The sequence below is a fragment of the Paraburkholderia sp. BR14374 genome, assembly GCF_040948685.1.
Lineage (GTDB): Bacteria > Pseudomonadota > Gammaproteobacteria > Burkholderiales > Burkholderiaceae > Paraburkholderia > Paraburkholderia youngii.
This window is the reverse complement of record NZ_JBFPKF010000004.1, coordinates 458,570-512,452: the sequence shown is the minus strand read 5'-3', so window position 1 is coordinate 512,452 and position 53,883 is coordinate 458,570. Positions and strand designations below refer to the sequence as shown.

The 53,883-nt window shown below is 65.4% G+C and carries 58 protein-coding genes (2 of these 58 only partly in view); 22 read left to right on the top strand and 36 right to left on the bottom strand.

The window, feature by feature from the left end:
- Positions 1-153 carry the 3' end of a PRC-barrel domain-containing protein gene (locus AB3X86_RS12605; RefSeq protein WP_368596234.1) on the top strand. 270 nt of this gene lie to the left of the window's left edge, so only the last 153 of its 423 coding nucleotides appear in the window; its start codon lies off the left edge, out of view; its stop codon occupies positions 151-153.
- Positions 154-197: 44 nt separating this feature from the next.
- On the opposite strand, the gene AB3X86_RS12600 is transcribed toward AB3X86_RS12605, so the two are convergent.
- From AB3X86_RS12600 to AB3X86_RS12565, 8 genes are all read right to left on the bottom strand, one after another.
- Positions 198-2,459 carry a xanthine dehydrogenase family protein molybdopterin-binding subunit gene (locus tag AB3X86_RS12600; protein ID WP_368596233.1) on the bottom strand — a complete coding sequence of 754 codons (2,262 nt, stop codon included), beginning with the start codon at positions 2,457-2,459 and terminating at the stop codon, positions 198-200.
- A complete protein-coding gene (locus AB3X86_RS12595; RefSeq protein WP_368596232.1) occupies positions 2,456-3,463 on the bottom strand; it encodes a xanthine dehydrogenase family protein subunit M in 1,008 nt (335 codons plus the stop codon). The genes AB3X86_RS12600 and AB3X86_RS12595 overlap by 4 nt, the downstream gene beginning before the upstream one ends.
- Entirely contained in the window at positions 3,460-4,020 is a 561-nt protein-coding gene (locus AB3X86_RS12590) for a (2Fe-2S)-binding protein (protein WP_368596231.1), read from the bottom strand. Before AB3X86_RS12590 ends, AB3X86_RS12595 begins: the two co-directional genes overlap by 4 nt.
- 150 nt (positions 4,021-4,170) lie before the next feature.
- Complete coding sequence (locus AB3X86_RS12585; protein WP_368596230.1) at positions 4,171-4,488, bottom strand: hypothetical protein; 318 nt, start codon at positions 4,486-4,488, stop codon at positions 4,171-4,173.
- 86 nt (positions 4,489-4,574) lie between these two features.
- Positions 4,575-5,441, bottom strand: coding sequence for a glucose 1-dehydrogenase (locus tag AB3X86_RS12580; protein ID WP_368596229.1), 867 nt, complete (start codon positions 5,439-5,441; stop codon positions 4,575-4,577).
- Between the two features lie 276 nt (positions 5,442-5,717).
- The gene (locus AB3X86_RS12575) at positions 5,718-6,194 is read right to left on the bottom strand and encodes a response regulator (protein ID WP_368596228.1); all 477 of its coding nucleotides are present in this window, start codon (positions 6,192-6,194) and stop codon (positions 5,718-5,720) included.
- A gap of 442 nt (positions 6,195-6,636) precedes the next feature.
- Positions 6,637-8,310: an ATP-dependent DNA ligase gene (locus AB3X86_RS12570; protein WP_368596227.1), complete on the bottom strand. Its 1,674-nt coding sequence runs from the start codon at positions 8,308-8,310 to the stop codon at positions 6,637-6,639.
- A 10-nt stretch (positions 8,311-8,320) separates the two neighbouring features.
- Complete coding sequence (locus AB3X86_RS12565) at positions 8,321-9,400, bottom strand: ligase-associated DNA damage response exonuclease (protein WP_368596226.1); 1,080 nt, start codon at positions 9,398-9,400, stop codon at positions 8,321-8,323.
- Positions 9,401-9,559: 159 nt separating this feature from the next.
- On the opposite strand from AB3X86_RS12565, the gene AB3X86_RS12560 reads away from it, so the two are divergent.
- The 7 genes from AB3X86_RS12560 to AB3X86_RS12530 all read left to right on the top strand — a co-directional run bounded on the left by AB3X86_RS12560 (position 9,560) and on the right by AB3X86_RS12530 (position 16,677).
- The gene (locus AB3X86_RS12560; RefSeq protein WP_368596225.1) at positions 9,560-10,462 is read left to right on the top strand and encodes a YihY/virulence factor BrkB family protein; all 903 of its coding nucleotides are present in this window, start codon (positions 9,560-9,562) and stop codon (positions 10,460-10,462) included.
- A 99-nt stretch (positions 10,463-10,561) separates the two neighbouring features.
- Entirely contained in the window at positions 10,562-12,397 is a 1,836-nt protein-coding gene (locus AB3X86_RS12555) for a thiamine pyrophosphate-requiring protein (RefSeq protein WP_176381538.1), read from the top strand.
- A 230-nt stretch (positions 12,398-12,627) separates the two neighbouring features.
- A complete protein-coding gene (gene zapE / locus AB3X86_RS12550; protein WP_368596224.1) occupies positions 12,628-13,728 on the top strand; it encodes a cell division protein ZapE in 1,101 nt (366 codons plus the stop codon).
- 223 nt (positions 13,729-13,951) lie between these two features.
- Positions 13,952-15,058, top strand: coding sequence for a hypothetical protein (locus AB3X86_RS12545; protein ID WP_368596223.1), 1,107 nt, complete (start codon positions 13,952-13,954; stop codon positions 15,056-15,058).
- A 63-nt stretch (positions 15,059-15,121) separates the two neighbouring features.
- On the top strand, positions 15,122-15,550 hold the full coding sequence (locus tag AB3X86_RS12540) for a VOC family protein (RefSeq protein WP_368596222.1): 429 nt from the start codon (positions 15,122-15,124) through the stop codon (positions 15,548-15,550).
- A 198-nt stretch (positions 15,551-15,748) separates the two neighbouring features.
- Complete coding sequence (locus AB3X86_RS12535) at positions 15,749-16,045, top strand: hypothetical protein (RefSeq protein WP_368596221.1); 297 nt, start codon at positions 15,749-15,751, stop codon at positions 16,043-16,045.
- A 158-nt stretch (positions 16,046-16,203) separates the two neighbouring features.
- Positions 16,204-16,677 (top strand): YbhB/YbcL family Raf kinase inhibitor-like protein, encoded by a 474-nt coding sequence (locus AB3X86_RS12530; RefSeq protein ID WP_184227456.1) that lies wholly within the window; start codon positions 16,204-16,206, stop codon positions 16,675-16,677.
- A gap of 9 nt (positions 16,678-16,686) precedes the next feature.
- Here the strand turns inward: AB3X86_RS12530 and AB3X86_RS12525 are convergent, their stop codons facing one another.
- The gene (locus tag AB3X86_RS12525) at positions 16,687-17,658 is read right to left on the bottom strand and encodes an AraC family transcriptional regulator N-terminal domain-containing protein (protein WP_368596220.1); all 972 of its coding nucleotides are present in this window, start codon (positions 17,656-17,658) and stop codon (positions 16,687-16,689) included.
- Positions 17,659-17,752: 94 nt separating this feature from the next.
- On the opposite strand from AB3X86_RS12525, the gene AB3X86_RS12520 reads away from it, so the two are divergent.
- Positions 17,753-18,586, top strand: coding sequence for an oxidoreductase (locus AB3X86_RS12520; RefSeq protein ID WP_368596219.1), 834 nt, complete (start codon positions 17,753-17,755; stop codon positions 18,584-18,586).
- Positions 18,587-18,965: 379 nt separating this feature from the next.
- Positions 18,966-19,604, top strand: a complete 639-nt coding sequence (locus tag AB3X86_RS12515) for an alkyl hydroperoxide reductase (protein WP_184227453.1) — start codon at positions 18,966-18,968, stop codon at positions 19,602-19,604.
- A 165-nt stretch (positions 19,605-19,769) separates the two neighbouring features.
- On the opposite strand, the gene AB3X86_RS12510 is transcribed toward AB3X86_RS12515, so the two are convergent.
- The 3 genes from AB3X86_RS12510 to AB3X86_RS12500 are packed head-to-tail and all read right to left on the bottom strand — an operon-like array spanning position 19,770 to position 22,293.
- Positions 19,770-20,828, bottom strand: coding sequence for a hypothetical protein (locus tag AB3X86_RS12510; protein WP_368596218.1), 1,059 nt, complete (start codon positions 20,826-20,828; stop codon positions 19,770-19,772).
- Positions 20,825-22,084 (bottom strand): MFS transporter, encoded by a 1,260-nt coding sequence (locus AB3X86_RS12505; protein WP_368596217.1) that lies wholly within the window; start codon positions 22,082-22,084, stop codon positions 20,825-20,827. The genes AB3X86_RS12510 and AB3X86_RS12505 overlap by 4 nt, the downstream gene beginning before the upstream one ends.
- Positions 22,000-22,293 carry a hypothetical protein gene (locus tag AB3X86_RS12500; protein WP_368596329.1) on the bottom strand — a complete coding sequence of 98 codons (294 nt, stop codon included), beginning with the start codon at positions 22,291-22,293 and terminating at the stop codon, positions 22,000-22,002. The genes AB3X86_RS12505 and AB3X86_RS12500 overlap by 85 nt, the downstream gene beginning before the upstream one ends.
- A 128-nt stretch (positions 22,294-22,421) precedes the next feature.
- Between AB3X86_RS12500 and AB3X86_RS12495 the strand changes: the two genes are divergently transcribed.
- On the top strand, positions 22,422-23,483 hold the full coding sequence (locus tag AB3X86_RS12495) for a DMT family transporter (protein ID WP_368596322.1): 1,062 nt from the start codon (positions 22,422-22,424) through the stop codon (positions 23,481-23,483).
- 214 nt (positions 23,484-23,697) lie between these two features.
- Here AB3X86_RS12495 and AB3X86_RS12490 read toward each other — a convergent pair whose 3' ends face one another.
- From AB3X86_RS12490 to AB3X86_RS12465, 6 genes are all read right to left on the bottom strand, one after another.
- A complete protein-coding gene (locus AB3X86_RS12490) occupies positions 23,698-24,696 on the bottom strand; it encodes a universal stress protein (RefSeq protein ID WP_368596216.1) in 999 nt (332 codons plus the stop codon).
- A 127-nt stretch (positions 24,697-24,823) separates the two neighbouring features.
- Positions 24,824-25,297, bottom strand: a complete 474-nt coding sequence (locus tag AB3X86_RS12485) for a bacterioferritin (RefSeq protein ID WP_176123812.1) — start codon at positions 25,295-25,297, stop codon at positions 24,824-24,826.
- A 36-nt stretch (positions 25,298-25,333) separates the two neighbouring features.
- Complete coding sequence (tkt, locus tag AB3X86_RS12480) at positions 25,334-27,415, bottom strand: transketolase (RefSeq protein ID WP_368596215.1); 2,082 nt, start codon at positions 27,413-27,415, stop codon at positions 25,334-25,336.
- A 278-nt stretch (positions 27,416-27,693) separates the two neighbouring features.
- Positions 27,694-28,239: a cupin gene (locus AB3X86_RS12475; protein WP_176105983.1), complete on the bottom strand. Its 546-nt coding sequence runs from the start codon at positions 28,237-28,239 to the stop codon at positions 27,694-27,696.
- A 52-nt stretch (positions 28,240-28,291) separates the two neighbouring features.
- The gene (locus AB3X86_RS12470; protein WP_176123809.1) at positions 28,292-28,468 is read right to left on the bottom strand and encodes a hypothetical protein; all 177 of its coding nucleotides are present in this window, start codon (positions 28,466-28,468) and stop codon (positions 28,292-28,294) included.
- 61 nt (positions 28,469-28,529) lie between these two features.
- Positions 28,530-28,862 (bottom strand): hypothetical protein, encoded by a 333-nt coding sequence (locus tag AB3X86_RS12465; RefSeq protein ID WP_368596214.1) that lies wholly within the window; start codon positions 28,860-28,862, stop codon positions 28,530-28,532.
- A gap of 173 nt (positions 28,863-29,035) precedes the next feature.
- On the opposite strand from AB3X86_RS12465, the gene AB3X86_RS12460 reads away from it, so the two are divergent.
- Entirely contained in the window at positions 29,036-29,272 is a 237-nt protein-coding gene (locus tag AB3X86_RS12460) for a hypothetical protein (protein WP_176105986.1), read from the top strand.
- Between the two features lie 48 nt (positions 29,273-29,320).
- Here the strand turns inward: AB3X86_RS12460 and AB3X86_RS12455 are convergent, their stop codons facing one another.
- Entirely contained in the window at positions 29,321-29,566 is a 246-nt protein-coding gene (locus AB3X86_RS12455; protein ID WP_368596213.1) for a DUF6723 family protein, read from the bottom strand.
- Between the two features lie 173 nt (positions 29,567-29,739).
- Between AB3X86_RS12455 and AB3X86_RS12450 the strand changes: the two genes are divergently transcribed.
- Positions 29,740-30,039, top strand: a complete 300-nt coding sequence (locus AB3X86_RS12450; RefSeq protein ID WP_368596212.1) for a hypothetical protein — start codon at positions 29,740-29,742, stop codon at positions 30,037-30,039.
- A gap of 121 nt (positions 30,040-30,160) precedes the next feature.
- On the opposite strand, the gene AB3X86_RS12445 is transcribed toward AB3X86_RS12450, so the two are convergent.
- On the bottom strand, positions 30,161-30,835 hold the full coding sequence (locus AB3X86_RS12445; protein ID WP_176105989.1) for a MarC family protein: 675 nt from the start codon (positions 30,833-30,835) through the stop codon (positions 30,161-30,163).
- Positions 30,836-30,945: 110 nt separating this feature from the next.
- Here AB3X86_RS12445 and AB3X86_RS12440 point away from each other — a divergent pair, with 110 nt between their 5' ends.
- The 4 genes from AB3X86_RS12440 (at position 30,946) to AB3X86_RS12425 (ending at position 33,633) form a co-directional block, all read left to right on the top strand.
- Positions 30,946-31,161: a hypothetical protein gene (locus tag AB3X86_RS12440; protein WP_368596211.1), complete on the top strand. Its 216-nt coding sequence runs from the start codon at positions 30,946-30,948 to the stop codon at positions 31,159-31,161.
- Between the two features lie 24 nt (positions 31,162-31,185).
- Positions 31,186-31,401, top strand: a complete 216-nt coding sequence (locus tag AB3X86_RS12435; protein WP_368596210.1) for a DUF3311 domain-containing protein — start codon at positions 31,186-31,188, stop codon at positions 31,399-31,401.
- Complete coding sequence (locus AB3X86_RS12430) at positions 31,398-32,873, top strand: sodium:solute symporter (RefSeq protein WP_368596209.1); 1,476 nt, start codon at positions 31,398-31,400, stop codon at positions 32,871-32,873. The genes AB3X86_RS12435 and AB3X86_RS12430 overlap by 4 nt, the downstream gene beginning before the upstream one ends.
- Before the next feature lie 109 nt (positions 32,874-32,982).
- Positions 32,983-33,633, top strand: coding sequence for a glutathione S-transferase family protein (locus AB3X86_RS12425; protein ID WP_368596208.1), 651 nt, complete (start codon positions 32,983-32,985; stop codon positions 33,631-33,633).
- Between the two features lie 12 nt (positions 33,634-33,645).
- Here AB3X86_RS12425 and AB3X86_RS12420 read toward each other — a convergent pair whose 3' ends face one another.
- Positions 33,646-34,839, bottom strand: coding sequence for a diguanylate cyclase (locus AB3X86_RS12420; protein WP_368596207.1), 1,194 nt, complete (start codon positions 34,837-34,839; stop codon positions 33,646-33,648).
- Positions 34,799-35,551: a hypothetical protein gene (locus AB3X86_RS12415; RefSeq protein ID WP_368596206.1), complete on the bottom strand. Its 753-nt coding sequence runs from the start codon at positions 35,549-35,551 to the stop codon at positions 34,799-34,801. The genes AB3X86_RS12420 and AB3X86_RS12415 overlap by 41 nt, the downstream gene beginning before the upstream one ends.
- Positions 35,552-36,132: 581 nt before the next feature.
- On the opposite strand from AB3X86_RS12415, the gene AB3X86_RS12410 reads away from it, so the two are divergent.
- On the top strand, positions 36,133-37,200 hold the full coding sequence (locus tag AB3X86_RS12410; protein WP_368596205.1) for an aromatic acid exporter family protein: 1,068 nt from the start codon (positions 36,133-36,135) through the stop codon (positions 37,198-37,200).
- Between the two features lie 43 nt (positions 37,201-37,243).
- Here AB3X86_RS12410 and AB3X86_RS12405 read toward each other — a convergent pair whose 3' ends face one another.
- The 5 genes from AB3X86_RS12405 to AB3X86_RS12385 all read right to left on the bottom strand — a co-directional run bounded on the left by AB3X86_RS12405 (position 37,244) and on the right by AB3X86_RS12385 (position 41,672).
- Complete coding sequence (locus tag AB3X86_RS12405) at positions 37,244-37,639, bottom strand: cupredoxin domain-containing protein (RefSeq protein ID WP_176123799.1); 396 nt, start codon at positions 37,637-37,639, stop codon at positions 37,244-37,246.
- Positions 37,640-37,675: 36 nt separating this feature from the next.
- Positions 37,676-38,620: a metallophosphoesterase gene (locus tag AB3X86_RS12400; RefSeq protein ID WP_176105995.1), complete on the bottom strand. Its 945-nt coding sequence runs from the start codon at positions 38,618-38,620 to the stop codon at positions 37,676-37,678.
- A gap of 172 nt (positions 38,621-38,792) precedes the next feature.
- A complete protein-coding gene (locus tag AB3X86_RS12395) occupies positions 38,793-39,752 on the bottom strand; it encodes an aldo/keto reductase (RefSeq protein WP_368596204.1) in 960 nt (319 codons plus the stop codon).
- Positions 39,753-39,801: 49 nt separating this feature from the next.
- A complete protein-coding gene (locus tag AB3X86_RS12390) occupies positions 39,802-40,416 on the bottom strand; it encodes an HAD family hydrolase (RefSeq protein ID WP_368596203.1) in 615 nt (204 codons plus the stop codon).
- 80 nt (positions 40,417-40,496) lie between these two features.
- Entirely contained in the window at positions 40,497-41,672 is a 1,176-nt protein-coding gene (locus tag AB3X86_RS12385) for an epoxide hydrolase family protein (protein ID WP_368596202.1), read from the bottom strand.
- Between the two features lie 118 nt (positions 41,673-41,790).
- Between AB3X86_RS12385 and surE the strand changes: the two genes are divergently transcribed.
- Positions 41,791-42,570 carry a 5'/3'-nucleotidase SurE gene (gene surE / locus AB3X86_RS12380; protein WP_368596201.1) on the top strand — a complete coding sequence of 260 codons (780 nt, stop codon included), beginning with the start codon at positions 41,791-41,793 and terminating at the stop codon, positions 42,568-42,570.
- 31 nt (positions 42,571-42,601) lie between these two features.
- Here surE and AB3X86_RS12375 read toward each other — a convergent pair whose 3' ends face one another.
- The 9 genes from AB3X86_RS12375 to cbiE form a co-directional block, all read right to left on the bottom strand.
- Positions 42,602-43,345: a DUF4148 domain-containing protein gene (locus tag AB3X86_RS12375; protein WP_368596200.1), complete on the bottom strand. Its 744-nt coding sequence runs from the start codon at positions 43,343-43,345 to the stop codon at positions 42,602-42,604.
- Between the two features lie 473 nt (positions 43,346-43,818).
- The gene (locus AB3X86_RS12370) at positions 43,819-44,454 is read right to left on the bottom strand and encodes a carbonic anhydrase (RefSeq protein WP_176123793.1); all 636 of its coding nucleotides are present in this window, start codon (positions 44,452-44,454) and stop codon (positions 43,819-43,821) included.
- A gap of 321 nt (positions 44,455-44,775) precedes the next feature.
- Entirely contained in the window at positions 44,776-45,051 is a 276-nt protein-coding gene (locus AB3X86_RS12365; RefSeq protein ID WP_013091756.1) for a DUF1488 domain-containing protein, read from the bottom strand.
- Positions 45,052-45,270: 219 nt separating this feature from the next.
- Entirely contained in the window at positions 45,271-46,452 is a 1,182-nt protein-coding gene (locus tag AB3X86_RS12360; RefSeq protein ID WP_368596199.1) for an alpha/beta hydrolase family protein, read from the bottom strand.
- 2 nt (positions 46,453-46,454) lie between these two features.
- On the bottom strand, positions 46,455-47,459 hold the full coding sequence (locus AB3X86_RS12355) for a GyrI-like domain-containing protein (RefSeq protein ID WP_368596321.1): 1,005 nt from the start codon (positions 47,457-47,459) through the stop codon (positions 46,455-46,457).
- A 175-nt stretch (positions 47,460-47,634) separates the two neighbouring features.
- Complete coding sequence (gene cobM / locus AB3X86_RS12350; RefSeq protein ID WP_368596198.1) at positions 47,635-48,363, bottom strand: precorrin-4 C(11)-methyltransferase; 729 nt, start codon at positions 48,361-48,363, stop codon at positions 47,635-47,637.
- A gap of 20 nt (positions 48,364-48,383) precedes the next feature.
- A complete protein-coding gene (locus AB3X86_RS12345) occupies positions 48,384-49,130 on the bottom strand; it encodes a cobalt-precorrin-6A reductase (protein ID WP_368596197.1) in 747 nt (248 codons plus the stop codon).
- A complete protein-coding gene (locus AB3X86_RS12340; RefSeq protein ID WP_368596196.1) occupies positions 49,127-50,227 on the bottom strand; it encodes a cobalt-precorrin-5B (C(1))-methyltransferase in 1,101 nt (366 codons plus the stop codon). Before AB3X86_RS12340 ends, AB3X86_RS12345 begins: the two co-directional genes overlap by 4 nt.
- Positions 50,227-51,450 (bottom strand): precorrin-6y C5,15-methyltransferase (decarboxylating) subunit CbiE, encoded by a 1,224-nt coding sequence (cbiE, locus tag AB3X86_RS12335; RefSeq protein WP_368596195.1) that lies wholly within the window; start codon positions 51,448-51,450, stop codon positions 50,227-50,229. Before cbiE ends, AB3X86_RS12340 begins: the two co-directional genes overlap by 1 nt.
- Positions 51,451-51,761: 311 nt before the next feature.
- Here cbiE and cobG point away from each other — a divergent pair, with 311 nt between their 5' ends.
- The 3 genes in view from cobG to AB3X86_RS12320 are tightly spaced (each overlapping or abutting the next) and all read left to right on the top strand, a layout consistent with a single transcriptional unit that may run on beyond the window.
- Positions 51,762-53,231, top strand: a complete 1,470-nt coding sequence (cobG, locus tag AB3X86_RS12330) for a precorrin-3B synthase (RefSeq protein ID WP_368596194.1) — start codon at positions 51,762-51,764, stop codon at positions 53,229-53,231.
- Positions 53,224-53,850 carry a precorrin-8X methylmutase gene (locus tag AB3X86_RS12325; protein WP_368596193.1) on the top strand — a complete coding sequence of 209 codons (627 nt, stop codon included), beginning with the start codon at positions 53,224-53,226 and terminating at the stop codon, positions 53,848-53,850. Before cobG ends, AB3X86_RS12325 begins: the two co-directional genes overlap by 8 nt.
- Positions 53,851-53,883, top strand: partial view of a precorrin-2 C(20)-methyltransferase gene (locus AB3X86_RS12320; protein WP_368596192.1) — the 5' end (the start) only. The gene runs 711 nt beyond the window's last position; 33 of the gene's 744 nt are visible here — the first part of the coding sequence; it begins with the start codon at positions 53,851-53,853; its stop codon lies off the right edge, out of view.

Here is a 53,883-nt window from a genome sequence, read left to right as displayed (position 1 = left end):
GCGATCCTGTCGGTCGGCGGCTTTCTCGGCCTGGGCAAGCATCTGGTCGCCGTGCCGTTCAATGATCTGCAGATCGACAACCGGCGTGTCGTGCTGCCCGACGGCACGAAGAAATCGCTCGAGGCGTTGCCGGAGTTCAAGTACGCGGATTGAGCGCGGCGCTGCCGCGTCGAATCGATCGACGCGGCGACGGGCCGTCAGCCGAGCAGCTTGTCGGGTGTAATCGGCAAATCGCGGATGCGTTTGCCGGTCGCATGCCAGATCGCGTTGCAGACCGCCGCGGCCACGCCCACCACGCCGATTTCGCCGACGCCTTTGACGCCGAGCGGATTGACGATGTCGTCACGCTCGTCGACGAATAGCACGTCGATCTCGTGAATGTCGGCGTTCACGGGCATGTGGTATTCGGCGAGATTGTGATTCATCTGCCGTCCGAGCACGTGATCGAACTGGCCGTGCTCGTGCAGCGCCATGCCGATGCCCCACACGACGCCGCCCGCGATCTGATTGCTTGCCGTCTTCGGATTGACGATGCGCCCCGCCGCGACCGCGCTGACCACACGCGTCACGCGCACGGTGCCGAGCGCTTCGTCGACGCGCACTTCGGCGAACACCGCCGAATGCGTGCCCATCGAATATGCCTGCTGCTTCACGTGCGGCTGCACGCTCGCCTGCTCTTCGAGTTCATCGAGTCCGGCGCGCTCGAGCAGCGTCGCGATCGCGATCGAGTCGTCCGCGTGCGGGCCGCATACGAGCCGGTTGCGCTCGCGCCGCACTGCTTCGCGATCCACCGACGCGAAGCGCGCACCGCCATGTTCGCGCGCGAGTTCGACCAGACGATTATGCAGGCGCGTGCAGGCCGCATCGACAGCGCTGCCCACCGACGACACCGTCCACGATCCGCCCTCGATCGGCGCCTTCGGCAGCCGCGTATCGCCGAGTTCGAAGCTGACGTCCGCGAGCGGCACGCCGAGCGCATCGGCGGCGATCTGCGTCATCGCGGTGTAGGTGCCGGTGCCGATATCGGCGGTCGAGCTCGACACCCTGACGCAGCCATCGGGCGTCAGCACCGCACGGGCGGCCGCTTTGTTCTGCATCGCGTCCCATGCACCGGTCGCCATGCCCCAGCCGATCAACTCGTTGCCTTCGCGGCGTGCACGCGGTTCGAGCGGCCGCCCGGCCCAGCCGAAGCGCGCCGCGCCTTCGCGATAGCAGTCGCGCAGCGCCTTGCTCGAAAACGGCAGGTTCTTGTTCGCGTCGCGCTCCGCATAGTTGAGGAGCCGCAATTCAAGCGGGTCCATCCGCAATGCCTCGGCGAGTTCGTCCATCGCGACTTCGAGCGGAAAGAGCCCTTGGGTCGCGCCGGGCGCGCGCATGTCGGCCGGCGTCGGCACGTCGAGCTTCGCGACCTTGTAGCCCATCGACACGTTGTCGCATCGATACAGCTGCCCGGCCCAGTTGACCACCACGTCGCAGAATTCCTCATAGCGCGAGGTTTCCGACACCGCCTCGTGGATCACCGCCTGCAGGCGGCCATCCGCCGACGCGCCGAGCGCGACGCGCTGCACCGATTGCGGCCGATGCGCGAAGGTGAACATCTGCTGCCGGGTCAGCGTGACGCGCACGGGTTTCTTCAGTTCGCGCGCGGCCATCACAGCGAGCGCCAGATGGTATTGCGGCCGCAAGCCGGAGCCGAACGCGCCGCCGACGAACGGCGACACCACCTGCACTTCGTCGTCTTTCAAACCGAACACGCGCTGCAGATAGCCCTTCGTATTGACGACGCCCTGAGTCTTCTCATAGACGGTCAAGTGTCCTTGCGCATCGGGCACCACGGTGCAACCGTGCATCTCCATCGGATTGTGGTATTCCGCGGGCGTCGTGTAGAACGCGTCTACGCGCACCTTGGCATCGGCCAGCGCTTTGCGCGGCTCGCCGCGCTCGGGCGGCGGCGGATCGAAGCCGCCCTTCTCCGCCGACGGCGGCACGGCGCTCATCAACGCCGCTTCGATATCGGTCTGATGAGAAGCGGCCTCGTAGCGCACCCGCATCAGCGACGCCGCGTAGCGCGCGAGTTCGAGCGACTGCGCGACCACCAGCGCGACCGGCTGGCCGCTGTACCACACGCGCTCGTCCCACAGCGGCCTCAATGGCGTGCCGGCCGGCGCGATCATGTCCTTGAACGCATCGACGTCCGACGGCAGCGCCGGGCGATTGCGATGCGTGAGCACGAGCAGCACGCCGGGCAGCGCTTCGGCGGCCGAGGTATCGATCGAGACGATCTTGCCCGAAGCGATCGTGCCCGACACGACGACGCCATGTACGAGCCCTTCGGCGCAGAACTCGGCCGCATATTGCGCGGCGCCGGTCACTTTGGCGAGGCCGTCGACACGCGAGTGCGGCACGCCGATCGCGTGCTTCGTGCTGCCTGTCGATGGCAAGGTTTCGGCACGGTTCATCGTGCGGCCTCCTCGAACGAACGTTGTGTGGCCTCGCCGAAGGCGCGCACGATCACGCGCGCCGCGAGTTCGATCTTGAACGCGTTGTCGCGCTGCGGGCGCGCATCGCGCAGCAGCGCGCCCGCGAAATCGCGCAAGGTCCGCGCGTTCAGCGTCTCGCCGCGCAGTGCGGCTTCCGCGGCGGGATCGCGCCACGGCTTGTGCGCGACGCCGCCGAGCGCGCAACGCGCATCGACGATGCGCGAGTCGTCATCCAGGTCGACACCGACCGCGGCCGACGCGAGCGCGAACGCATACGACGCGCGGTCGCGCACCTTCACATATGCGTGATGCGCCGAAAAGCCTTGCGGCGGCAACTCGATCGCGGTCACGAGTTCGTCGTCGCGCAAGTTGGTATCGATATGCGGCGTGTCGCCCGGCAGCCGGTGAAAATCCGCGAACGGCAGCGTGCGTGCGCCGTCGTTGCCGAACAGATGCACGGTGGCGCCGAGCGCCGCCAACGCGACGCACATATCGGACGGATGCACGGCGATGCAGTGTTCGCTCGCGCCGAGGATCGCGTGAATGCGGTTCACGCCGTGCAGCGCCGGGCATCCGCTGCCGGGTTCGCGTTTGTTGCACGGCGTGCCCACGTCGTAGAAGTAGTAGCAGCGCGTGCGTTGCAGCAGATTGCCGCCGACCGTCGCGACATTGCGAATCTGCGGCGACGCGCCGGCCAGGATCGCTTTCGCGAGCAGCGGGTAGCGCGCTGCGACGGTATCGTCATACGCGAGCGCGCTGTTCGTTACGAGCGCGCCGATCATCAGGCCGCCTTGCGCCGACGCTTCGATCCGCCTGAGCGGCAAACGGTTGATGTCGACGAGCAAAGCCGGCCGCGCCACGTCTTCGCGCAGCAGGTCGACGAGATTCGTGCCGCCCGCGATGAACGCGGCGGCCTTGTCCGAACGATGCCGTTCGAGCGCATCCTGCACCGCCTCGGCGCGCGTGTACGAGAAGCGGTTCATGGCCGCACTCCGCGCTGATTCGCGACCGGACTGGCTTGCCTTGCATCCTCGTCGCCGAAATGCGCCGCGTCGAGAATCGCGGCGACGATATTCGTATATGCGCCGCAGCGGCACAGATTGCCGCTCATCTGCTCGCGCACGTCGTCCGCGCAGCGCGCATGGCCTTCTTCGAGCATCGCGTACGCCGAGCAGATTTGCCCCGGCGTACAGTAGCCGCACTGGAACGCATCATGTTCGATGAACGCTTGCTGCAATGGATGCAACGTATCGCCGTTCGCGAGACCTTCGATCGTCGTGATCGATGCACCGTCGTACACGACCGCGAGCGCGAGGCAGGTATTGATCCGCTGACCATTGACGAGCGCCGTGCACGCGCCGCATTGGCCGTGATCGCAGCCCTTCTTGGTGCCGGTCAGGTGCGCATGCTCGCGCAGCAGATCGAGCAGCGAGGTCCACGCTTGAACGTCGAAGTGGCGCATCTCGCCGTTGATCTCGAACGTCAATGCATGCGACGCGGGCGCGTCGGCCTGCGCGGTTTCAGCATCGGGGGTAGCCATCGGATTTCCTCCTCACAAGGCGTCGCGCAAGCAACGCGGCGCGCGACGAAACTCCATGCAACTCGAACCCATGCAAAACGGCGGCAGCGCGCGAGCGCGATGCCGCCGCGGCGTGCGGCGCGTCGCACCTCGACGCGCCCGGCTGAACGCCTATTGCCCCGCCGCGCTACCCGCGCGCGGCGGCGTCGCGCCTTTGAAGCGCTTGTTGGTGGCGGTGCGGCCATTGCCGCCGCCGGCGACCCCATTGGTCGCGCCCCCCGACTCGCCGACGTTGCCGTTCGCGTCGTTCGCGCTGGTCGTATCCGGCGTGCGCGATTCTTCCAGACTTGCGCCGGGTTTTGCGGCGGACTTTCCGGGTTGCGTAGACGGATTGGAACCGGTCTGCGCGAAGCCCGCCTGCGCAAAACCTAGCGCAAGGCAGCCCGACACGAGCGCGGCACCCAGTTTGACGGATACATCGATCTTCATGTCACTCTCCCTTATGACATTATGGAAACCACTGCGAGAAGCTGCTGCGCGGCCCATGGCAGCCTCGCCGCCTTCGGTTCGACAACCTAAATGATCGGCGCGCCGCCTGTCACGGCAATCGTCGCGCCCGAGATATAGCTCGCTTCGTCCGACGCGAGCATCACATACGCGGCCGCGAGTTCCGCCGGTTGTCCGGGGCGCTTCATCGGCACCTGCTTGCCGAACTGCTCGACCTTCTCGGGCGGCATCGTCGATGGAATCAGCGGCGTCCAGATCGGTCCCGGCGCCACGCAGTTCGCGCGAATACCCTTTTCCGCGAGCAATTGCGCGAGGCCGCCGGTGAAGTTCTGAATCGCACCCTTGGTGGTCGCATAGGCGATCAGGCCGGGGTTCGGATGATCGGCATTGATCGACGACGTATTGATGATCGCGCCGCCCGGTTTCATATGGCGGACCGCCGCGCGCGTGATCCTGAACATCGCGCCGATGTTGGTATCGAAGGTCTTGTCCCATTCTTCGTCGCTGATCGCGTCGAGCGACGGATAGCTCATCTGATACGCGGCGTTGTTGACCACCACGTCGAGCCGGCCGAAAGCCTCGATCGCCTTGTCGACGATCGCATCGCAATGCTGGCGATCGCGGATATCGCCGCCGACCAGCACCGCCTTGCGACCGGCGTCCTCGACCCAGCGCGCGGTCTCGCGCGCATCGTCTTCTTCGTCGAGATAGGCGATCAGCACATCGGCGCCTTCTCGCGCGAACGCGATCGCGACCGCGCGGCCAATGCCGCTGTCGCCGCCGGTCACGATCGCTGCCTTGCCAGCGAGACGCCCCGAACCTTCGTAGGTTTTCTCGCCATGATCCGGTTGCGGGTTCATGCCGGCCGTGCGGCCGGGCGTCTGGTCCTGCTGCTGTTCAGGAAACGGCGGTGCCGGGCGTTGCTTGTCGCTCATGTCTGATCTGCCTCGTTGCAAATGACAAATGACCATGGACGGCGCGCACGAGCGCGCCGCGTCATCGGTTTTTGAGCAACGTGTGGGCCTGCGTGTGCGAGCGAAGTGAAACCCCTGCGTGAACTGCAACGTAGGGGCTCGCATGGCTATGGAAGCTGCGGCGGATAGAACGGTGGCAGCCAGATGGCAGATAAATGACAAATAGATTCGCACCGCGCCGAGTGCGATCTTCGGCGACGACCGTGCATAAATGACAGCACGCTCAGCAATTTTTCGCTAACAGCCTGATTCAGATGACGGCTCCGCCGCATGCAACGCGGCCGCCGATTCGAGCACGCGCAATAGACGCTCGGGCGTCAATGGTTTCGCGCAATGCGCGTCGAAGCCAGCCGCCTTGGCGAGCGAGCGATCCTCACGCGACGCGAACGCGGTACACGCAACCAGCAGCATATGCGCAGTCTGCGGATGCGCGCGCAGACGCCGCGCAAGTTCGAGCCCGTCGAGCCCTGGCATCTTGATGTCGAGCAGCACCGCAAACGGCTGCCACTCGCACGCGGTCTGGCACACGGCATACGGATCGTCGAGCGCACGGCACTCGAAGCCGTCGGCCGTCAGTAGCATTTGCAGCGCGTCCGCTGCTTCCCGGTAATCGTCGACTACCAGCACGCGACGATGCGCGGCCATCGCATAGCGGATCGGCCGCCATACGAGCACGTCGTCGCTGCTGTCCACGTTGTCGTTGAACACAGTCATTTTTTCTCGCCCTTTTACATTCGCCCTGAAGGGCATCTCGCGCCACGCGCGCAAGATTCGATCCCATTGCGTCTGCCGGCTACAACCAGGTTTTTGTTATTTCCGCTTCATTCGGACGATGCGCGGCCGGCACGCGTCGTCCCGCACTCCAGCGTTGCAATTACCTGGTATGCGGGATTCAGCGTGCCCATACATCACGGCGTTTGAATGACGGCGACTGCGATGTGCGTGCTGCGCAACATCGTTTAACGCACTGTCCTTGTGCGATCCGCCTCACTCAGGGGCGTCGCACGACATCGGTATTCCAACGGATAGAGGGGGCCACGCAATGCATGCCGCGAGCGCTCTTATGGCGCGAATCGATGACGCGGTCATAAACAAAGCATAAGCGACGATGCCGATAAAAAAATGCTCGACGTGTTAGGGGTTTGTGCTCTGCGGGTTATCCCGCACGATTATCGATAAAGCCTTTCAGCATCGCGAGCGTGTCGGCGTCGTCGATATGCTTGTCGGTACGCCAGCGCAGCATGCGTGGAAAACGCACGGCCACGCCTGACTTATGGCGCGAACTCGCTTGTATCCCTTCGAAGCCGATCTCGAACACGAGCGTCGGCGTTACGCTGCGCACCGGGCCGAATTTATCGACGGTGGTCTTGCGCACGATCGCATCGACGCGATGCATCTCTTCGTCGGTAAGCCCTGAATAGGCCTTCGCGAACGGCACGAGCGTGCGCACGCCGTCGGCTTCGTCCCACACCGCGAAGGTGTAGTCGGTGTAGAGACTCGCGCGACGGCCATGACCGCGCTGCGCGTACACAAGCACAGCGTCTACCGCATAGGGCTCGATCTTCCATTTCCACCACGTGCCCGATGCCTTGGTGCGGCCGACGCCATACATCGATTCGCGCTCCTTCAGCATCAAGCCTTCGACGCCGCGCGCGCGGCTCTCTTCGCGCAAGGCCGCGAGCGCGCTCCAGTCCGCGCCGTGGACGAGCGGCGATACGCGCAGCAGACCGCGCGCGAGCGTGCCATCGACCGAAGCGCTCAACGCATCGAGCCGCCCGCGCCGATCAACGAGCGGGCTCATGCGCAGGTCCTGGCCGTTCGCTTCGAGCAGGTCGTACGCGAGGAGCGCTGCCGGCGAATCCGCAAGGATCTTGCGCGTCAGCGTCTTGCGCGCGATGCGCGGTTGCAGCCGCGCGAACGGCAACGGCGCGGCCGCGCCGGGTTCCCAGGCGAGAATCTCGCCATCGATCACATACCCATCGGGTAAGGACTCGCCCAATGCCGCGACCTCGGGAAAACGATCGGTGATCAGATCCTCGCCACGCGACCACAACCACACGCGCCCGCCGCGTTTGACGAGTTGCGCGCGTATGCCGTCCCACTTCCATTCGATCAGCCAGTGCGCGGGATCGCCGAGCGTCGCCGGATCGCTCTGCAACGGATGCGCGAGAAAGAACGGGTACGGCAGGCCCAGGTCGCTATCGTGTTGACGCGCATGAGCTTGCGTATCGTCGTCGGTCTGCGGCGCGATCAGACGCAGATAGCGCGCCGCATCGGGCTTCTGTCGCGAATCGGTCCAGCCGACCATTCGTTGCGCGATCCGCTTGTGATCGACGCCAGCCACTTCGGCGAGCGCGCGCACCACCAGTTGCCGCGCGACGCCGACACGAAAGCCGCCGCCGATCAGCTTGGTCAGCAGGAAGCGGCCGCCCCAGTCGAGTTCGTCCCAGTAACTGAGTAGACGCGTGCGCAACTCGTCGGGCGGCAGGCTGCGCAACGGCAGCATGCGTTGCTCGATCCATTGCGTGAGGCCTAGCTCGGAGTCGCGCGACGCGGGCGGCAGGATATGCGCGATGGTTTCGGCCAGATCGCCCACCGCGTGATACGACTCCTCGAACAGCCACTCGGGCAAGCCGGCGCGCTCGCGCGCGATGTCGGTCAGCAAACGCGTCGGCACCAGTTGACGCGGTTTGCCGCCGGCGAGGAAATACGACGCCCATGCCGCGTCTTCAGGCTCGGCCACCGAGAAATAACTGGTCAGCGCCGCGAGCTTGTCGTGCGTCGACGTGGTCGCATCGAGCGCGGTGTAGAGGGCCGCGAAGCGTTTCATACGGTATCCGTCATGATTCGCTCGCCGCCGCTTCGTCGGCGCCGGCCGCATCGGCTTCGACCGTATCGTCGCCGTATTGCGTGTCGAACGCACTCGCCTGCAGGCCCTGCTCGTTGAGCCAGCGCACCATCGGTTCGATCGAGCCGTGCGTGACGATCACACGCGAGGCGCCGCTCTCGCGGATCGCCGTTTGCAAACCCGGCCAGTCCGCGTGATCGGACAGCACGAAGCCGCGGTCGACGCTGCGCCGGCGCCGCGCCCCGCGCAGGCGCATCCAGCCCGACGCGAATGCATCGCTGTAATCGCCGAAGCGCTTGAGCCACGCGCTGTTCTGCGCGGACGGCGGCGCGACGATCAGCGCCTGTCTGAACACGGCCTTGTCTTTCGCGGCGATCTCGCTGACGAGATTGACCGGCGGAAGACGCACGCCCGCGTCGCGATACGCGCGATTGAGCGGCTCGAGCGCGCCGTGGCAGAAGATCGGCCCGATCGCGGCATCGACGCTCGCGAGCACGCGTTGCGCCTTGCCGAACGAATAGCAGAACAGCACCGACGCGCGCCCTTCGGATGCGTTGTGACGCCACCATGAATCGATCGAATCGAACACGCTTTGCGGCGTGTCCCAGCGATAGATCGGCAGACCGAACGTCGATTCGGTGATGAAGGTATCGCAATGCACCGGTTCGAACGCGGCGCAGGTCGGATCGGCTTCGAGCTTGTAGTCGCCCGATGCGACCCATACGCGGCCCGCGTGTTCGATGCGCACCTGCGCCGAGCCGAGCACGTGCCCGGCCGGATGCAGCGACACGCGCGCCGCGCCAACCATGAGCGGCTCGCCGTAGTCGAGCGTGTGCAGTGCGATGCCGGGCAGCCGCGCCAGCAGCACGCTCGCGCCCGCGCGCGTCGCCAGATAGCGCTGATGACCAAAGCGCGCATGGTCGGAATGCGCATGCGTGATCACCGCGCGTTCGACCGGCCGCCATGGGTCGATGTAAAAATCGCCGGCCGGGCAATACAGTCCCTCGGGCCGCGCGACCACCAGATCATTGGCTTGCGGCGCGGTGTTGTTCTGACGGGGCGGCTGATCCATCGGCTGTCCTCGGCAATGGCGGGCGATCTTTCGAACGCGGCCAAGCAAACTGCATGCCGCGCCATTGATGGCCCCGTTTCTGCTTACGGTATATAAAGCACACAGGCGTGTCGAGAGCGGCTGCCATCCGGCAGGGCCCGGCGCGCACCGCGAGGCCTCATGCCCATCCTGCTCGACCAGCATGCGCTGTTTATCGCCAGGCATCCCGGGCGCTTCCTGCTGCAAACGCTGAAAGCGTTTCGCGCGAACCAGGGGCTGCTGCTCGCGGGCGCGGTCGCATACTACGCGTTGCTGTCCATCGTGCCGCTGCTGATCCTGGTCGTCATCGTGCTGTCGCGCGTGGTGCCGCAGCAGCTGGTGCTCGAAGCGCTGTCGCATCTGCTGCGCTGGCTCGTGCCCGGGCAATCGGCCGCGCTCGTGCGTGAGCTGTCGAACTTTTTGGAGCATCGCGCGGTGATCGGCTGGGTGCTGCTGCTGACGATGCTGTTCTTCAGCTCGCTCGCTTTCACCGTGCTCGAAAACGCGATGTCGCTGATCTTCGTGCACCGCGTCGTCGTGAAGCGGCGCCACTTCCTGATTTCGGCGTTGCTGCCCTACTGCTACATCATGTTTCTCGGCGTTGGCCTCTTGATCGTCACGTTCGTATCGAGCGCGCTCGACACGATCGGCGCCGAAGGTCTGCAACTGTTCGGCCTGCATGTGTCGTTGCAGGGCTTCACGCGAGTGCTGCTGTATCTGCTCGGGCTCGCCGGTGAAATCTTCGTGCTGACTTCGGTGTATCTGGTGATGCCGGTCGGACGTCCGTCGCTCAAACACGCGCTGATCGGCGGCGTGGTGGCCGGCGTGTTGTGGGAGGTCACGCGGCACGTGCTGGTCTGGTATTTCGCCACGCTGTCGCAGGTGAGCCTCGTGTATGGCTCGCTGACGATGGCGATCGTGATCCTGCTGAGCTTCGAATGGCTCGCCACGCTGCTGCTGTTCGGCGCGCAGGTGATATCGCAGTACGAGCGCTTCGGCACCGAACCGCTCGACGCGCCGCAGCCGAAAGTCAAGACGGGCTGAGCAAGCCAGTCGCAAGGAACAGCCCTTGCTCGTTCGATACCGACCAAAGCCGCTCATTCCACGCGGCGGCATCGACTGGATATCGAGGGAGCAAGGATCATGGCTGAAACCGTTGGCGATTTCATCATCGGGCGGCTGCATGCGTGGGGCGTGCGGCGTATCTATGGCTATCCGGGCGACGGCATCAACGGTGTGTTCGGCGCATTGAACCGCGCGCAGAGCGAAGCGAAAAAGCGCCATAAAGGCACGGATCAGCCGGGCCCGATCGAATTCATCCAGGTCCGCCACGAAGAAATGGCCGCGTTCATGGCCGCCGCGCATGCCAAGTTCACCGGCGAACTCGGCGTGTGCATCGCCACCTCGGGGCCCGGCGCTTCGCATCTGCTGACGGGCCTCTACGACGCGCGCATGGATCACATGCCGGTGCTGGCGATCGCCGGTCAGCAGGCGCGCGCGGCGATCGGTGGACACTATCAGCAGGAGCTGGACCTGCCGGCGATGTTCAAGGACGTGGCCGGCTCGTTCGTCGGCTTTGCGACGATGCCCGCGCAGGTGCGTCATCTGGTCGATCGGGCGGTGCGTATCGCGCTTGCCGAGCGCGCAGTGACCGCGCTGATACTGCCGAACGATCTGCAGGACATTCCGTATGAACCGCCGGGGCGCAAGCACGGCACGCTGCATTCGGGCATCGGTTACGCGCGTCCGCGCGTGGTGCCGGGCGACCAGCAGTTGCGCGAGGCCGCCGACGTGCTGAACGCCGGCCGCAAGGTCGCGATCCTGGTCGGCGCGGGCGCGCTGCACGCGACCGACGAAGTGATCGCGGTCGCCGAGAAGCTCGGCGCCGGCGTCGCCAAAGCGCTGCTCGGCAAGGCGGCGTTGCCCGACGATCTGCCGTGGGTGACCGGCTCGATCGGCCTGCTCGGCACCAAGCCGAGCTACGACATGATGACCCATTGCGATACGTTGCTGATGATCGGCTCCGGCTTCCCGTACTCGGAGTTTCTGCCGAAGGAAGGTGACGCGCGCGGCGTGCAGATCGACATCAAGGCCGACATGCTGAGCCTGCGTTATCCGATGGAAGTGAACCTCGTCGGCGATAGCGTCGAGACGCTGCGCGCGCTGCTGCCGCTCATCGAGCAGAAGCAGGATCGGCTGTGGCGTGAGCGCATCGAAGGCTGGGTGTCCGACTGGTGGAAGACGCTGGAAAAACGCGCGCACGAACCCGCGAAGGATGGCCTGAATCCGCAGCTGTCGGTATGGGAGCTGTCGAAGCGCATACCGTCGAACGCGATCGTCACCAGCGATTCGGGTTCGGTCGCGAACTGGTACGCGCGCGATCTGCAGGTGCAGCGCGGCATGATGTGCTCGCTGTCGGGCGGGCTCGCGTCGATGGGCGCGGCCGTGCCGTATGCGATCGCCGCGAAGTTCGCGTACCCCGAGCGGCCCGTGGTCGCGCTGGTCGGCGATGGCGCGATGCAGATGAACAACATGGCCGAGCTGATCACGGTCGCGAAGTACTGGCAAGGCTGGAGCGATCCGCGCTGGATCTGCATGGTGCTCAACAATGGCGATCTGAACCAGGTCACGTGGGAGCAACGCGTGATGGAAGGCGATCCGAAGTTCGAGGTGTCGCAGGACATTCCTTCCGTGCCATATCACCGCTTTGCGGAGCTGATCGGTTTGAAGGGCATCTATGTCGACAACCCCGAGCAGATGGCGACCGCCTGGGACGACGCGCTCGCGTCGAATCGTCCCGTCGTGATCGAGGTGAAGTCCGATCCGAACGTGCCGCCGCTGCCGCCGCACGTCACGCTCGCGCAGGCCAAGGCGTTTGCCGAGACCTTGCTGAAGGGCGACCCCGACCAGGGCAACGTGGTGGTCGAGACGGCCAGGCAGGTGCTCGGTGCGGTGCTGCCGGGGCATCATGACAAATGATGCGGTAGCGGCTCGACGACGTGTGCGCGCGCCAACGGTTCGACAGAGGACGTGACTGGTAAAATGGCGCGCGCTTCGTGCACGCGCTCATTGGGCCTGCTTCAGCGCAGCCCATCACGCCGCCCCTTATCTCATGCTCACACACGTCCTCGCCGTTTTCGCGGTGGCCCATTCTGCGTCATTCGCGCAAGTCGCATCATTTGCATCACCTGGCATGGGCGCTCTCGCCCATGCTTGACGAAACCCGCATCGCACGCGCATTGACCGCGCGCGGCATCACCCCCGATCCGCGCCAGCGTGAGGCCATCAGCGCGCTCGTCGCGCTGCTCGGTGGGCAGCAGCGAGCACGGCGTGCATGGTCCACCGCCGCGTTCGGGCCGCAAGGCGTCTATTGCCACGGCTTGCCGGGGCGCGGCAAGAGCCTCGTCGTCGATACGCTGTTCGAGCTCGCGCCGTGCCGCAAACGGCGCCTGCATTTCCACGAGTTCCTGCGCGAGATGAACCGCCGGCTCGTCCAGGCGCCGCGTGGCGACGACCGGCTCGGCGACGTATCGCGGCAATGGCTCGACGGTATCGAGCTGCTGTGCTTCGACGAATTCCATGTGCACGATATCGCCGACGCGTTCCTGATGGGCCGCTTTCTCGATACCGCGATCAACCTCGGCACGCGCATCGTGCTGACGTCGAACTACGCACCGGACGATCTGCTGCCCGACCCCGAGTTTCACGAGCGCTTTGTGCCGACCATCGCGCAGATCAAACGCGCCTTCACGGTGATCCATTTCGACGGCGCGCGCGATTACCGCTTCGGCGGCGAAGCGGCCGAGGTGCCGCGCTTTTTCGCGCCGCTCGATGCGTCGAGCGAGGCCGCGTTGCGCGATATCTTCTCGAGCCATGAAAGCGACGCTGCGATCGAACCGGTCAGGCTGAGCGCGGCGGGCCGCCCGCTCGAAGCGCGCGCGGCCGGCAGCGCGCTGTTGTGGGCGGACTTCGAGCAGCTATGTGTCGCGAGCCGCTCGCACCTCGACTACCTCGATCTCGCCGAGCAATGGCAAGGCTTGATCGTCGATCGTCTGCATACGGAAGCATTGAGGCAGTCGCATACGCTGCAACGCCTAGTGTGGCTGATCGACATCTTCTACGACCGCAAGCGCGCGCTCTTCATCGCGTCCGATCAGCCGATCGAGACCGCATTGATCGGCCTCGAAGGCGTGCATGATCTGTCGCGTACGCTGAGCCGGCTCGCCGAGATGCAATCGCGCGCGTATCGCAGCGCGCTCGAGCGAGGCGGCGAGGACCAAGCGCAAGACGGGATCGACGCCGAAGCTTGAAAGCCGGGCATCCACCCTGCGCATTTCTGCAATTCTTGCAAGGCAGCGGTAAAGCGTGCCAACGCCCTTTCGCGTCGACGCACGAGCAACGCTGCCGCGCGCTGCGCCGGAGCGACAACGAGGCGACCCGCTGACCCGGCCCGCCGCTTGCGCGGGAATGGGTTCTGCTATCGCCGAGCGCAGATTCCATTGTTCAGCGGATTACCGCCGCTCGCGCCCGTCGATGCTCAAAACCGCCTCCGTAGCCGCCACATTGTGCGCGGCCTGCCTCACGTCCGCCTGCGTGCATATCGGCCCCTCGCGTCTGAAGGCCGATCAGGTCGACTATGCGCGGGCACTCGGCGACGCTAAGAAACGCGCGATCCTTGCCGCCGTGATCGGTCTGCGCTACGGCGATGCGCCCGCGTTCCTGACCGTCAGCAGCATCATCGCCGCCTACACGTTCGACACCACCGGCGGCGCGACGCTCAACGCAGGCTCGGGCACCATGCCGAACTACGCGCAGGCGACCGGCAGCGTGTCGTACTCGAACCGGCCGACCTTCACGTTCACGCCGACCACCGGTGAAGCGTTCGCGTCCGCGTATATCCGGCCGCTCGCGCCGGCGCTCGTGTTGCCGCTCGCCGAGGGCGGCGTGCCGATCGATCTGCTGTTGCGCATCACCGCGCAGTCGATCGGCGGTCTGCGCAACGGCGATGTGCTCGGCGGCAACAACAGCGCGGGAGCGCCGGGCTTCTTCGAATTGCTGCAGGTGTTGCGTCGTCTGCAACTGGCGGGCGAACTGAACGTCGAGACGCGGCAGCTCGATGTGAAGGCCGATCTCAAAGGCGGCCAAAGCCCCGCACTGGCCGTGTTCCTGTCGATCGGCGCGAGCACCAGCGGCGAGTCGCCGAGCACGGCCGCCGATGTCGCGCGCGTGCGCAGGCTGCTGCATCTGTCTACGAAGACACGTAGCTATGAGGTCGTGTATGGGCCGTCGTCGACGTCCGCGAAGGGCGAGCGCATTACGATGGTCACGCGCTCGGTGCTCGGCATCCTCAGCGATCTCGGCGCGCAGGTGCAGGTGCCGCAGGAGCGCATCAGCGACGGTTCGACGAAGCAGACCGTCGGGTTGGTCGGCGGTGAGACCCGGCCGACGATCATCGTGCACTCGGGCAACGCCGCGCCGGCCGATGCTTATGTGTCGATCGCATATGGGCCTTCGGTGTATTGGGTCGAGCGCAATGACTTCGACTCCAAATACGCATTTACGGTCGTGCAGAATCTGATGGCGCTGGCGGAGTCGGATACGAGCAGTAAGGCGCCGGTGGTGACGATTCCCGCGAATTGACGAGCGAATGTAAGCCGCTCACCCGCCGCTCACCCGCCGCTCTTTCGCGGCAAAGGAGAAGCCATGGAAAAGATCCCAGTTACCACCGCCTTATTCATCGCAGGCTTTGGCCCGATCGTGACCGAGGCCCAGCCAAGCCGCGATCTCTATGGCCGGGCCTTCGGTATTCCCTTCAAGGAAGAGAACGGCGGCTATCTCCATACGGAGAGTCTGAACGGCGCAAACTCTTTCGCGTTGTGGCCGCTCTCTCACGCCTCTCAGTCTTGCTTCGGCACCGAATCGTGGCCTCCCGACGTACCCATCCCGCAAGCCTGGATCGAGTTCGATGTCGACCACGTCGAAGCGGCAACGGCAGAACTTGAATCGCAAGGATATCGAATGCTGGTCAGAAACCGGAATGAGCCATGGGGCCAGACTGTCAGCCGCTTTATCGGGCCGGAAGGATTGCTGATCGGAATCACGTATACGCCCTGGCTGCGGGACAAGAAATGATGGCGGCCGCCGCGCAGATCAGGGCCGAGCGCGCATCGAATAGCCCGGTTAATTCCTGAAATCGATATTCACCATTGTGAATAATGCGCATAACTATCAGCCTTCGCTTTCCTAAACTTGGAGTCTCGCGACCCTGACGGAAACGTACGTGAGCATCGTTTGCGTCAATATCGCAATCCATTAAAGGAGAAGCGCTTCATGAACAAGGCAACCAGCACATTGATCGCGGCCGTCGCCGCGCTGATGCTGTCGGGCGGCGTATATGCCCAAAGCAACAACACGCTGGCGACTCCGTCCACGAAGTCGCCGGCCGCTCCAACGAGTGGCTACGGCACGCCGGGTGCCACCGGCTCGGAAAGCGGCTCGGCATCGCCGAACTCTGGCCAGCCGATGAGCACGATGAGCACGGACAGTAGCTCCACGTCCCGCCAGCCCGCTTACGGGGTCAACAACTCACTGGCCACGCCATCCACGAAGTCGCCAGTCGGCCAATGAGCGGAAGCTCGGCTGGCAACCCGGCGCGGCAAATCGAACGTCGCCTCTGCCCCGGCATGCGGTGGTTCGATCCGCGAATGCGTGCACTCGCCGCGCGCGACTTCGGTGGACGCTGACCTAGAATAAAAGCATGGTCGCGACCCAACGAGGAGGCTGCCATGACACTCACGCTAACGTCGCAAGCCTTCCGACAGAGCGGCGAGATTCCGGTGCAGCATACCTGCGAGGGCGCCAATGTATCCCCGCCGCTCGCGTGGTCCGGCGTGCCCGCGAACGCAAAAAGCCTGGCGCTGATCGTCGACGACCCCGACGCGCCAGACCCCGCCGCGCCGAGAATGACCTGGGTGCATTGGGTGCTCTACAACATCCCGCCGACAGCAACCGGGTTACCCGATGGCGCTGATGCACAGCCTTTGCCGGGCGGCACGCTCGAAGGCACCAATGACTTCAAGCGTGCCGGTTACGGCGGCCCGTGTCCGCCCGTGGGACGCCACCGCTATTTCCACAAGCTGTATGCGCTCGACACCGTACTGCCCGATTTGAAAAGCCCCAGCAAGGCCGCTCTCGAGAAGGCCATGCACGGGCACGTACTCACGCAGGCCGAACTGATCGGCACCTATCAGAAGCGATGAGCGCTGGCATCAGTGCGACGACACATAAGCCGTATCCGCGAATACAGCCGGGATCGCGAAGCTCTCGCGCATCCGCTTAGCCTCCGCTGCCGGCGTCAAGCCAAACAGACGCCTGAATTCCCTGCTGAACTGGGACGGGCTCGCGTAACCCACAGCGTGTCCCGCCGCCTCCGCGGTCAGGTCCTGGCGCACCATTAACAGGCGAGCCTGATGAAGTCGCGTCGACTTCACGTATTGCATCGGCGACACCTGTGTAATGGCCTTGAAGTGGCTGTGGAAACTCGGAATGCTCATACCCGCTTCGTCGGCCAGTTGCCTTACGTCGAGAGGCTGCGCATAGCTTGCATGAATCACGCGGAGTGAGCGGCCTATCTGGCCGAACTGTCCTCGCATCGCCAAGGCCTCGCGCAACGCGCTTCCTTGGGCCCCGGTGAGCACCCGGAAATACAGCTCACGCAGCAGCCCGGCACCCAGCACAGCAGCTTCGAGTGGCCGATGCATCGCCTCGAGAAAGCGCAGCACGGACGCTTGCATCGCGTCATCCATCGGCGTCGACATCATGCTCCGAGGTGCTGGTGTGCGCTCAGCCACCCCCTCGCGGTCGATCCGCTCGGCAAGTTCGGCGGCCAAGGCGAAATCGAGGTGCAGATACAGCGCGAGCAGTGGTCGCTCCTCGGTTGCGTCGGTCTCCATGCTGAATGGCACTGGCACGGATACGGCCAGATAGTGATGCTCGTCGTACAGGTACAGCTGGTCGCCGAAATAGCCTCGCTTGCGGCCTTGGCAGACGATCACGATACCGGGGTCGTACAGAACGGGCGTGCGCGATAGCGCCCGGTTCGACCGCAAGATGCGCACGCTCGGCAGCGCCGTCAGGTTGTAGCCCTCGTTGGGCGCCAACGTGCGCAGCAGCGCAATCATGCGTTTCTGGCTGCGCGAGGATAGAGCTGGGTGCTGGGTCGAAGCGCGTAGCGTGCTCATAGTTTTGTGCAAGAAACTCAGCGGAATTCGGCTTATTTTGCCTCGTTTGTCAGATTAGTATGCACTCTCCAATCGACTTTCGGGAGAAGCTTCAATGGCATCCAGCAAAACTCTGCTCATCACCGGCGTCAGCAGCGGTTTTGGCCGCGCGCTCGCACAGGAAGCGCTGGCGACGGGTCACAAGGTCGTCGGCACGGTGAGAACTGCCCAGGCAAAGCGCGAATTCGAGTCCCTGTCCGCGAACGCCGCACGGGGACGTGTGCTCGACGTGACCGACTTCGACGCGATCGACGGCGTGGTGGCGGAAATCGAGGCCAGCGTCGGACCCATCGATGTGCTGGTCAACAATGCCGGCTACGGTCACGAGGGCATCATGGAGGAGTCGCCGCTCCCGGAGATGCGCCGACAGTTCGACGTGAACGTATTTGGCGCGGTCGCGATGATGAAGGCCGTCCTGCCATTCATGCGTGAGCGCCGCCGCGGTCACATTGTGAATATCACATCGATGGGCGGCTACATCACGATGCCGGGAATCACCTATTACTGCGGCAGCAAGTTTGCGTTGGAGGGCATCTCCGAGGCGCTCGGCAAAGAGGTCAAGCCCTTCGGTATTGCCGTGACGGCGGTGGCTCCGGGCTCGTTTCGCACAGACTGGGCGGGTCGCTCGATGACGCGGACACCCCGCTCGATTCCGGATTACGACGATATTTTCGATCCCATTCGCCGTGCCCGCGAGGAAAAAAGCGGCAAGCAATTGGGAGATCCAAGGAAAGCGGCGCGCGCAATGCTGGCCGCCATCGCAGCGGAACATCCGCCCGCGCATCTTTTGCTCGGTAGCGACGCACTCGGTCTCGTTAGAGACAAGTTGTCGGCGTTGAACGCGGAAATCGGTGCGTGGGAGGCTATCACCGTTTCGACGGATGGCTGATGAACGCCGTCTTGTTGACGCGGTCGGGCGGCGAAGTGGGCGTTCCGGGTCGCAGCTGCGAAAAAGCCCAATCGACGCCGCCTGACAGTGAGGCCGAGCTTTGAAGATCAGTTGCGCTTCGGACACTTCGGTGGCATTGTCACTCTCGACGCTGGCCGAAGTTGCCGCCGAAGCAGGCACGGTGACAAGCATTGGAGGTAATTCGCGAACGCTTTGAATGTGTGCGATAGCGCACCAAATCGTCCCGACATTCGGGGGGAGCATTGCGAGGCACCCTCTACCCACCGACCGGCGCCGCCGGTTGTGGGCACTCGCGTGTTGTTGTGGCGTTAGGCTCCTCACATAGCCCTGTGCAGGTTGCTACGGAATCGAAATTCAAATGCTGAACATCGATCTCAGGTCACAACTGCAGACGTATTTGCGAAACCTTCGCAGACCCGTCGAATTAATCGTGTCACCGGGCGGTAGTCAAACATCGCACGAAATGCTGGCGATGCTGAACGAAATTGCGTCGTTGACCGATTTGGTCACGGTCGTCGAGGAGCAGCACGGCGACGAGCGCAAGCCATCGTTTTCAATCAGGCAGGTGGGAGCAGATGCCTGCATTCAGTTTGCCGCCACCCCAACAGGCCCTGAATTTTCGTCCCTTGTCCTTGCAATACTCCAGGTTGGAGGGCATCCCGTCGTAGCCGACAGTACGACCATCGAACGGATTCGAACACTGGAACGTGACTACTATTTCGAAACCTATATTTCGTTGTCGTGCGGAAGCTGTGTGGACGTTGTGCAAGCGCTGAACATGATGGCGGTGATCAATCCACGGATTCACAACGTTACGATCGACGGCGGAATTTTTCAAAGCGAGCTGTCCGCGCGTGAAATTAGCGTCGTGCCGACGATCTACATGAACGGCGAGGTCTTCGGCGAGGGGCGCAGCAGCTTCGTGGAGCTCGGCGCAAGACTTCTCGACATAGAAATGAGCATGAGAGCGGCACTGCGTGCGGCGAGCAAGTCGTAACCGCGCCGTCGCACAGAAAACCAACCTTTGATGAAACCTCGCGCGCGAAGCCCATTTCATGGATCGCGAGCAGCATCGTCATGCCCTCGCTCGCGAGATCGCGTACGATCAGATTGATCCACGCGCCACCGAAATGAGCTTCGAGAAGCGCCGACGCAAGCACCGCTACCGCGATCCCTTGGATGCAAGCGCCATGATGCGAAGCACGGGCCGACCATCGACGTTCTTCAGCGGGAAGTAAGTGCGGTGTGTCGCGGGATCGACGCCGACGACATGGGCGTTGGGTCCTACCCTGCCCTCACCTGCTTTCGATACGGCAGACCCCGAGACGCGGAACATCGACACGATGCCGGCTTCGCCCGCCACGTAAAGCAGATGCGCGCCCGGATCGTAAGCGAGCACGTCGGGCCCGCCGCCGACGTCGAAAGTCTGAGTGACGCGCCTTGTCAGCAGGTCGAGCACGATCAGCTTGTCATTGTCTTCACACGCGATGAACGCGAGATGCACTTGAGGGACGATGGCGAGGCCGTGGTTGCCTTTCGCACCAGGCAGATTGATCCGGCTGATAATCGTGTCGGTCGACGGGTCTATTTCGACGAGCTGCCGCCGCGTCTGCACATTGACGAAGATATGGTGCGAGTCGGGGTCGTACTGCGTGTTGCCCGCTTCTCCACCCAACTGGATAGTGCTCTTTCGCTGGTTGGTGTGCGTATCGATCACGGTTACCGTGCCGCCCGTCTCATCCGACACATAAAGTCTCTGGGAGTTGGGCTCATATGCGATGCCGTCGGGGTAGACGCCGCCCGCCACACGCGCCACCACATGCATGCTGGCCTCGTCGATCGCGACGACCTCGTTGGTGCCGGTCGCCGACGCATACATCCGCCCGAGTTCCGGCACGGCCAGTACCCCATGTACTGACGCAATGTCGGCGACGCGGGACACAACGCTCGACTTGAGCGTATCGAACACCACGACTTCACTGTCGCCAAGATGAGCGATGAACAGCAGGTGCCGGTCAGCGTCATGGCTTACGTAGTCCAGACGCGTGGCGCGGCCCGGCAACGGGACGTCGGCGATGTGATCGAGCGGCAGGCGGACCTCCGACTGCGCGGCGCGCGCTGGTGAAATGACGTGTACCAGAATGCCTGCCGCCGCCGACACTACGAGCAGGATGACGTAAAGCGATATGGCTGGTGGCCCGCAGGGACGCGTGCGCGTCATGGCGACCGTCCTTCCGGTTCGATGTGGCGAAACGCTGCGAGCAGCGAAAGATCGTAGGCGATCTTGAGCACGCCGCAAGCGACAAGCGGAGCGCCCAGCCATCCAAGGCCAAGCAACGTACCCGACAGCACAGGCGCGAGCGCTGCCGCAAGACTTCGCGGGACGGCGGTGAAACTCGCGGCGGCAGGACGTTCCATGGGCGTCACTACCGACATCACATAGGCGCTGCGGGTCGGCACGTCCATCTGCGACAGGGCACTTCTCGCGAGAAGCAGCGCCAGAGTCAGTGGGAGCGACGGCGAGAACGCGGCCGCGATCAGGCAGACGCTGGATGGCATATGCGTGAACACCATCGTGTTCAGCAGACCAATCCTTCGCGAAAGCGGCGCCGCGACGAGTTGGGACGCAGCGCTCAACATGCCTGCCCAGAAGAAGAACTGACCCACTGCGCCGGGCGAAAGCCGGAACCGCTGGATCAGCCACAGCGCGAGCAGCGAGTTGACGAGAAGACCGCCCGCGAACGCGTCGACACTGAACAGCAGTGCGAGGCGAATCACGATCCCGCGTGACGGTCCGAGCGGCGCACGCACAACACGCGCCTGCGGCACGCGTGCGGGCAAGCGCAGGTAGAGAAGCCAGATGGCAAACCCCATCAGCGCATAGACCACGAACATGGCTCGCGTCGCGGACAGTGACGAGACGGCCAGACCCGTAGCGATCCTGTCCGGCAGTGCGGCAGCGAGCGCGCCCACCGCCGCCGACAATGCGCCGATCAGGCTATAGCGTGCAAAGAGCGAAGTACGCGCGTCGCCACTAGCGGATTCCGCGAGCCGTGCATGTTCCAGGGGAAGGAACAGGCTTACGTCGCCGGAACCCGGATTCAGGGTTCCAATAAAAGCGACGACCAGCAGCGGCCACAGCGAAGAAAGGCTGGCGAACGCGAGACCTGTACCTGTCATCAGCGCGGCGGCAAACAGCAGCAACAAGTGCAGGGCGACGCGATTGCCGACAAAGCCGATCAGAACCGTGGCGAGAGCAGAACCGAATAGCGTTGCGGTGCTGATCAACCCGACAGTCAGTTGGCCGAATCCGAGCCGGAGAAGATAGACAGGCAGCAGCACCGCGACGAATCCATCGCAGATACCCCGCAAACCGCGAGCCGCAAGCAGTGTCAACGCGCCACCTTCCACGCCGCCCGGCAGAACCAGACTGGAGAGCCGGGAGTGAAGCGTCGCCGATGAGACGTTGCATCGCATGACAGTGCTATGCGCGCGTCGCTGCCTTTAGCCGCGAAGCCGCGTTCCCAGTTGGTGATGTTGAGAAGCTGGCTGACGTACTGATATATGCCGTCCCGAAGGACAGCGCAGCCACGGGCTTTCAGCGCACGCCAGTAACGCATCCGCGCGGTGGCGTTCTCTGTCGGAAGAGTCAGCACCAGTAGCAACCAGGTTGAAAGCGTGCTCATGTAGATTACGTTACGTCGCAGTAACGATTCCTACAAGCACGCTTTTGGCTGCCTGCTGCGAGTTTGATCCGTCACCCCAGCAATGGTCTGTAAACTGTCCCTTCTGCTGCGAACATGAGGTTGAAGTTGTGAAATCAGGATACGCCGCGATATTCACCGCATTGGCCGCCGCGGCGCTGTTCGGCGCCGCGACACCGTTGGCCAAGGCGCTGCTCGGCTCGGTCAGCCCGTTCATGCTCGCAGGCCTGTTTTATCTCGGTAGCGGCCTGGGGCTTGGCGTCGGCATCGCGTGGCGCACCTTCCGATCGCGCGGGCGTCAGTCCGGCGCGCACCACTGCATCATCAAAGGCGAGCTACCCTGGCTGATCGGGGCAATAGCGATGGGCGGCGTCGCCGGGCCCGCATTCCTGATGCTGGGCCTGTCCACCACACCAGCGGCAACGAGTTCGTTATTGCTCAACCTCGAGGGCGTGTTGACCGCAGTGATTGCCTGGGTGGTCTTCCGGGAAAATGTCGACATTCAGGTTTTTCTCGGGATGGTGGCGATCGTTGCGGGCGGCGTGCTTCTGTCGTGGCATCCGGGCCAGACAGGCGTGCCGGTAGGTGCGTTACTGATCGTCGGCGCGTGTCTGTGCTGGGCAATCGACAACAACCTGACGCGCAAGGTCTCGGCGAACGACGCGATGGTGATCGCGTGTCTCAAAGGGTTGGTGGCCGGTCCCGTGAATCTCGGCATCGCGCTCGCGGCTGGCGCTTCGCTTCCTTCAGCAGGAACCATGGCGGCGGCGATGCTGACCGGGCTCAGCGGTTACGGCATCAGCCTCGTCTTGTTCGTTATCGCGCTTCGGCATCTCGGTACGGCGCGTACAGGCGCGTACTTTTCTGTAGCGCCGCTTTTCGGTGTGATCCTTTCGCTGATCATATGGCCCGCCCTGCCCAACCTGTCTTTCTGGATTGCCGCGGCCCTGATGGCGCTGGGTATCTGGCTGCATGTGCGCGAGCGGCATGAGCATGAGCACAGTCATGAGTTTCTCGCACACACGCACCGGCATCGTCATGACGAGCATCATCAGCACGAGCATGATTTTCCTTATGCCGGTGACGAGCCGCACACGCATCCTCACGTGCATCTGCCTGTTACCCATTCGCACGCGCATTTCCCCGATATTCATCATCGGCATCCGCATTAGTTGTGCGCACGAGGATCGAACTAGTCCAAGGTCGAGAATGCGTCTGGCGCGAAGTCTGCAATGTCGTCGCCGCGACCTTGCCGCACCTTTTCGAACATGCTGCGTCTTGCAGCAGCGCACGTCCCACTGCCGCCCGATCGAACTCTCCTCGTTCGAGTCGCGCTAGCAGCTCGTTCAGTGGAGCCGATCGCGCGATTTTGCCCCCCGGCCAGGTTCAGGTTCGCGTCGAACTCCGAAAACGCGGGCTGCCAGTAGATGCCGAAGTGGCGTCGCTAGCGTGGATCAGCAGAATTGGCGTTTGCGTGATTTGCAAGACCCGCCCAGCGACGCTGCCGAGTATCCAGCGTGTGATGCCGCGCCTGCCATGCGTACCCATCACGAGCAGTTGCGCCTCCCAGCCGCCCGCCTCGCGCACGATCGCATGAGCAACATCGTCGTCGGTTCGGTTCGTCCTGACGAGCGCTGTCGAGACCCGCGCCGACACGCGCCCCAGAACCGGCTCGGCAGCGGCTATTGCCTCCTTGCCTTCGCCGACGAACGAGTCCTCGAGCGAATCGATCGGGATCCAATCGGAGAGCCGCACGGCGCGATCGATCACATAGACCGCTCGCAATTCGGTCTTGGACGTAGCGAACCGTATTCCGTACTGCAACGCGGACATCGACAGAGAACTACCATCGACCGCGAACAGGATGCGCTCGGGCAACTCGCTTTGCGTCGTGCTGTAGCTCTGCGGGACGACCAGCATCGGGCAGCGCAGACGTCTCGTCAGCCGTTCGGACACCGTACCCTCGGCCCAACGCTGCAACCCCTGGTGTTGACGCGCGCCTATCACCATCAGGTCGGCTCTCCATGTGTCGGCCGCCTCGATCAGGGCATCCACGACGTCGTTACCGCGCTTCGCGAGGTCGATGACTTCCGAGTCGATACACGCATCACACGCGGCTAGCGATTGCGTCGCCCGATCGAGCGCCTCGAGCGCATCGCGGAGCAATTCATCGCGCGCCAGATCCAGCATGTGGCCGACGCGCCGGCCGGTCGGAAATAGCTTATGGGGATTCTCGGCCACGCTCACGAGGCGGACGTCGCATCCGGCGGGAAGGAGCTTTCGCGCGTAGTCGAGCGCCCGTCGGGATGCTTCCGATGAATCGACTGCGATCAGCACTCTGCGCGGCAGCGTCGAGATGGCGTCGCCTGAATGGGGGGAATTCATGGTTGGCTCCGTACTCGCAGGTTTGGCGGCGTGGTGACGAATGGCGTCGACTATGAGATCTACGCGAAACGCGACGCCTGAGCGGCCCCTCTGCGATGCCCCGCTCATCACAGAGGGCCGTCTACGATCAAGCCGGGGGTGCCTGCCGTTCCTCCGACGTCGTCATTTCCCCTGGGCGGCGCAACATCTTGTCGACCTCGCCCGCGTGCATCTCTTCGACGTGGATCATCTGACGGGCGAATTCCTCGAGTGCAACCGAGCGGTCTTCCACCAGCGCCAGCAGATCGCGATACAACTGCAACGCGACATTCTCGGCTTGCAACGACTCGCGGAGGATCGAAGCGATATCGAAGGTATGCGAGTCGAGCAGAGGACCGATCGCCAGCGACGGATAGGCGCCCAGCGTGGTAATCCATTCGCCCGCCTGCTGTGCGTGCAACAACGATTCGTCCGCCTGAGCGCGCAACCACTCCCGGATCGGGATGCGTCCGAATCCGAAAACAAGCAACGAATAGTGCGTATATCGGACGACGCCGGCCAACTCGGATTCGAGAATCCGGTTCAGCACCGCAACCACGTCCTCCTTATTGATCTCGGCCATTTGATGTCTCCTTTCACTCAAACCGTCGCCGCACGCTCAAGCGCCCTTCCCCTTCTTCACCCGCTCGATCTGCTGCTTCGCCGCCTGATACACCGCTTCCGGCGTGAAACCGAACTTCTTCTTCAGATCCGCAATCGGCGCCGACGCGCCGAACGTATGCATGACGACCTGCGCGCCGAGCCGCCCCGTATACCGATCCCAACCGAGCGACGCAGCCTGCTCGACCGCGACGCGGGCTTCCACGTCCGCCGGCAGCACCGACTCCTGATACGCGCCGTCCTGGCGCTCGAAGATGTCCCACGACGGCATCGACACCACGCGCGCCGCGATGCCCTCGCTCTTGAGCTTCTCGTACACGTCGGCGCAGATCGACAGCTCGCTGCCGGTCGCCATCAGGATCACCTCGGGCTTCTTGCCATCGGGCGCATCGGCGAGCACATACGCGCCGCGCTTCACGCCGCTCGCGGACGCATATCGGCTGCGGTCGAGCGTCGGCAGCGGCTGGCGGGACACGACGATGCACGCCGGCCGATGCGGCTGCGTCAGCGCGACCCGCCACGCCTCGGCCGCTTCGTTCGCGTCGCCGGGACGCAGCACCGTGAGGCCGGGCACGCCGCGCAACGATGCGAGCTGCTCGATCGGCTGATGCGTCGGACCGTCTTCGCCGACGCCGATCGAATCGTGCGTGAACAAATAGATGGCCGGCACTTCCATGATCGCGGACAGGCGGATCGGCGGCTTCATGTAGTCGCTGAAGATCAGGAACGTCGAGCCGTACGCGCGCAGATTCGATAGCGCGAGCCCGTTGACCACCGCGCCCATCACATGTTCGCGAATGCCGAAGTGCAGGTTGCGGCCGCCATAGCTATCCGCCTGGAAGCTGCCGGCGCCTTCGAACTTCAGGTTGGTTTTCGTCGACGGCGACAGGTCGGCCGCGCCGCCGATCATCCACGGCACGCGCGCGGCAATCGCGTTGAGCACCTTGCCCGACGATTCGCGTGTCGCGATCCCCTTAGGATCGGCGTCGAAGCTCGGGATGTCGCTGTCCCAGCCCTGCGGCAATTCGTGCGCCTGCATCTGCGCGAATTCGCGCGCGAGCTCCGCGTACTGCTTTTTGTAGCTGTCGAACTTCGCCTGCCATTGTTCGCGCGCCGCCTTGCCGCGCGCGCCGATGCCTTGCGCGAAGCGTTCGTGCACGCCGTCGGGCACGTAGAAGAACTTGTCCTCGGGCCAGCCGTAGAACTTCTTGGCCAGCGCGACTTCGTCGACGCCGAGCGCTTCGCCGTGCGCGGACGCGGTGTCCTGCTTGTGCGGCGCGCCCCAGCCGATGATGCTGTGGACCACGATCAGCGTCGGCCGGTCGGTCACCCTCTTCGCTTCGACCAGCGCCTTTTCGAACGCGGCGGTGTCGTTCGCATCGCCGACGTTCAGCGTGTGCCAATTGTAGCCGTGAAAGCGGCTTGCCACATCGTCGCTGTACGCGAGGTCGGTATGGCCTTCGATCGTCACGCGGTTGCTGTCGTAAATCCAGATCAGGTTCGACAGCTTCAGATGCCCCGCGAGCGAGGCCGCCTCGTGCGAGATGCCTTCCATCATGTCGCCGTCGCCGCACATCGCGTACACGCGGTAATCGAACAGCGGTGCGTCCGCCCGGTTGAAGTGGTTCTCGTACCAGCGCGCGGCCATCGCCATGCCGACGCTATTGCCGAGCCCCTGGCCAAGCGGTCCCGTGGTGGTCTCGACGCCGGTCGTCATCCGGTACTCGGGGTGGCCCGGCGTATTGCTGTCGATCTGGCGGAAATGCTGGATGTCGTCGAGCGACACGGCCGGCGCGCCGGTCGGCTTGCCGTGTTCGTCGACGGCTTTCACGTTGGCCAGATGCAGCAGCGAATACAACAGCATCGATGCATGCCCGACCGACAGCACGAAGCGGTCGCGATTCGGCCACAGCGGCTCGTCAGGGTCGTAACGCAGATGGTGTTGCCACAGGTGATAGGCGATCGGCGCGAGCGCCATCGGCGTGCCGGGGTGGCCGGAATTGGCCTTCTGCACGGCGTCCATCGACAGCGTGCGGATCGTGTTGATGCACAGCTGATCGAGGGAGGGATCGTTTTGCATGGGACGCTCCTTGTTCGGCATTTCGGGAGACGGCCGACGCACACCGCTGAGCGCGCGGACGGATCGGCGCATCGTGTCGTCATGGAAAACGCGCGCGTCCGGGCGTATCCACGAGGACACGAAGCGGGACGCAAAGCCGCACGTGGAACCGCACACGTGCCGACGCTACTGCCGAAAGCGCGCGGGAAAATCGCGGCGAAGCCCACAGATGATGCGCCTAACCGCGCAACTCTGCACGCCACCCCGCAGCAGACCGGCTGCTTCGCGAACGACGAAGTTCACGCCGCCTGCAGCCAGAGCTCGACCACCGGACCATGCTTGCCGTCGATCGGATCGAGCGGCGGAAACGGCAGCGCCAGCATCTCGGTGAGTTCCTGCGGCGTCAGCGCTTCGCGGCGAATGTCCCACTGCTGCCCCAACGGATAGCCCGCCACCACCTGAAAATGCGGCTCGAACGATTGCAGACAATGGCCGGTGCCGGCCGGCAGCAGCAGCACGTCGCCCGTATGCAGCCTCACCACCCGTCCGCCGGGTCCGCCGACGATCACTTCGGCGCTCGCGTCGGTCACGCCGAGCACCTCGTGCGCGGTCGCGTGAAAGTGATGGAAGTCGAAGATGCTGTTGCGCCACTGCGCGGGCCATGCATTGCGCTCGAACAGGATTTCGAACGCGGCGGGCAGATTGCCGCTGCCGGGCGACAGCGCGCGCCGGTACAGCACGACCGGCAGCTTGCTGTTGTTCGGCACCCAGCCGTGCGGTTCCAGCATGAAAGCTTCGTATTCGGTCTGCGCGGCGTCGAAGCCGTGCTTTGACTCGTTGAACATGATTGCTCCTGGCTTGTGATGCGGTTGCCGCGAACCGGCGCTCCAGCACCGGCTAGCCTCCGCCGATGCCCTGCAGCACCTTGCCCGTGCCGCCGCACACGGTGCAGCGAGCACCGTCGACCTTGCCGGTGCCGTGGCAGGCGCGGCAAATGTCCTCGCCCGCGCCTGGTGTGTTGGGCGGCGCTTCGTCGCCGGGGTTCATCGATTCGGTTGAGTTGTCCGGTTGCATGCGCTTTCTCCGGTTGAAGGTTGACGGACTGGATGCACGGGCTGGCTCACAACGCGCCGCGTCATTGCTCGCCCGGCTGCTTGCGATGCGATTCGCGCCCGCCGCCCCCTGGCGGTTCGGCGTGCTCGCCGGTGCCGAGCGGCACCTCGGCGCCGTGCCGCGGGCTCTCGCTCGAACGTGGCGGATTGGTCGCTTTATCCACGCCGGTCTGCACGACCGGTTCGATGCCGAGCGGACTCGGCTCGACGTAGTGCGTGCCACTCGGCCTGTTGCGGGCTTTGACTTCGTCGGATATCGCGGGCGCGGCGCGTTCATCCGGCCTCGTGGACTGCTCGCCACCAGGTGTGGCGGCCTGCTGCCGGGTGTCGGCGTTGGTCGATTGCGGATCTGGCATCACGCCCTCCTCGTGTGTTCGGCCGTTGACTCGCGTTGTGACGCGGCATCTCGAACGGCCACCTGGTTCATGCAGCAACATTCGAGCCTTGCCGATGAAGTCAAGCGCAGCGCGACAGGCACGGCCATTGCGAGCTCTCGCTTTGTAAAAAGGAGAACCCGAAGGAGAACCCTATGAGCATCACGACTATTCGCGTATCCGGCACCGAGGTGCAGGTCGAGCGCACGCTGTACACGTTCGCGCAAAAGAGCGACGCCGATGCGTTCCAGAACTGCCTCGTCGAGGGTTCGGTCGACACCTGCTATCGCGATCACCCGCCGCTGGCGACGCGCCCCATCGAGCCCGACGAACATCCGGACGATCCTGCGCGTGGCAGCACGATTTCCCCGTCGCTCGGCGGTATGCCTTGATCGCGTCTGCACGTGTCGCGGAACAGGCACCGCACCGGCCGCGCGCGCTCAGCCTTCGGGTGCGGCGCGATCGGCCGCGACGAGTTCGCGGCCATACGCAATCGCGGCGCGGCGAGCTTCGTCGGCGGTCGCATAGGGGCCGATCTGCGGTGCGCCGTCGAACGGAAACAGAATCCGCCTGTCCGCTTTCCTCACGACCTTCAGTCCACCTATGTATCGGCCGTCGCCTGTTCCGTGATAGCTGGCGAAAATCTCGAAGTCGTCGTCAGCAACGTCGGCCTTGTGTCGCGCCATATGCGTTCCTCTTCCTGTGCTTTGCGTGGGTGATGTCCAATGCGAGCCGGGCGCGCGCGGTCATCGCGATGCGGCGTGTGCGGGTTTTCAGCAAGTCACGTTCCACGCAACGACATCCGTCGTCATGCGGCACGAGCATTGCGCGTCTGAACGAAGACTTTGTGGAGACCTTGATGGATTTACCTGACACGAGCCGGCAGGCGCCCCGTGCAATCGGCACATTCGACCTGGACGCACCCACCCTGGCGCGGATTTCGACGCAGACGCTGCCGCTGCCGCTGCATCTGCATGTGCCGACGCCGCCCGAGGTCGACCCCGAGATCCCGCCCAAGGCGCCGCCGCCGAACATCGACCCGGATCCGATCCCGGACGATCCGCTCGACGACCCCAACGGACCACCGGAAGGCGACCCGCCCGCGGCGCCGCCGCCGTTGCACGCATGGCGCCGGCGGTTGCCGTGCGTCGCGGATTGAGCCCATGTCCGACGGCCAATATGGGAGGATCGACAGTTATCCTCATTGCCATGAGCGCGCCCGAACACGAAGACGGCAACAAGGACGACGACCTCGGTCTTTATCGGCGCGCGACGCGTCGCTACGGGGTAGTCGCCCGCATCGTCGCGATCGGAGTCAGGAATTCCGACACGCCGGTCAGGATGATCTGCACGCCGATGCACAGCAGCAGGAACGCCGACACCCGCAATGCGACCTTGGTGCCCTCGACGCCGAGATAGCGCGCCAACACCGTCGCGCGGCTATAGATCAGATATACGCAGACGGCCACCGCGAACGTGATCGCGACCGAAGCGATGCTCGACATCACGAACGCCGACAGCTTGTGCGTACGATTCGCGGACAGCGCGATCGCGGTCGCGATCGAGCCGGGCCCGGTGGTCAGCGGCACGGTGAGCGGAAAGAATGCACGGGCCTTCGCGGTCTCGGCATCGACGCGCTTGACGTCCGTCTGCTCGGCCGGCGTGTCGGGCGCATTGAGCATCTGCCAGCCGCCGACGGCGAGCGCGAGCCCCCCGCCGATGCGCAGCGCCTCCATCGAGATACCGAAGAAATGCAGGATCGGCGTGCCGATGAAGAACGCCACCAGCAGCACGCAGGCGGCGTTGATCGCGACCTTGCGGGCAAGCGCGTCGCGCTCGTCGAGCGTCAACGATGCGGTCCGATCCAAAAACACGAACGCGCCGCCGAACGGATTGATGATGCTGATCATGCCGATGAAGCCGAACATAATGTCCGAGATCAGACTTTCGACCATGTGCGTGTCCGTGTTTCTGCGTGTGCCTGCATGTGCTCGCGGGGGTTCGCGCGTGGGCGCGGTGCCGGTCATGAATCCGGCACGCATCGCGCGGACCGGAAAATGCTGCAATGCTCGCAGATCATATCGCGGCGCGCCAGTCGCCCAGTAAAAAGCCGCGCGATACATGGCGCGTCACGTCGCGTCCCGCTTTGCACCGCAGCAATCCGTGCGGGAAAGATGCAATTGCAACGGTCGAAATCCTCGCATTTATTTTGACCTACTTTACGGGAGCGAAGTATCCGGCATACAGTCATCAGCGAAGCCGGAATTTCAACGACACATAACTACCCGTTCGAGGAGTTGCCCGCATGCTTCTTCGTGTACTTGCCGCGTTGCCGTTCATCGGCATTCTGGTCGGCGTTACGTTTGTCAATCGGGTCGAGCCCATCGTGTTCGGCATGCCGTTCGTGCTGGCCTGGATCGTCATGTGGGTGGTGTTGAGCGCGATCATCATGGCGATCGTCTACAACCTCGATCCGTCCAACCGGCGCGTCGCCGCCAATGGCGAGGAGGTTCGCCCATGAGCGCACTCGTCATCATCGCTGCCGTTACGCTGTTCGCGCTGTTCCTCGGCGTGCGCGCGAAGCGCGGCCACGACATGAGCCTCGAGCAATGGAGCGTGGGCGGCCGCAGCTTCGGCACTGCGTTCGTGTTCCTGCTGATGGCAGGCGAAATCTATACGACCTTCACGTTCCTCGGCGGCAGCGGCTTTGCATACGGCAAGGGCGCACCGGTCTACTACATCCTCGCGTACGGCACGCTCGCGTACATCCTGTCGTACTGGATGCTGCCGCCGATCTGGCGCTACGCGAAAGCGCACCGCCTCGTCTCGCAGCCGCACTTCTTCACGCGCAAATACGAAAGCCCGGCGCTCGGCACGCTGGTCGCGCTGGTCGGCGTGGCCGCGCTGATTCCGTATCTGGTGCTGCAATTGAAGGGCCTCGGCATCATCGTCGCGACCGCGTCGTATGGCGTGATCTCGTCGACGGCGGCGATCTGGATCGGCGCGATCGTGGTGACCTCCTACGTGATCGTGTCGGGTGTGCGCGGCTCCGCATGGAACTCGGTGGTCAAGGACCTGCTGATCCTCGCGATCGTGCTGTTCCTCGGCATCTATCTGCCGCTGCATTACTACGGCGGATTCGCCGCGATGTTCCGCACCATCGACGCCGCCCGTCCAGGCTTCCTTACCTTCCCGGCGCACGGTTCGAGCGTCGTATGGTTCCAGTCGACCGTGCTGCTGACCGCGCTCGGCTTCTTCATGTGGCCGCATACGTTCGGTTCGATCTTCACGGCGAAGGACGAGCGCATCTTCCGCCGCAATGCCGCGATCCTGCCGCTCTATCAGCTGATCCTGCTGTTCGTGTTCTTCGTCGGCTTCGCGGCGACGCTGCGCGTGCCGGGCCTGAAGGGGGCCGACATCGACCTGTCGCTGTTCCGCCTGTCGCTGCAGACGTTCGATCCGTGGTTCGTCGGCGTGATCGGCGCGGCCGGCATCCTGACCGCGCTGGTGCCGGGCTCGATGATCCTGACCTCGGCCTCGACGCTGCTCGCCAACGACGTCTACCGCGGCATGGTGAACCGCAAAGCGTCCGATGCGTCGGTCGCGATGATCGCGCGCGTCCTCGTGCCTATCGTCGCGCTGGTCGCGGTCTTCTTCACGCTGAACGGCGGCGAAACCATCGTCGCGCTGCTGCTGATGGGCTACAGCTTCGTCACGCAACTGTTCCCGGCCGTGATCTGCAGCCTGTTCCCGCGCAACCGCGCGACGAGGCAAGGCGCGTTCTGCGGGATCGTCGCGGGCGTCGCAGTGGTCACGCTGACCACGACGCTGCACTGGAGCGTCGGTCAACTGATGCCGTTCCTGCCCGAGGCGCTGAAGGACGTCAACATCGGCTTCCTCGCGCTCGCGGTCAACGTGATCGTGTTCGTGATCGTCAGCGCGGTGACGCAGCCGAGCGCGGCCGAGCAGGAGAAGCACGCGTCGGCGCATTGAAAGACAGCTAGCGCCTGATGCATCTGAAGGGGCTGTTCGCTTCGGCGACAGCCCCTTATTCTTCCGGTTCACGGTTCGACCGCTCGTCCCTCGACCCACGGAGCCCGACATGTCCTACGTTCTCTACTACTCGCCCGGCGCGGCCAGCATGCCCGTGCACTGGATGCTGCTCGAAATGGGCGTGCCGTTCGAAGCGCGCCTCGTCGATATCGACGCGGGCCAGCAGCACGATCCCGAGTATCTGCGTTTGAATCCGGCCGGACGCGTGCCGACGCTGGTCGTCGATGGCGTGCCCCGGCATGAATCGGCCGCGCTGCTGATGCTGCTCGCCGAGCGCCACGCCGACGCCGGGCTCGCGCCCACGCCGGGGTCGGCCGCGCGCGGCGAATGGTTCGAATGGATGATCTACCTCGCGAACACGCTGCTGCCCGCGATGCGCGACTGGTTCTACGCCGGCAGCGACGGCGACCCGGCCGGCGCCGACGCGGTGCGCGCGCTCGCGCAACGCCGCATCGAAGCGGCGTGCGAGCGGCTCGACGCGCATTTCGCCGGCGGCCACGCGTACCTCGCGGGCGAGCAGCTCAGCACCGCCGATCTGCTCGCGCTCGTGCTGATGCGCTGGACCCGCAACATGCCGCACCCGGCGACGGTGGGCTGGCCGCATCTCGCGGGCTATATCCGCATGCTGCGCGCGCGGCCGGCGTTCATCGAACTCAATGAGCGCGAGAAGCTGACGGAGTGGCGCAACGAGGCTCAGTGACGCTCGACAGGTTCACATCGTCGCTTCCCTGCCCGTCTGCGCCGCGAATGCGAAACCGTTCTTGCCGTCGCGCTTGACCCGATACATCGCGGCATCGGCGGCGGCGATCAGACGGCGGTGATCGTCGACGTCGTCGGGATAGCTCGCGATGCCCACGCTCGCGCGCACGCAGCCGATTCCCATCTGCTCGTCGGTCTCGACCACGCAGGCCATCAGCCGGCGCGCGATCTCGGCGAGCTCGTCATCGCCGGCGAAGGTGCGCACCAGCACCGCGAACTCGTCGCCGCCGATGCGCGCAACGAGATCGCCTTTGCGCACCGACGCGCGAAACCGCTCGGACACCGCGGCGAGGAATTCGTCGCCGGTGCGATGCCCGAACGAATCGTTGACCTGCTTGAAGCCGTCGAGATCGATATAGAGCACGGCGAGGCGCGGCTCGACGGCCGCGGTCCGCGCGTTTCTGGCGGCGGCGTCGAGCGCGCCGAGCAGCTTGCGGCGGTTCGACAGGCCGGTCAGCGAATCGTGCAGCGACGCCAGTTCGAACTCGTGCGACTGCCCCGCGAGCTGGCGGTTGCGCTTCGCGTACATGCCGAGCGCCGTGATCAGCATGCAGAACAGCAGCGCGGCGAGCGCGATCAGCGTGCGCGCGACGTGCGTGACGCGCAGCCGCACGTCGGCGCTCGCCGCGTCGCGTTGCGCGCGCCAGTAGGCCGAGACGCTGCCGAGCACCGCCGCGACGGCTTCGGGCGTCGCCTGGGCCGGTGACATCGACGGAATGGGCGGCGCCGGCGACGGACTCGCGTTGACGAGCGCCGCGAGCGACGCGAAACGCCGCGCGAGTTCCGCGCGCGCCGCCTCATAGCCCGGCACGAACGACGCGTCGTGGCTCGCCGGTGCGTTGGCCATGTGCTGCCACGCGGCCAACTGTTCGCGCGCGCTGTCGACGCGCCCGGCGGCTTCGAGCACGAGGCCCGCGTACTCCTGCTTCAACTGATCGGAAAACACCGTGCGGATCTGCATCGCCACATACAGCAGGCCGAACAGCAGACACAACAGCGCGGCCACGGCGACGCTCGCGGGCCCCGGCCGGAAGCGCCACACCGGCCCGCGCGCGCGCGCGGCGCCGCGCAGCCACGCTTGCCCCGCTGACCCGGCGACCCCGTGCTCAGGGATGGGAGTAGGGATCTTGCTGTCGGCCGTTGTCATGTTGACGATAGCTCACGCGTCGAAAGAACTGTCCGATCCGCGCAAACAGACCGCCGTTGTGCTGCGACGACGCGCGCCGCTCCTGCTGCGCGACGCGCGTTTCTTTCGCATGTTGACCGCCCGCGGGCTTCGCGGTCGAATTCGCGACGTGCCGCATGGAGCGCGGCGGTGGCGTCGGAACGATCGGGGCGGTGGGTGGGTGGTCCGACAGACCCGCCGACAGATCCGCCGAGGCATCGACCGGGGTATCGGCCAGCGCGGTGGTGGGATTCGACTCGGGCGTACTCGGGTGGACCTGCCCGGACCACACGGCCGGGTTGGTGTCCTCGAAGCCGCCGTTGGAGCCGGCCGTTGCGAGCGCGACGTCCGACGCGGTGGGCTGGGTGGCTGACTGCGCGATGACGGGCGTGGCGGCCTCCTGCGGCGCGTGCGCGACGGCCACCGTCGGCACCGCGGGCGCCGATGAACCGAGCGCCTGGCGTGCGCCCGCAATGGCATCCGCGTAGGTCTGCTGATCCTGGTTGAACCAGACGCCGTAGGCGACGGTGCCCATCACGCCAAAGGTCAGCGCGCCGGCCGCCGCGAGACACAGCGCGAGGCGGCCGAAGCGCGGCGGCGGGACGCCCGATTCGTCCGTGCCGTCGGGTTCGAAGGAGGAACGGCCGTCCGTTGTGGAATGACGCAAGTCGGTATCGTCGGGATCGGTAGCCATCGCAATACGCTCCGGGTATGCCACTTCCTGCTGACCAGCTGGCGCACTGACGAGCCGCCGCGTAAGCCGCGCTCGCGGGCTGCCGCCGCACGCAATGCTCAATGAATGTAATCCTGTCGCGAACCGCCGACAACACAGCAGCGTTGCGTTTGCGCGTCGCTTCCAGGGTGCTTCGAACGACGCCGCCGGATACCGCGTGAGCTGGCAAAAAAGTGCGCAAAGCTGGTAAAAACTCCAACTCCGCTAATCGCTCGACAGCCAGCCGCGCGCCTGCCGTCACCGCGACGCCCGATGCGACGCGGGTTCCGCGAAACGCGCCATCGGGGTGGCCGTTTCGCACGCAACAACCGCGCCTGAACGCGCACTCACGCGCGACGCCGACAGCGCCGCTTGAAACCCTCGTGGGACTTAGCGCCGGGCGCCCTTAAGCCGCATCTCGCGAACCTGATAGCGTGCGAATTCCCGAAACCATTCGCGCCCGGTGGTAAGGTCACCTGCGCGCATGTCGCGAACGCGTGCCGTCCCTGACGCGGCCCGGCCTCACGCGGCCCGGCCCCACCTCATCGGTCAGCATGAGAATCATGTCGAACAGGTATCAGCACCAACCCCTCACGCCGCTGCGCCGCGCGCTCGCGCGCTTTTCTCTTTCGGAAACCGCCAGATACACGAAGCTGACGCTCGGCCTGTGGATCGGTTTCGGCATCCCGTACCTGCTCGGTTTTCCCGACGCGGCGGTGCCGCTCGCCGGTTCGACGATGCTGACGCTGGCGCTCGGTAGCTCGATTTCGGCGGCGCGAAGCTACTTCTACAAGCGGGTGTTTTCCAACGTGGTGGCGATGCCGATCGGCACGCTGCTGATCTGGCTGACCGCACCGCACCTGTGGATGGGCGCGGCACTGCTGCCGCTCGTGATCTTCAGCATCGTCGCGCTGCGGCCGTCGCTGTTCCAGATGACCAGCATCACGGTGCCGATCACGCTCGTGCTCTATACGGGCGAACATCTCCCTCTGCTCGAACAGCGTCTGATCGGCGTGGTACTCGGCATGTTCCTCGGCTTCGTGATCCAGCAGATCGCATTTCCGCCCGATCATGGCTACTGGGCGAACACGCTCGTCAACGACGGCAACGAACAGGCCATCGATGTCGTCGCGCAACTAGCCGCGGCTCAGCTCGACAAAGCGCAGATCAAGCCGGCGGCCTCGAAGCTGCGCACGCTGAGCACGAACCTGAAGCAGGCTCACCTGCTGCTGAAGACCGACCTCGAGCAGGCGTGGGTGTCGCCGCATCTGAAGCGCAACGCGGCCAGGCTGCCGGTGTTCGCGTGCTATCAGGAGACTTTCGATTCGCTGGTCAATTTTCTGGAAACGATGGACACGTTTCACGATCAGTTCGCCGCGCTCGATGCCGCGTGGCGCGAAATGTTTCTCGCGCGGCTCGCGCGGCTCGTCAGCGCTCACCGGCAACTGGCCGAGGCGGCGGACCTGCGCGCCGAGCGTCCGCGGCTCGACGCCCCGCCTCTGCATATCGAGGACCTGCGTCAACTGACCGAGGACCTGCCCGCGTCGAACGTGTTTACGAGCGTGTACCTCGGACATCTGACCGGCTACGGGATTCTGCTGTGCCGGTTGAGCGAGCTGCATACCGCGTGAGCGGCGCGGGTTGCCCGGTTCGCCTCGCCGCTCATGGCACCGCTCATTGCACGGTAATGGTCGCCCTCATGTTCGGATGAATGCCGCAGAAGATCTTGTACACGCCCGGTTTATCGAATTTGAATTGATAGGTGTCGTTCTGATCCAGCGCGGCCGAGCGGAACAGCCCCGCGTCGTTGACCACAGTGTGCGGCTCGCCGTCGAGATTTTTCCATGTGACCGTCGTGCCCGCCTTGACGGTCAAATCCGTCGGCGTGAAATTAAAGTTTTTCATGAACATCGCATTAGGTGTCGCCGCGACGGTCTGCTGCTGCGCCGGCTTCATCGGCATCTGCATCGGCATGGTGGTTTGCGCGAAGCCGAGCTCCGCCGACATCGCCAGAATCGCGGCACTGCCGAGCGCAACTGCGAGTACTCGGCCCATCAGGTTGGTTGGCATCATTGATCTCCTCGAGCGTAAAAGTAGCGCGTGCGCTCAGGCGAGCGTCGTGTCGTCGAGCGTCGCCTTCAGCGGATGACGCGCGATGCTGACGCTCGTCACGCCGAGCATCTTCGGCAACTGGTCGCTCGCGACCTTCAGCGGCCCCGGGCCTTCGCCCTGGCCGGCGGTCGGTTGCGGATAGGCGGTCGAGCGCGCGGTATGGAACGTCACGTTGCCTTCGACCTTGGTCACGATCTGGTGAATGTGACCGTTCAGCACCGTCACCGAACCGAAGCGCTTCAGATAGTCCATCGCCTGTCCCGCGTCACCCGTGCCCCAGCCCCACGGCTCGTAGATCGTCCACATCGGCATGTGCGCGAACACGACGACCGGGGTGCTCGACGTGCGGCCTTTCAGATCGTTTTCGAGCCATTCGAGCTGCTCGCTGCCGAGACCGCCGAGGCCATTCGGCTTGAAATGCATCACGTTGACGAGGCCGACGAAATGCACGCCCTGATGATCGAAGCTGTAATAGCCGCGGTTATCCGACGCCTTGCCGAAACGGTTGAAGTACTCGGTGCCGGGGCCGTCGGTGACGTCATGCTCGCCGGGAACCGTGTGCAGCTCGGTGATCTTCAGTCCCGACATCAGCTGCGCGGCCAGATCGAATTCAGAGGGCTTCGACAGATGCGTGATGTCGCCGGTGTGAATCGCGAGCGGCGGCCGCGACGGCATCGCGTTGACGTAATCGATCGTCTGTTTCAGCGTGCCCGCGACGTCGGGATTCGCTTCCTTGTTGAAGCCGATATGCGTGTCGCTGATCTGCAGAAAAAGCGGCGTGCCCGCCACTGGCGTCGCGGTGTTCGCGTCGGCCGCGAGCGCGAGTTCGACCGGCGTCAGCACGCCGCCCGACAGCATGAACACGGTGCCCAGGCCACCGAACGCAAGACACTTCAGCGCGCCGCGACGCGCCGGATCGAATGAATGTTGTGACGACATGATGACCTCACGATAGGGATTCGCCGAACCGAACCCGGTTCGTGAGGCATGACTGTCGTGTGGCGGGTTTTATTCCCGCGTCGTGCGGCGTTTGCGGGACGCGGCGCGTGTATGTGAATAGAAAGCAGCCCGTAAACGCAGTGACGGATTGCGCACTGGATTGCGCATCGCGTCAGCCGCCGACCGCCGCGACGATCCGCGCGCGCATCGCAGCGTCGGGCAGCGGTCCCGATCCCGCGCGCACGTTGTCCGCCATGTATTGCGGCCGGCCGGTGCCGGGAATCACGACCGTCACCGCGGGCTGCGCGAGCACGAATTTCAACAGAATCTGCGCCCAGCTCGTGCAGCCGATTTCGGCAGCCCATGCGGGCAGCGGCGTTTTCATCATGCGCGCGAGCAAACCACCGCCGCCGAACGGCTGATTGATCACGACGCCGATGCCGAGATCGGCCGCGAGCGGCAGGATGCGTTGCTCGGCCGCGCGATCGTCGGCGGCGTAGTTGATCTGCACGAAGTCGGGCTTCTCGCTGCGCATCACCGCCGCGACCTCGTCGAACGCGCTCGACGTGTAATGTGTGATGCCGAGATAGCGAATCCGGCCGCGCGCTTTCCAGTCGCGCAACGTCGCGAGCTGCGTGCGCCAGTCGAGCAGATTGTGGATCTGCATCAGATCGACATGCGGCTGCTGGAAACGCCGCAGCGATTCCTCCATCTGCGCGATGCCGGCTGCGCGTCCCTCGGTCCAGACCTTGGTGGCGACGAAGGCCTTGCGATGCGCGTCGAGCTGGGTGAGCAGCGCGCCCGCGACCGCTTCCGACGAACCGTACATCGGCGAAGAATCGATCACCGAGCCGCCCGCTTCGAACAGGATGCGCAGCACGTCGGCGAGCTGGGCGCGCGCGGCGGCATCGTCGCCGACGTCGAAGGTACGCCACGTGCCGCAGCCGATCACGGGCAGCGCTTCGCCGGTGGACGGGATCGCGCGGCGGTTCATGCGGGGTAAGGAGGTACCGGATTGCGCGGGTGTTTTAGTCTGCGCGGACGTGACGCGCGACCACGCGAGTGTTGCCGGTAATCCGAGCGCCGCGCGCAGAAAGCGGCGGCGGTGATCGTGGTTCGACGCAAGTGCCATAGCCGTTATGGTGCCCTCGTGCGTGGAAGTTCGACCGTCATCGCAGCGGCTAAAGCACACCGCGCCGCGCGAATTCGACCGCCAGGCCATCCGCGTCGACGAACCGGTAGCCCTGCAACCCAGCCGCGAGCGCGCCGTCCACGTTGGCCTCGCTGTCGTCGATGAACAGCGTCTCCGTTGGGACCGCGCCGAGCCGTTCGACGCAGCGCAGATAGGTTTGCGCGGCGGGCTTCGCCGCGCCGAACACCGCCGACGAATACACGTGCGGCCCGAACAGCCGCGCCACGGGCGGATTCAGATAAGCGATGTGGTCGGTCAGCAGGCGGCAGTTGTTGGTCAGTATCGCGATGCGGCAACGCTGCGCCGCGCGCGACGCCAGCGCGAGCGCCGCTTCGTTCGGCGTGATCGACGCGAGCCGCGCGTCGAGCCATTCGGCGCGGCTCACCGGATAACCGAGCAGCGCGCCGAGTTCGCGCAGATATTCGTCGTCGCTGATTTCGCCGCCGTCGGCGCGCGCCTCGAGTCCCGAGCCCCAGATCGCATGACGCACGGTCTCTTCCGCGCAGCCCGCGATCGCCGCGAGACGCTCGACACGCGCGGCGCGGTCGTAGTGCGACAGCACACCTTCCAGGTCGAACAGAAGCAGCGTGACGGGTGCGCTCATGCCGTCGGTCTCCGGGGTTGAAGTTTGCGCCGCGCGCCGCGCGCCATGCGCCATGCGCTTTTTGCGCGCTACGCTGCGGCCTAACGTGTTTTCTGCCGCAACGGCCTGAAGAACTTGCGAATCTCGGCCGCCAGCAACTCTGGCTTTTCCATCGCCGCGAAGTGCCCGCCGGCCGGCATTTCGCTCCACTGCACGACGTTGAAGGTTCGTTCGAGCCAGCTGCGCGGCGGATGATTGATCTCTTTCGGAAACAGCGCGAAGCCGACTGGCGTGTCGATGCGCTCGCCATCGGTGAATCGCATCGGCTGCAGGCGGTTTTCCCAATACATCTGCATCGCCGGGCCGATGCACTGCGTGAACCAGTACAGCGAGATATTGGTCAGCAGCTCGTCGATCGAGAACACGCTTTCGACGTCGCCGCCGCAATCGCTCCACGCGCGAAACTTCTCGCCGATCCATGCGGCGAGTCCCACCGGCGAATCGTTCAGCGACGCGGCGACTGTCAGCGGTTTGGTGCTGTGCTGATGCGCGTAGCCGCCTTCTAGTGCGGCCCAGTCGTTTTTCTCGCGCAGATAGTCCCGCTCGGCCGGGGTCGGCTCCCGCTGCGCCGCGCCGATCGCCGGCTCGTAGGAACTCGGCAGGAAGTTCAGGTGGATGCCGTCGACCACCCGCGGATGATGCGCGGCCAACGCGATCGACACGCCCGCGCCAAGATCGCCGCCCTGCGCGCCGAAGCGCTCGTAGCCGAGCCCGCGCATCAGCGACACCCACAGGTCCGCGACCCGGAACGCGGACATGCCGGCCTGCGCGGGCGCAGGCGAAAACGCGAAGCCCGGCAGCGACGGCGTGACGACGTCGAAGGCGTCGGCGGGATCGGCGCCGAACGCGGCGGGATCGCACAACTGATCGAGCAGCGCGTGAAACTCGAAGAACGAACCGGGCCAGCCGTGCGTGATCACGAGCGGATAAGCCTGGAATCCCGGTGTGACGCTCGCGGCGCGCCGATGCGCGAAGTGCACGGTCTGGCCGTTCACGTCGGCGAGAAATTGCGGCAGCTGGTTCAACTTGCGTTCGGCCGCGCGCCAGTCGAACTGCCCAGCCCAATACGTCGCGAGTTCGCGCAGCCAGGCCGGGTCGGCGCCCTGCTGCCACGCGGGCGCGGGCGTCGCGGGCGCCCAGCGGGTCGCACGGATGCGGTGGCGCAAATCGTCGATGTCCTGATCGGCGATCGCGATCTCAAACGGGTCGATCTGCATGGCGGGTCGTCCTGGGTCGGTTGGCGGCTCAACGTCATCGTACGCGCGTCGAATGAAAGCCGGATAATGGGCGTCCCTTCCCTACGATCCATTGACCGACCCACAGGAGATTGAATCGATGTCCGCTTACGAATCCAAGGTGCCGCGAGTGCTGCTGACGAACGACGACGGTATCGACGCGCCCGGCCTCGCCGTGCTCGAAGCGGTTGCCGCCGAGCTCGCGCACGAAGTCTGGGTGGTCGCGCCCGAGCACGACCAGAGCGGTACGTCGCATTCGATCAGCCTGCATTCGCCGCTGCGCGTGAGCCGCCAGGGCGAACGCCGTTTCGGCGTCACCGGCACGCCCGGCGATTGCGTCGTGATGGGCGTGCGTCATCTGATGCGCGAGGCGCCGCCGGCGCTGGTGCTGTCCGGCGTCAATCGCGGCGGCAATCTCGGCATCGAAACGATGTTCTCGGGCACGGTCGGCGCGGCGATGACGGGGCTGCTGCTCGGACTGCCGTCGTTCGCGCTGAGCCAGGTATTCACCGATCGCGAGCGCGTGCGCTGGGAAACCGCGCGCACGCTCGCGCCCGGCGTGATCCGTCAGTTGCTCGCGATCGAGCATGCAGCGCCGACCTGCCTGAACATCAACTTCCCGGACGTCGATGCAGCCGATGCCGGTCCGCTGACGCCGACGCGCCAGGGCGTCGGGCTCGTCAGGGACATCGAGGTGCTGCCGGAAGTCGATCCGCGCGGCATCGCGTATCACTGGCTGCGCTTCGATCGTGGCCCGCGCGAGAACGATGCCGACAGCGAAACGGCGACGGTCGCGGCGGGCCGCGTATCGGTCACGCCACTCGCGTTCGATCGCACCGACGAGACCACCTTCGCGCGGCTGGCCGCGTCGTTGATCTAAAGGTTGATGGGACGCGGCGCGGCGCCCTGCTTCAGTGCGCTCCAGGTCCCGACGGTGCGGGTCTGCCGAACGCGGGCATCGTGCCGTTCTCTCTCGCGCGCACGAGTTCGGCCTCTACCTCGGCGCGGGTTTTGGGGCCGCTGTTGGCAACCGCCTGAGTCGCGGCCTCGCTGCTCTGCCCCGAGCGCGGCATCGACCACGCCGATTCGACGCCTTGCGTTGCATGTTGCGGCGACGGCCGCGCCTCTGGGATCACGCCAGCCGCTTTCTTGCCGGAGCGCTCGGCAGTAGAACTTTTCCGGTAGCTGCTGCCCCGTGCATGAGTACCCGATGTCGTCACAGCGCTTTGCGCTGAACGCGGTTTCGTGGTGGTGCCCGATGCAATCCGGCTATGGTGTGCGCGCACGGTCTTTGCCGCGGGCGGCGCCTGGGTCCGGTTCGAAGTGACCGCGGGCTGTGGCGGCAAATTCGTCGGCTGCGGCTGCGGTTGCACCTGCGGTTGCGGCTTGTTCGACTCCCGCGCGTACTGTAGCGCCGCGATGGCCAGTGCGTCGCCTGCCTGCGCTCCGATCGACGCGGCCGGCTGAGACCGCAGCGCAGTCACGTCGTCGCGCATCGCATGGTGCCGCGTCGCCGCCGCGCCCGTCGCGCCGACACCCCGTTCGCCGTCTGCGACGAGGCTCACGTCCCGGCCGGACGACCAGTCGTTGTCCAACTGCGACACGTAGGCCCCAATCGTCACCGCGCCGAAGACGAGGCCCGTCAACACGATCATTCTCGGTTCGCTGTACAAGGCACGCTCCCCATTCCGACAGATCGACGACCCATTAGTCAAAGTGTCGGCGATCAGAAGGACAGTGTTTTCCTTTTAGACCCAACAACTGACGAATCGGCGGATCTCGTCGTGGATGTGTCCGAAACCGACGGGGATTCTTCTGTGCAAACGGGCCCTTTAATCGGAGTCCCAAGCCAAGAGGTCCATTTCGCCGCGAACCCGAGCGCGTCGATCAAGGTCGAGTACGTGCACGGCAGCGGAGCGGCGAGCATGCCTCTGTTGTGATCGAACCCGGCTGCGAAGAGCCCTGATGTGTCGAAGGTCGTGCCGTCGGATTCGCTGGTGACGTCGAGCTGATAGAAAAAACAACGCGGCGCACCGGAAAATCCGTTGCGCCGCGTTCTTTTTAGGCAAGGCTTTTAGCAAGCTCGGGCTATTGATTTCTCAAAGCAAAACCGGTTTCAAATGCCACGTCAACCCGCATAAATTTCCGGATTCTCTGTAAGCGACAAAAAGTTACCGGTATTCCCATCGAGCGCGAGCATTTCGCCGCTTTCGATATCGAAGATCCAGCCATGCAGCCGCAGCGTCTTGTTCACGAGTCCGACCGCCACCGACGGATGCGTGCGGATATTGGCCAGCTGCGCGATCACGTTGTCCTTGACCAGCGCCGCGAGACGCTCCGCATCCGAGCAATAGTGACGCGACGCGTTGATCGCTTTCGCCGCATCCGCGTGACGCAGCCAGCTCGCGACCGCCGGCATGTGCTCCAGGTTCGTGCAGGACGAGATCGCCGTCATCGCGCCGCAGTTCGAATGGCCGCAGATCACGATGTCGGTCACGCCGAGCACGGCGATCGCATATTCGACGGTTGCCGACACGCCGCCCGGCTCCGGGCCGTACGACGGCACGATGTTGCCCGCGTTGCGGATCACGAACAGTGAGCCCGGCTCGGTCTGCGTCAGCAACTCCGGCACCACGCGGCTGTCCGAACAGGTCACGAAGAGCGTGCTGGGATTCTGCGCAGTCGATAAACGCTTGAAGAGCGCGCTTTGCTGTGGAAAGACCTCGCGTTGAAAGCGGATCAGACCTTCGATGATTTCCTGCACGATTTTCTCCAGAGAATCGAAGAGACGGATTTAAAGTTTGCCGCGACTATACCGCAGCCTTTCACTCGTCGCGCGAATCACCGTGCTAATCGTCGGACGCTCCAGCGTCGAATTGCCAGCGAAATAATGGTGTGCCTGGACGCGCCCATAAAAAAAGACCCGGCTGCCGGCAGCCGGGTCCAACTCTCTCGCTCACACGCATGAAGCAATGTGTGCGTCGATACTGTAGCCGCGCCGGCGTCGCGGATATAGTCGCCACGGTGGAAGAGTCCTTTCCACCGCGGCGCGAATCAGTTGACCCGATACGCGCAAGCGGGCCGCTCAATCGAAGTCGCGCGTTTCGAGTTCCACGGACCGTCCCCCGTTGCGTTCGAGCACCCGCCGCGTAGCATTTTCAATGCGGGCGCGGTTCGCCTCGAACGTTCCCACCAGATCGTGAGCCGACGGGGCGCCGTTGCCGAGGCTGCCGTTGCCGAAATGGTCATTGAGCGCGTCGAGCGACACGCTGCACCATACGTCCTTCCCGTCCACATTGGCCTCGTAGGCGACGCGCGCAGCAGCCACCACTTCCCGCCGTCCGGTGAATTCGATCCTCATGATTGTCCTCCGTGTGTCAAAGGGAAATCCGAATACGCAACGCTCATGCCCAAACCGGCCGGCTGGCCGGCTGCGCTGGCGCGAGCGCGCATTCTGCGCAAGGTGCATACACCTGAGCGGCCGTCACGCGCGGCCGCGCCGATGCGCCGCAGCAAGGCCTCCTCCGGGCCGTCGACGCACTCAACATATCGATACTACGCCCTTCATGTCCCGCAATACTTAGTCTTCGCGCCCGCGCGCCGGCAGCGTCGCCGCGAAGAAATCACGTACCTGTGCCGCGGTTCGCGCATGAATCGCGGCGCGATCGACGCCCGGCCCGTCCTTGCAGATCGGCGCCAGACGCTCCATCAGCTCGGGCTCGCACACATCCATGAAGGTGTAGTGCGAGGCGCCCGGCACCATCGTCACCGTCGCTTGCGGCATGAAGCCCGCGATGCGGTAAATATTGGTGTTGACGGGCGCGGTCGTGTCCGCCTCGCCCGCGAGCAGCGCGACCGGAATCGTCACTTCCTTGAACGACGAACTGTTGAACGCCTCGCCGAGCGCGGGCGCGATCGCGAACGCCGCCATGACGCGCGGATCACGATACGAGTCGCCCGAACGCGCCCGCGATGCATTCGTTTCGGCCGATAGCCCGTCGACCGTCAAGGCCGGCGCGTCCGGCGCGTGCGCGAGACTCGCGGCTTCGGGCGGCGAGCAGATCGCATCGGCTTCGGGCGACGTGCAAAAACGCTCGAACGCCGCGCGATCGGTACGTGCGCCCGCAACTTCGAGCACCGTGTAGCCGCCGAGCGAAAAGCCGAGCGCGCCGATCCGCGTCGTGTCGATGCGCGGACCGAAACGCGGGTCCGCGAGCACGCCGTCGAGCACTTCGCTCAAGTCGGTCGCGCGCTCCCACCAGAGGATGAACCCGTCGCGCGTGCGCGGCTCCAGCGCGTTGTTGCCCGGATGATTGACGCCCGCGACGATATAGCCCTGCGCGGCCAGCGATGCCGCGAGCCAGTCGAGACTGTCCGCGCTGCCGCCGGTGCCATGCGACAGCAGCAGCAACGGGTATTTCGGCTGCGCGGTGGACAGCGGCGCATCGTCGGCGGCGGCGTGGCCGACGAACATCGGATGGCCGGGCGCGCCGATATCGTGGGGCGTCTCGGCTTGCGTCGCATCGGCCGGATACCAGATGCGCGTGATCAGCGCCTGCGTTTGCGCCCCGCGCCAGTTGCGGGCCACGTCGGGATGAAACACGCGGCTCGTCTCGCCGACATGCCAGTCGGCGGATGCGGTTCGCGCGTCGGCATGCGCCGGCGACGCAGCCCACATCGCGCCGCCCAGCGCCCCCGACAATGCCACGCTCAACGACACCAACACCGCGCTCGACAGCGCGGCACAGCTTCGACGCATCATGGTTAGTCCTCGCGAATGGGGATCAGCAGATCGGTAATGCAGGGGTCCAGCGCGCCGCGATCGGGCGCGCTTCGATACAGTTCGAGCCCCGGCCGCTGATCGCGCCGGTAGCCGCTGCGGGGCAGCCAGCCGCTGTACAGCGCCCTGAAAGTCGGCGAGATCAGCGCATATGGACCGACGAGGCGATGCATCGCATACAACCCGCCTGCGACGGGCAGCGGCTCGATGCCCGGTGGCGGCGCGACAACACGCGAGCGTTGCGCGGCATCGTCGAGCCGCCGCATCGCATCGCGCAACGCCGCCGGCGACCCAGCGACCACTCCCGCGTGATAGCAAAACCCGCCAGCCATCGACGGATCGCGCGCGCAGATGCCGACGCGCTGTTGCAACAGCGGGTTCTCGTCGCAGCGCAACGTCGTCATCAGCGTGTGGAAGGTCTGGCCGATCGTCACGACCGGGCCGTCATGGCGAAGGCATAGCACGTCGAGCGGCGCGATCTCGATGACTTCGACGGATGGTAATGCGGGCGTGCTTTGGTTTTCAGCGTATTCGTCGCGGCAGCCGTCAACGCCTATGCGATCGCCTTCGCCATGCTGCGCGATGCGCGCATGCGCCGTTCGCCGCGTCCGCGCCAAAGCCGCCGAAGCCGCCGGATTCGCCACCAGATGCCGCTGCCGGGTCCTGAATTCGCTCGGCGATACACCGGCGAAATCGCGAAACGCACGCGCGAACGCCTGGGGGCTGTCATAGCCAGCGTCGTGCGCGACCGCCGTGACTTGCGCGGCGTCGGTCAGCCGCTGCGCCGCCTCGGCGAGCCGCAGACGCTTGACGGTATCGACGACGCTCTCGCCCATCAACGCGCGATAAATCCGGTGGAAGTGGTATGGCGACATATGCGCGACGGCCGCGAGGCTGTCGAGCGTGTGTCGCGCGCCGGGCTCGACCAGAATGGCCTCGACCACGCGAGCGATCCGTCGACGGTAATCACGTTCGGTGCTGGGCTTCATCATGGCGCCACGATAGCGGTCTGCGCGCCGCGTGGCGGTGCAGAACTTGCGGATTTTCGCGCTTTCGCGCTTTCGCGTTTTGCCAGGAAACGGGCGGCCACGCTCGCGCGCTGCGTCACATTGTGATCGACAACGCACGCCGCTTTCCGGCACCCAAAAGGCTGTCATCGCACCGTCAACTGCCGCTCCCATACAGCGTCGAATCGGCGAAACCTTCGGCGGCCAGCACCTGCCCGACCAGAATCAGCGCGGTGCGCTCGATCGCGCTGCCCTGCACTTTCGCGACGATATCGTCGAGCGTGCCGGTGATCTTTTCCTCGTCGGGCCAGCTCGCACGATAAATCACCGCGATCGGACACCCGCTGCCGTAATGCGGCCGCAATTCATCGACGATGCGTGCAAGATGCCGCACGCCGAGGTGAATCGCCAGCGTCGCGCGATGCCGCGCGAGCTCGGCCAACTGCTCGCCTTCGGGCATCGACGTTTTGCTCGCGTAGCGCGTGAGGATCAGCGTTTGCGACACGCCGGGCAGCGTCAGCTCGCAGCCGAGCACCGCCGCGCATGCGGCCGTCGCGGTCACGCCGGGTACGATTTCGTAAGGAATGTCCAACTCGCGCAAGCGGCGGATCTGCTCGCCGATCGCACCGTACAGCGACGGATCGCCCGAATGCACGCGCGCGACATGCTGGCCCTTCGCGTGTGCCGCCGCGAGCAGCGCGACGATCTGGTCGAGATCGAGTTCCGCGGTATTGATCACCTGTTCGGCGCTATGACCTTCGAGCACCGCCGCCGGCACCAGCGACCCCGCATACAGGATCACCGGACAACTGCGCACGAGACGCTGCCCTTTCACCGTGATCAGTTCCGGGTCGCCCGGACCCGCGCCGATAAAAAACACTGTCATTCAGTACTCCAGTTATTTGCTCACTGATCCGAAGCCGAAGCCGAATCCACCTGCGCGGGCAACGCATCGAGAAGATCGGCAACGCCGCCAAACTCGCGATCGACGTCGGGCAACACCGGCCGTCGCAGCATGATCACCGGCAAGCCGCGTTCGCGCGCAACGTCGAGCTTGGCCTCGGTCGCGCCGCCGCCGCTGTTCTTGCTGACGACGACGTCGAATGCCTGCAGCGCGAACAGCGCGCGTTCGCCGTCGAGCGTGAACGGTCCGCGCGCGGCGAGGATGCGCGAGCGCGCGGTGTCCGGATGCGAATCGAGCACGCGCACGGTCCAGAATTGATACGGCGGAATCTCGTCGAGATGCGCGAGCGGTTCGCGTCCGAGCGTGAAAAGCGGTCGCCTGAACGGCGCGAGCGCATCGATCAGTTCGTTCCAGTCATCGACCATGCGCCAGTCGTCGCCGGCTTGCGGCTGCCACGCCGGACGCCGCAGCGCCCAGCACGGCACCTTCGCGACGCGACACGCCTCTACGGCATTCGCGCTGATCCGCGCCGCGTACGGATGCGTCGCGTCGATCACGAGGCCGATCGCTTCGCTTGCGAGGTAATGCGCCAGCCCCTCACTGCCGCCGAAGCCGCCGACGCGCACCGCGCACTTCAGGTCGTCGGGCACCTTGCCGAGCCCCGCGAGACTGTACACATGCGCGCGACCGAGTTGGCGCGCAATCTTCAGCGCATCGCCGGTGCCGCCGAGCAGCAAGATGCGCGTCATCGGGCGACTCCGACGAACTTGCCCTGCCGGTCGATCGCGAAAATTTCGACGCTGACCTGCGGCGGCACGATACCGCGTGCAACGGCCAACGCGTGCTGACAGACGATATCGCCGAGCGGCACCTGTTGCGCGTGCGCGAGCGCGAGCGCCTGCTGGCTCGTGTTGGCCGCGCGCATCGCCGCTTGCAGCTCGGCGTCGGCGCCATGCTCGGCGGCCCAGCCGGCGAGTTGTTCGAGATCGATGCTGGAGTTGCGGCTATGCAGGTCGAGATGGCCGGCCGCGAGCTTGCTGAGCTTGCCGAAGCCGCCGCAAATGCTCAGACGCTCGACCGGCGCGCGCTTCACATGCTTGAGCACCGCGCCGACGAAATCGCCCATTTCGATCAGCGCGATATCGGGCAAGCCGTAGTGCGCGCGCATCGCGTCCTCGCTCGCGTTGCCGGTGCAGGCGGCCACATGCATATAGCCGTTCGCGCGCGCAACGTCGATGCCCTGATGAATCGACGCGATATACGCGGAACACGAAAACGGGCGCACGATGCCGGTCGTGCCGAGTATCGACAGTCCGCCGACGATGCCGAGCCGCGGGTTCATCGTTTTCAGCGCAAGCGCTTCGCCGCCTTCGACGCCGATCGTCACTTCGAAGCCGCCTTGATACGCGTGGTGCGCGGCGAGTTCGTCGAGGTGCTGCGTGATCATCTGGCGCGGGACCGGATTGATCGCCGGTTCGCCGACCGCCAGCGTGAGCCCCGCGCGCGTAACCGTGCCGACGCCCGGCCCCGCGCGAAAAATCACACCGGGCTCGGGCACGAGGCGCGCGCGCGCGAACACCAGCGCGCCGTGCGTCACGTCGGGATCGTCACCGGCATCCTTGATCGTGCCGGCCTCGGCGATCCGCTCGCCGTCCGTCTCCACGAAACGGCAGAACGTGAGCCGCATCGGCACGTGCTGGCCCTTCGGCAACACGATCTCCGCGACCTCGCTGACCTCGCCCGCCAGCAGCAGACGCGCGGCCGCCAGCGACGTCGCGGTCGCGCAGCTGCCGGTCGTATAGCCGCTGCGCAGCGGCGCCGGCTGTTCGGGCGTTTCGTCGCGCATCACGAATCGGCTGACGGTTTGGCGGACTTGGTCACGTCGAGCAGCGTGATCGGCAACGCCTGGCGCCATGTATCGAAGCCGCCCAGCGGTTGCGCGTGCGCGAGCGCGATGCGTGTCAGCGTGCCGCCATGCTGCTCCCGCCACGCGGCGAGCACCGCCTCGCCTTGCAGCGTGACCGCGTTCGCGACGAGCCGCCCGCCGTCGCGCAATTGCGCCCAGCAGGTGTCGAGCACGTCCGGCACCGTCACCCCACCGCCGATGAACACCGCATGCGGCGCGGGCAGCCCGCGCAACGCGTCCGGCGCGCGGCCGGCCACGAGTTGCAGGCCGGGCACGCCCAGAGCATCGCGATTCTGTTCGATGAAGCGCTGCCGCGCGTCGTTCGCTTCGATCGCGATCGCACGACAGGTGGGATGTACGCGCATCCATTCGATACCGATCGAACCGCTGCCCGCGCCGACGTCCCACAGCAACTCACCGGGCGCGGGCGCGAGGCGCGCGAGCGTGATGGCGCGCACGTCGCGCTTGGTCAACTGGCCGTCGTGGATAAAGGCGTCGTCGGGCAGGCCGCAGGTCAGCGGCAGACGCGGTGCTTGCGCGGACGCGCGGCAGTCGAGCGCGATCAGATTGAGCGCGGCCATCTCGCCGGCCGGCCATTGATCGGCGCGGCCATCGACGCGCCGTTCGAGTTCGCCGCCGAGATGTTCGAGTACCGTCATGTGAGTCGCACCGAAGCCGCGCGCATCGAGCGAGGCCGCCAGCGCCGCAGGCGTGCGCCCGTCCGCGCTCAGCACGAACAGACGCGCGCCGTCATGCAGATGCACATTCAGCGCGGCAAGCGGCCGGCCCACCAGCGACACGGTCGCGACATCCTGCAACGGCCAGCCGAGCCGCGCAGCCGCGAGCGACAGCGACGACGGCGCGGGCAGCACGCGCAATTCGCCGGCCGGCAACTGCCGCGCGAGCGTCGCGCCGACGCCGAACAGCATCGGGTCGCCGCTCGCGAGCACACATACCGCATGCGGACGCTCGGCGAGCAACGGCGCGAGATCGAACGGACGCGGCCATGCGGCACGGCGCGCGGCGAGCCGCGCCGGCAGCATCGCCAGATGGCGCTCGCCGCCGTACACGACCGACGCGCCCAGCAACGCACGCCGCGCGGGCCGCCCCAGACCGGCGAAGCCGTCGTCGCCAATGCCCACTACGGTCAGCCATGCCGGCATGCATCCATCCTCATCAGTTGCGTCGATTTTTGAGCGATTGCACCGCGCCGCGTCATGCATGCGGCTGCGCGCAGGCTCGGACCGCGGGTTGCGAAAGTCCGCATGATACCGCCGCCATGCGGCCCGCGGGTCCGCGGCACGGCGCCATGCGTCGCGATCGGCGGCATCGCGCGATGGCCGGCAAACAGGCGCTGCGGCCATTGCGTAAAGATATAATGGCCGCTTTCATTGCCCACGGTCAGCCCGAAGCGCTTTTCGGCCGCATGGTTCACGCCGGCCCTCATCGGGCAGCATGCAGCGAGGCCGCCACCATGCCGTCGCGCGACGCTAAACCCGGTGCCCCATTGAATCGAGCTTCGCCTCCCACCGTTTCGTCCCACGCGGTCACGCCACCGCGGTCCTCGGCATGTCCGGGGTTGTTGCGCATCGTCCCCGCGCGCGACGGCGGCATCTGCCGCATCAAACTGCCCGGCGGCGTGCTGAGCGCGGCGCAGGCACACGCGATCGCCGATGCCAGCACGCGGCACGCAAACGGCGTCGCCGAGTTGACCAATCGCGCTAATCTGCAACTGCGCGGCGTGCGTAGCGGACACGAAGCTGCGTTGAGCGCGGCGCTGATTGGCGCGGGGCTTGGACCGTCCACCACGAACGACCCTCACACCACCGTCCCCACCGCGCTCAGCTACGCCGACGACGTCCGCAACGTGATGATCAGCCCCGCCGCCGGCCGCGATCCGCACGCGCTGATCGACACGGCGCCGCTGTGCGCGGAGCTGCTCACGCTGCTGCAAAGCGATGCGCGTTTCGCCGCGTTGTCGCCGAAATTCGCGCTGCTGCTCGACGGCGGCGAACGACTCGCGCGAGTCGATCATCCGCATGACGTGTGGCTCGCCGCGTCGGCTGAGGAACAAGGCGTGCGCTACGTGTTCGGCCTCGCGGGGTGCCCCGGCTCGACAGGCAATAACGCGAACGCCGGCGACCATCCCGATGCCGACGGCACGGGCGCCCTCGCGGCCGTCCCGCCGTCGCGCGTGCCTGCGCTCGTGCGCGCGTTGCTGCACACGTTCCTCGACCTCGCCGCCGCCGACGCGACCCGCATGCGCGACCTGCTCGCCACGCACTCCGCCGATGCGCTGCTGCGACACGCGCAACGCTACGTCGATTTCCCGCTCGCACGCGACGCATCGCTGCGCCGCTGGCAACGCCACATTCCCGCCGACGCATCGCTGCGGCTCGGCGCGCACCCACAGCGCGGCGACGGCACGTGGCACGTCGGCGGCCAGCCACCGCTCGGCCGGATCGACGCGGCCACACTGCACGGCCTTGCCGCGCTCGCGCAACAACACGGCAACGGCATGCTGCACGCAACGCCGTGGCAAAGCGTACTGCTGACCGACATCGCGACGAACGCGGTGCCCGCCGTGCTCGCGAAGCTGAGCGCACTCGGCCACGCCTGCGATCCCGCGCAGGCCATCACGCATGTGATCGCCTGCGCCGGTTCGGCCGGCTGCGCGAAGGGCCTCGCCGACACCAAGACCGACGCCCTGCAACTCGCCGAACGCTTACCCGCAGGCGTCGACGTGCATCTGACCGGCTGCCCGCGCTCGTGCGCGGCCGCGCATCGCGCGCCGTACACGCTGCTCGCGGCCGCGCCCGGCCGCTACGACCTTTATCGACGCGACGACCGCCCCGGTTTCGGCCAATGCGTCGCGCCCCAACTGACGATCGACGAGGCCGCCGCGCTGCTCGCGCGCCTCGCCCGGAGTACTCCACATGCTTGATTACATTCGCGACGGTCAGGAGATCTATCGCCGATCGTTCGCGACGATCCGCGCCGAAGCCGACCTCGCGCGCATCCCCGCCGACCTCGAAAAACTCGCGGTGCGCGTGATCCACGCGTGCGGCATGGTCGACGTGATCGACGACCTCGCGTTCTCCGCCGGCGCAGGCAGCGCGGGCCGCCGCGCGCTCGCGCAAGGCGCGCCGATCCTGTGCGACGCGGGCATGGTCGCGCAAGGCATCACGCGCGCGCGGCTGGCCGCGAACAACGAAGTGATCTGCACGCTGACGCACCCGGACGTGCCCGCGATGGCGCGCGAGATCGGCAACACGCGCTCGGCCGCCGCGCTCGAATTGTGGCGTCCGCATCTGGCGGGCAGCGTCGTCGTGATCGGCAATGCGCCGACCGCGCTGTTTCATCTGCTCGACATGCTCGATGCCGGCGCGCCGAAGCCCGCGCTGATTCTCGGCTTTCCGGTCGGCTTCGTCGGCGCGGCGGAATCGAAAGCGGCACTCGCGCAAAACAGCCGCGGCGTCCCCTATGTGGTGGTGCACGGACGGCGCGGCGGCAGCGCGATGGCCGCCGCCGCGGTCAACGCGCTTGCGACGGAGGTCGAATAAATGACGAGCCAGCTAACGAGCCGCGGACGGCTA

What these genes read in the sequence shown, in the direction of transcription:
- AB3X86_RS12600 (WP_368596233.1), bottom strand. Translation starts at nt 2,459, where the DNA reads ATGAACCGTGCCGAAACCTTGCCATCGACAGGCAGCACGAAGCACGCG.
- AB3X86_RS12595 (WP_368596232.1), bottom strand. Translation starts at nt 3,463, where the DNA reads ATGAACCGCTTCTCGTACACGCGCGCCGAGGCGGTGCAGGATGCGCTC.
- AB3X86_RS12590 (WP_368596231.1), bottom strand. Translation starts at nt 4,020, where the DNA reads ATGGCTACCCCCGATGCTGAAACCGCGCAGGCCGACGCGCCCGCGTCG.
- AB3X86_RS12585 (WP_368596230.1), bottom strand. Translation starts at nt 4,488, where the DNA reads ATGAAGATCGATGTATCCGTCAAACTGGGTGCCGCGCTCGTGTCGGGC.
- AB3X86_RS12580 (WP_368596229.1), bottom strand. Translation starts at nt 5,441, where the DNA reads ATGAGCGACAAGCAACGCCCGGCACCGCCGTTTCCTGAACAGCAGCAG.
- AB3X86_RS12575 (WP_368596228.1), bottom strand. Translation starts at nt 6,194, where the DNA reads ATGACTGTGTTCAACGACAACGTGGACAGCAGCGACGACGTGCTCGTA.
- AB3X86_RS12570 (WP_368596227.1), bottom strand. Translation starts at nt 8,310, where the DNA reads ATGAAACGCTTCGCGGCCCTCTACACCGCGCTCGATGCGACCACGTCG.
- AB3X86_RS12565 (WP_368596226.1), bottom strand. Translation starts at nt 9,400, where the DNA reads ATGGATCAGCCGCCCCGTCAGAACAACACCGCGCCGCAAGCCAATGAT.
- AB3X86_RS12560 (WP_368596225.1), top strand. Translation starts at nt 9,560, where the DNA reads ATGCCCATCCTGCTCGACCAGCATGCGCTGTTTATCGCCAGGCATCCC.
- AB3X86_RS12555 (WP_176381538.1), top strand. Translation starts at nt 10,562, where the DNA reads ATGGCTGAAACCGTTGGCGATTTCATCATCGGGCGGCTGCATGCGTGG.
- zapE (WP_368596224.1), top strand. Translation starts at nt 12,628, where the DNA reads ATGCTTGACGAAACCCGCATCGCACGCGCATTGACCGCGCGCGGCATC.
- AB3X86_RS12545 (WP_368596223.1), top strand. Translation starts at nt 13,952, where the DNA reads ATGCTCAAAACCGCCTCCGTAGCCGCCACATTGTGCGCGGCCTGCCTC.
- AB3X86_RS12540 (WP_368596222.1), top strand. Translation starts at nt 15,122, where the DNA reads ATGGAAAAGATCCCAGTTACCACCGCCTTATTCATCGCAGGCTTTGGC.
- AB3X86_RS12535 (WP_368596221.1), top strand. Translation starts at nt 15,749, where the DNA reads ATGAACAAGGCAACCAGCACATTGATCGCGGCCGTCGCCGCGCTGATG.
- AB3X86_RS12530 (WP_184227456.1), top strand. Translation starts at nt 16,204, where the DNA reads ATGACACTCACGCTAACGTCGCAAGCCTTCCGACAGAGCGGCGAGATT.
- AB3X86_RS12525 (WP_368596220.1), bottom strand. Translation starts at nt 17,658, where the DNA reads ATGAGCACGCTACGCGCTTCGACCCAGCACCCAGCTCTATCCTCGCGC.
- AB3X86_RS12520 (WP_368596219.1), top strand. Translation starts at nt 17,753, where the DNA reads ATGGCATCCAGCAAAACTCTGCTCATCACCGGCGTCAGCAGCGGTTTT.
- AB3X86_RS12515 (WP_184227453.1), top strand. Translation starts at nt 18,966, where the DNA reads ATGCTGAACATCGATCTCAGGTCACAACTGCAGACGTATTTGCGAAAC.
- AB3X86_RS12510 (WP_368596218.1), bottom strand. Translation starts at nt 20,828, where the DNA reads ATGACGCGCACGCGTCCCTGCGGGCCACCAGCCATATCGCTTTACGTC.
- AB3X86_RS12505 (WP_368596217.1), bottom strand. Translation starts at nt 22,084, where the DNA reads ATGCGATGCAACGTCTCATCGGCGACGCTTCACTCCCGGCTCTCCAGT.
- AB3X86_RS12500 (WP_368596329.1), bottom strand. Translation starts at nt 22,293, where the DNA reads ATGAGCACGCTTTCAACCTGGTTGCTACTGGTGCTGACTCTTCCGACA.
- AB3X86_RS12490 (WP_368596216.1), bottom strand. Translation starts at nt 24,696, where the DNA reads ATGAATTCCCCCCATTCAGGCGACGCCATCTCGACGCTGCCGCGCAGA.
- AB3X86_RS12485 (WP_176123812.1), bottom strand. Translation starts at nt 25,297, where the DNA reads ATGGCCGAGATCAATAAGGAGGACGTGGTTGCGGTGCTGAACCGGATT.
- tkt (WP_368596215.1), bottom strand. Translation starts at nt 27,415, where the DNA reads ATGCAAAACGATCCCTCCCTCGATCAGCTGTGCATCAACACGATCCGC.
- AB3X86_RS12475 (WP_176105983.1), bottom strand. Translation starts at nt 28,239, where the DNA reads ATGTTCAACGAGTCAAAGCACGGCTTCGACGCCGCGCAGACCGAATAC.
- AB3X86_RS12470 (WP_176123809.1), bottom strand. Translation starts at nt 28,468, where the DNA reads ATGCAACCGGACAACTCAACCGAATCGATGAACCCCGGCGACGAAGCG.
- AB3X86_RS12465 (WP_368596214.1), bottom strand. Translation starts at nt 28,862, where the DNA reads ATGCCAGATCCGCAATCGACCAACGCCGACACCCGGCAGCAGGCCGCC.
- AB3X86_RS12460 (WP_176105986.1), top strand. Translation starts at nt 29,036, where the DNA reads ATGAGCATCACGACTATTCGCGTATCCGGCACCGAGGTGCAGGTCGAG.
- AB3X86_RS12455 (WP_368596213.1), bottom strand. Translation starts at nt 29,566, where the DNA reads ATGGCGCGACACAAGGCCGACGTTGCTGACGACGACTTCGAGATTTTC.
- AB3X86_RS12450 (WP_368596212.1), top strand. Translation starts at nt 29,740, where the DNA reads ATGGATTTACCTGACACGAGCCGGCAGGCGCCCCGTGCAATCGGCACA.
- AB3X86_RS12445 (WP_176105989.1), bottom strand. Translation starts at nt 30,835, where the DNA reads ATGGTCGAAAGTCTGATCTCGGACATTATGTTCGGCTTCATCGGCATG.
- AB3X86_RS12440 (WP_368596211.1), top strand. Translation starts at nt 30,946, where the DNA reads ATGCTCGCAGATCATATCGCGGCGCGCCAGTCGCCCAGTAAAAAGCCG.
- AB3X86_RS12435 (WP_368596210.1), top strand. Translation starts at nt 31,186, where the DNA reads ATGCTTCTTCGTGTACTTGCCGCGTTGCCGTTCATCGGCATTCTGGTC.
- AB3X86_RS12430 (WP_368596209.1), top strand. Translation starts at nt 31,398, where the DNA reads ATGAGCGCACTCGTCATCATCGCTGCCGTTACGCTGTTCGCGCTGTTC.
- AB3X86_RS12425 (WP_368596208.1), top strand. Translation starts at nt 32,983, where the DNA reads ATGTCCTACGTTCTCTACTACTCGCCCGGCGCGGCCAGCATGCCCGTG.
- AB3X86_RS12420 (WP_368596207.1), bottom strand. Translation starts at nt 34,839, where the DNA reads ATGACAACGGCCGACAGCAAGATCCCTACTCCCATCCCTGAGCACGGG.
- AB3X86_RS12415 (WP_368596206.1), bottom strand. Translation starts at nt 35,551, where the DNA reads ATGGCTACCGATCCCGACGATACCGACTTGCGTCATTCCACAACGGAC.
- AB3X86_RS12410 (WP_368596205.1), top strand. Translation starts at nt 36,133, where the DNA reads ATGTCGAACAGGTATCAGCACCAACCCCTCACGCCGCTGCGCCGCGCG.
- AB3X86_RS12405 (WP_176123799.1), bottom strand. Translation starts at nt 37,639, where the DNA reads ATGCCAACCAACCTGATGGGCCGAGTACTCGCAGTTGCGCTCGGCAGT.
- AB3X86_RS12400 (WP_176105995.1), bottom strand. Translation starts at nt 38,620, where the DNA reads ATGTCGTCACAACATTCATTCGATCCGGCGCGTCGCGGCGCGCTGAAG.
- AB3X86_RS12395 (WP_368596204.1), bottom strand. Translation starts at nt 39,752, where the DNA reads ATGGCACTTGCGTCGAACCACGATCACCGCCGCCGCTTTCTGCGCGCG.
- AB3X86_RS12390 (WP_368596203.1), bottom strand. Translation starts at nt 40,416, where the DNA reads ATGAGCGCACCCGTCACGCTGCTTCTGTTCGACCTGGAAGGTGTGCTG.
- AB3X86_RS12385 (WP_368596202.1), bottom strand. Translation starts at nt 41,672, where the DNA reads ATGCAGATCGACCCGTTTGAGATCGCGATCGCCGATCAGGACATCGAC.
- surE (WP_368596201.1), top strand. Translation starts at nt 41,791, where the DNA reads ATGTCCGCTTACGAATCCAAGGTGCCGCGAGTGCTGCTGACGAACGAC.
- AB3X86_RS12375 (WP_368596200.1), bottom strand. Translation starts at nt 43,345, where the DNA reads ATGATCGTGTTGACGGGCCTCGTCTTCGGCGCGGTGACGATTGGGGCC.
- AB3X86_RS12365 (WP_013091756.1), bottom strand. Translation starts at nt 45,051, where the DNA reads ATGAGGATCGAATTCACCGGACGGCGGGAAGTGGTGGCTGCTGCGCGC.
- AB3X86_RS12360 (WP_368596199.1), bottom strand. Translation starts at nt 46,452, where the DNA reads ATGATGCGTCGAAGCTGTGCCGCGCTGTCGAGCGCGGTGTTGGTGTCG.
- AB3X86_RS12355 (WP_368596321.1), bottom strand. Translation starts at nt 47,459, where the DNA reads ATGAAGCCCAGCACCGAACGTGATTACCGTCGACGGATCGCTCGCGTG.
- cobM (WP_368596198.1), bottom strand. Translation starts at nt 48,363, where the DNA reads ATGACAGTGTTTTTTATCGGCGCGGGTCCGGGCGACCCGGAACTGATC.
- AB3X86_RS12345 (WP_368596197.1), bottom strand. Translation starts at nt 49,130, where the DNA reads ATGACGCGCATCTTGCTGCTCGGCGGCACCGGCGATGCGCTGAAGATT.
- AB3X86_RS12340 (WP_368596196.1), bottom strand. Translation starts at nt 50,227, where the DNA reads ATGCGCGACGAAACGCCCGAACAGCCGGCGCCGCTGCGCAGCGGCTAT.
- cbiE (WP_368596195.1), bottom strand. Translation starts at nt 51,450, where the DNA reads ATGCCGGCATGGCTGACCGTAGTGGGCATTGGCGACGACGGCTTCGCC.
- cobG (WP_368596194.1), top strand. Translation starts at nt 51,762, where the DNA reads ATGCCGTCGCGCGACGCTAAACCCGGTGCCCCATTGAATCGAGCTTCG.
- AB3X86_RS12325 (WP_368596193.1), top strand. Translation starts at nt 53,224, where the DNA reads ATGCTTGATTACATTCGCGACGGTCAGGAGATCTATCGCCGATCGTTC.